Annotated in this window: 47 protein-coding genes, 1 tRNA gene and 1 pseudogene; 21 read left to right on the forward strand and 28 right to left on the reverse strand. The window is 62.0% G+C overall.

Annotated elements, in window-relative coordinates:
• Positions 1-66: 66 nt before the first annotated feature.
• The gene (gene pyk, locus BJQ17_RS12905; RefSeq protein WP_003251912.1) at positions 67-1,521 is read right to left on the reverse strand and encodes a pyruvate kinase; all 1,455 of its coding nucleotides are present in this window, start codon (positions 1,519-1,521) and stop codon (positions 67-69) included.
• A gap of 180 nt (positions 1,522-1,701) precedes the next feature.
• Here pyk and BJQ17_RS12910 point away from each other — a divergent pair, with 180 nt between their 5' ends.
• From BJQ17_RS12910 to sbcB, 3 genes are all read left to right on the forward strand, one after another.
• The gene (locus BJQ17_RS12910) at positions 1,702-2,088 is read left to right on the forward strand and encodes a hypothetical protein (protein WP_003251914.1); all 387 of its coding nucleotides are present in this window, start codon (positions 1,702-1,704) and stop codon (positions 2,086-2,088) included.
• A 123-nt stretch (positions 2,089-2,211) separates the two neighbouring features.
• Complete coding sequence (locus tag BJQ17_RS12915) at positions 2,212-2,571, forward strand: PilZ domain-containing protein (protein ID WP_003251916.1); 360 nt, start codon at positions 2,212-2,214, stop codon at positions 2,569-2,571.
• 57 nt (positions 2,572-2,628) lie between these two features.
• Positions 2,629-4,062 (forward strand): exodeoxyribonuclease I, encoded by a 1,434-nt coding sequence (sbcB, locus tag BJQ17_RS12920; RefSeq protein WP_070096155.1) that lies wholly within the window; start codon positions 2,629-2,631, stop codon positions 4,060-4,062.
• Positions 4,063-4,134: 72 nt separating this feature from the next.
• On the opposite strand, the gene mvaT is transcribed toward sbcB, so the two are convergent.
• A complete protein-coding gene (gene mvaT / locus BJQ17_RS12925) occupies positions 4,135-4,512 on the reverse strand; it encodes a histone-like nucleoid-structuring protein MvaT (protein ID WP_003251920.1) in 378 nt (125 codons plus the stop codon).
• A gap of 284 nt (positions 4,513-4,796) precedes the next feature.
• Here mvaT and purU point away from each other — a divergent pair, with 284 nt between their 5' ends.
• Positions 4,797-5,648: a formyltetrahydrofolate deformylase gene (gene purU, locus BJQ17_RS12930; protein ID WP_003251921.1), complete on the forward strand. Its 852-nt coding sequence runs from the start codon at positions 4,797-4,799 to the stop codon at positions 5,646-5,648.
• Positions 5,649-5,879: 231 nt separating this feature from the next.
• On the opposite strand, the gene BJQ17_RS12935 is transcribed toward purU, so the two are convergent.
• The 5 genes and pseudogenes from BJQ17_RS12935 to BJQ17_RS32540 form a co-directional block, all read right to left on the reverse strand.
• Positions 5,880-6,872, reverse strand: coding sequence for a lysylphosphatidylglycerol synthase transmembrane domain-containing protein (locus BJQ17_RS12935; RefSeq protein WP_003251923.1), 993 nt, complete (start codon positions 6,870-6,872; stop codon positions 5,880-5,882).
• Positions 6,869-7,633, reverse strand: a complete 765-nt coding sequence (locus BJQ17_RS12940; protein ID WP_004575135.1) for a DUF2334 domain-containing protein — start codon at positions 7,631-7,633, stop codon at positions 6,869-6,871. The genes BJQ17_RS12935 and BJQ17_RS12940 overlap by 4 nt, the downstream gene beginning before the upstream one ends.
• Positions 7,626-8,747, reverse strand: coding sequence for a glycosyltransferase family 1 protein (locus BJQ17_RS12945; RefSeq protein ID WP_003251928.1), 1,122 nt, complete (start codon positions 8,745-8,747; stop codon positions 7,626-7,628). The genes BJQ17_RS12940 and BJQ17_RS12945 overlap by 8 nt, the downstream gene beginning before the upstream one ends.
• Before the next feature lie 165 nt (positions 8,748-8,912).
• Positions 8,913-9,677, reverse strand: coding sequence for a methyl-accepting chemotaxis protein (locus tag BJQ17_RS32535; RefSeq protein WP_370588296.1), 765 nt, complete (start codon positions 9,675-9,677; stop codon positions 8,913-8,915).
• 93 nt (positions 9,678-9,770) lie between these two features.
• Positions 9,771-10,787 (reverse strand): annotated as a pseudogene (locus tag BJQ17_RS32540) (cache domain-containing protein); the annotation flags it as partial.
• Between the two features lie 169 nt (positions 10,788-10,956).
• Between BJQ17_RS32540 and BJQ17_RS12955 the strand changes: the two are divergent.
• Positions 10,957-12,432 (forward strand): helicase HerA-like domain-containing protein, encoded by a 1,476-nt coding sequence (locus tag BJQ17_RS12955; protein WP_054888624.1) that lies wholly within the window; start codon positions 10,957-10,959, stop codon positions 12,430-12,432.
• Positions 12,433-12,537: 105 nt separating this feature from the next.
• Here BJQ17_RS12955 and BJQ17_RS12960 read toward each other — a convergent pair whose 3' ends face one another.
• Positions 12,538-14,010, reverse strand: coding sequence for an inorganic phosphate transporter (locus BJQ17_RS12960; RefSeq protein ID WP_003251935.1), 1,473 nt, complete (start codon positions 14,008-14,010; stop codon positions 12,538-12,540).
• 315 nt (positions 14,011-14,325) lie between these two features.
• Entirely contained in the window at positions 14,326-14,526 is a 201-nt protein-coding gene (locus BJQ17_RS12965) for a hypothetical protein (RefSeq protein ID WP_003251937.1), read from the reverse strand.
• Positions 14,527-15,004: 478 nt separating this feature from the next.
• Here BJQ17_RS12965 and pcaR point away from each other — a divergent pair, with 478 nt between their 5' ends.
• The 7 genes from pcaR to pcaC all read left to right on the forward strand — a co-directional run bounded on the left by pcaR (position 15,005) and on the right by pcaC (position 23,121).
• Positions 15,005-15,880 (forward strand): pca regulon transcriptional regulator PcaR, encoded by an 876-nt coding sequence (gene pcaR / locus BJQ17_RS12970; protein ID WP_003251938.1) that lies wholly within the window; start codon positions 15,005-15,007, stop codon positions 15,878-15,880.
• Between the two features lie 320 nt (positions 15,881-16,200).
• Positions 16,201-17,547, forward strand: coding sequence for an MFS transporter (locus BJQ17_RS12975; protein WP_003251942.1), 1,347 nt, complete (start codon positions 16,201-16,203; stop codon positions 17,545-17,547).
• A gap of 323 nt (positions 17,548-17,870) precedes the next feature.
• Entirely contained in the window at positions 17,871-19,076 is a 1,206-nt protein-coding gene (pcaF, locus tag BJQ17_RS12980; protein ID WP_172830960.1) for a 3-oxoadipyl-CoA thiolase, read from the forward strand.
• Between the two features lie 187 nt (positions 19,077-19,263).
• A complete protein-coding gene (locus BJQ17_RS12985; RefSeq protein ID WP_003251946.1) occupies positions 19,264-20,553 on the forward strand; it encodes an MFS family transporter in 1,290 nt (429 codons plus the stop codon).
• Between the two features lie 9 nt (positions 20,554-20,562).
• The gene (locus BJQ17_RS12990) at positions 20,563-21,915 is read left to right on the forward strand and encodes a 3-carboxy-cis,cis-muconate cycloisomerase (protein ID WP_003251947.1); all 1,353 of its coding nucleotides are present in this window, start codon (positions 20,563-20,565) and stop codon (positions 21,913-21,915) included.
• 11 nt (positions 21,916-21,926) lie between these two features.
• A complete protein-coding gene (gene pcaD, locus BJQ17_RS12995; protein ID WP_014754363.1) occupies positions 21,927-22,718 on the forward strand; it encodes a 3-oxoadipate enol-lactonase in 792 nt (263 codons plus the stop codon).
• A 10-nt stretch (positions 22,719-22,728) separates the two neighbouring features.
• Positions 22,729-23,121: a 4-carboxymuconolactone decarboxylase gene (gene pcaC / locus BJQ17_RS13000; protein ID WP_003251949.1), complete on the forward strand. Its 393-nt coding sequence runs from the start codon at positions 22,729-22,731 to the stop codon at positions 23,119-23,121.
• A gap of 53 nt (positions 23,122-23,174) precedes the next feature.
• Here pcaC and BJQ17_RS13005 read toward each other — a convergent pair whose 3' ends face one another.
• The 5 genes from BJQ17_RS13005 to ttgA form a co-directional block, all read right to left on the reverse strand.
• Positions 23,175-23,699, reverse strand: a complete 525-nt coding sequence (locus BJQ17_RS13005) for a DUF962 domain-containing protein (RefSeq protein WP_070096156.1) — start codon at positions 23,697-23,699, stop codon at positions 23,175-23,177.
• Between the two features lie 243 nt (positions 23,700-23,942).
• Positions 23,943-25,199: an OprD family porin gene (locus BJQ17_RS13010; RefSeq protein ID WP_014754361.1), complete on the reverse strand. Its 1,257-nt coding sequence runs from the start codon at positions 25,197-25,199 to the stop codon at positions 23,943-23,945.
• A gap of 407 nt (positions 25,200-25,606) precedes the next feature.
• On the reverse strand, positions 25,607-27,061 hold the full coding sequence (locus tag BJQ17_RS13015) for an AdeC/AdeK/OprM family multidrug efflux complex outer membrane factor (RefSeq protein WP_003251955.1): 1,455 nt from the start codon (positions 27,059-27,061) through the stop codon (positions 25,607-25,609).
• A complete protein-coding gene (gene ttgB, locus BJQ17_RS13020; protein WP_014754360.1) occupies positions 27,058-30,210 on the reverse strand; it encodes a multidrug efflux RND transporter permease subunit TtgB in 3,153 nt (1,050 codons plus the stop codon). Before ttgB ends, BJQ17_RS13015 begins: the two co-directional genes overlap by 4 nt.
• A gap of 3 nt (positions 30,211-30,213) precedes the next feature.
• Entirely contained in the window at positions 30,214-31,368 is a 1,155-nt protein-coding gene (ttgA, locus tag BJQ17_RS13025; protein WP_003251957.1) for a toluene efflux RND transporter periplasmic adaptor subunit TtgA, read from the reverse strand.
• A 257-nt stretch (positions 31,369-31,625) separates the two neighbouring features.
• On the opposite strand from ttgA, the gene ttgR reads away from it, so the two are divergent.
• Entirely contained in the window at positions 31,626-32,258 is a 633-nt protein-coding gene (ttgR, locus tag BJQ17_RS13030; RefSeq protein WP_004575141.1) for an efflux transport transcriptional regulator TtgR, read from the forward strand.
• 111 nt (positions 32,259-32,369) lie between these two features.
• On the opposite strand, the gene BJQ17_RS13035 is transcribed toward ttgR, so the two are convergent.
• A complete protein-coding gene (locus BJQ17_RS13035; protein WP_070096157.1) occupies positions 32,370-33,821 on the reverse strand; it encodes an MDR family MFS transporter in 1,452 nt (483 codons plus the stop codon).
• A gap of 381 nt (positions 33,822-34,202) precedes the next feature.
• Between BJQ17_RS13035 and BJQ17_RS13040 the strand changes: the two genes are divergently transcribed.
• Entirely contained in the window at positions 34,203-35,072 is an 870-nt protein-coding gene (locus BJQ17_RS13040; RefSeq protein WP_003251963.1) for an oxaloacetate decarboxylase, read from the forward strand.
• Positions 35,073-35,304: 232 nt separating this feature from the next.
• Here BJQ17_RS13040 and BJQ17_RS13045 read toward each other — a convergent pair whose 3' ends face one another.
• Complete coding sequence (locus BJQ17_RS13045) at positions 35,305-36,213, reverse strand: LysR family transcriptional regulator (protein ID WP_047604432.1); 909 nt, start codon at positions 36,211-36,213, stop codon at positions 35,305-35,307.
• A gap of 183 nt (positions 36,214-36,396) precedes the next feature.
• Here BJQ17_RS13045 and BJQ17_RS13050 point away from each other — a divergent pair, with 183 nt between their 5' ends.
• Positions 36,397-37,011, forward strand: a complete 615-nt coding sequence (locus BJQ17_RS13050; protein WP_070096158.1) for an NAD(P)-dependent oxidoreductase — start codon at positions 36,397-36,399, stop codon at positions 37,009-37,011.
• A 97-nt stretch (positions 37,012-37,108) separates the two neighbouring features.
• On the opposite strand, the gene BJQ17_RS13055 is transcribed toward BJQ17_RS13050, so the two are convergent.
• A complete protein-coding gene (locus BJQ17_RS13055) occupies positions 37,109-37,984 on the reverse strand; it encodes a LysR substrate-binding domain-containing protein (RefSeq protein ID WP_012053627.1) in 876 nt (291 codons plus the stop codon).
• A gap of 115 nt (positions 37,985-38,099) precedes the next feature.
• On the opposite strand from BJQ17_RS13055, the gene BJQ17_RS13060 reads away from it, so the two are divergent.
• Positions 38,100-39,737, forward strand: a complete 1,638-nt coding sequence (locus BJQ17_RS13060; protein ID WP_070096159.1) for a 5-guanidino-2-oxopentanoate decarboxylase — start codon at positions 38,100-38,102, stop codon at positions 39,735-39,737.
• A 123-nt stretch (positions 39,738-39,860) separates the two neighbouring features.
• Here the strand turns inward: BJQ17_RS13060 and BJQ17_RS13065 are convergent, their stop codons facing one another.
• Complete coding sequence (locus BJQ17_RS13065) at positions 39,861-40,781, reverse strand: AraC family transcriptional regulator (protein WP_003251974.1); 921 nt, start codon at positions 40,779-40,781, stop codon at positions 39,861-39,863.
• Between the two features lie 202 nt (positions 40,782-40,983).
• Here BJQ17_RS13065 and BJQ17_RS13070 point away from each other — a divergent pair, with 202 nt between their 5' ends.
• Positions 40,984-41,277 (forward strand): putative quinol monooxygenase, encoded by a 294-nt coding sequence (locus BJQ17_RS13070; RefSeq protein WP_003251976.1) that lies wholly within the window; start codon positions 40,984-40,986, stop codon positions 41,275-41,277.
• Positions 41,278-41,293: 16 nt separating this feature from the next.
• Positions 41,294-41,560, forward strand: a complete 267-nt coding sequence (locus BJQ17_RS13075; protein ID WP_014859143.1) for a hypothetical protein — start codon at positions 41,294-41,296, stop codon at positions 41,558-41,560.
• On the opposite strand, the gene BJQ17_RS13080 is transcribed toward BJQ17_RS13075, so the two are convergent.
• Both BJQ17_RS13080 and BJQ17_RS13085 read right to left on the reverse strand, forming a co-directional pair.
• Complete coding sequence (locus BJQ17_RS13080; RefSeq protein ID WP_003251979.1) at positions 41,561-42,166, reverse strand: flavin reductase family protein; 606 nt, start codon at positions 42,164-42,166, stop codon at positions 41,561-41,563. It abuts the gene before it with no gap.
• Positions 42,167-42,285: 119 nt separating this feature from the next.
• Entirely contained in the window at positions 42,286-42,612 is a 327-nt protein-coding gene (locus tag BJQ17_RS13085) for a hypothetical protein (RefSeq protein WP_054888630.1), read from the reverse strand.
• A 342-nt stretch (positions 42,613-42,954) separates the two neighbouring features.
• On the opposite strand from BJQ17_RS13085, the gene BJQ17_RS13090 reads away from it, so the two are divergent.
• On the forward strand, positions 42,955-43,707 hold the full coding sequence (locus BJQ17_RS13090; protein ID WP_003251984.1) for a membrane protein: 753 nt from the start codon (positions 42,955-42,957) through the stop codon (positions 43,705-43,707).
• Between the two features lie 125 nt (positions 43,708-43,832).
• Here BJQ17_RS13090 and BJQ17_RS13095 read toward each other — a convergent pair whose 3' ends face one another.
• The 4 genes from BJQ17_RS13095 to bglX form a co-directional block, all read right to left on the reverse strand.
• Entirely contained in the window at positions 43,833-45,152 is a 1,320-nt protein-coding gene (locus tag BJQ17_RS13095) for an MFS transporter (RefSeq protein WP_003251986.1), read from the reverse strand.
• A gap of 254 nt (positions 45,153-45,406) precedes the next feature.
• Positions 45,407-46,741, reverse strand: a complete 1,335-nt coding sequence (locus BJQ17_RS13100; RefSeq protein ID WP_070096160.1) for a sigma-54 dependent transcriptional regulator — start codon at positions 46,739-46,741, stop codon at positions 45,407-45,409.
• The gene (locus BJQ17_RS13105) at positions 46,735-48,492 is read right to left on the reverse strand and encodes an ATP-binding protein (RefSeq protein WP_070096161.1); all 1,758 of its coding nucleotides are present in this window, start codon (positions 48,490-48,492) and stop codon (positions 46,735-46,737) included. Before BJQ17_RS13105 ends, BJQ17_RS13100 begins: the two co-directional genes overlap by 7 nt.
• A gap of 86 nt (positions 48,493-48,578) precedes the next feature.
• Positions 48,579-50,870, reverse strand: a complete 2,292-nt coding sequence (bglX, locus tag BJQ17_RS13110) for a beta-glucosidase BglX (RefSeq protein ID WP_070096162.1) — start codon at positions 50,868-50,870, stop codon at positions 48,579-48,581.
• Positions 50,871-51,056: 186 nt separating this feature from the next.
• On the opposite strand from bglX, the gene BJQ17_RS13115 reads away from it, so the two are divergent.
• Together BJQ17_RS13115 and BJQ17_RS13120 are read left to right on the forward strand one after the other, a co-directional pair.
• The gene (locus BJQ17_RS13115; RefSeq protein ID WP_003251995.1) at positions 51,057-51,674 is read left to right on the forward strand and encodes a TPM domain-containing protein; all 618 of its coding nucleotides are present in this window, start codon (positions 51,057-51,059) and stop codon (positions 51,672-51,674) included.
• 165 nt (positions 51,675-51,839) lie between these two features.
• Entirely contained in the window at positions 51,840-53,054 is a 1,215-nt protein-coding gene (locus BJQ17_RS13120) for an SAM-dependent methyltransferase (RefSeq protein WP_070096163.1), read from the forward strand.
• Positions 53,055-53,087: 33 nt separating this feature from the next.
• Here BJQ17_RS13120 and BJQ17_RS13125 read toward each other — a convergent pair whose 3' ends face one another.
• The 4 genes from BJQ17_RS13125 to phaG form a co-directional block, all read right to left on the reverse strand.
• Positions 53,088-54,098: a DUF4917 family protein gene (locus tag BJQ17_RS13125; protein WP_004575155.1), complete on the reverse strand. Its 1,011-nt coding sequence runs from the start codon at positions 54,096-54,098 to the stop codon at positions 53,088-53,090.
• 202 nt (positions 54,099-54,300) lie between these two features.
• Entirely contained in the window at positions 54,301-56,007 is a 1,707-nt protein-coding gene (locus tag BJQ17_RS13130) for a SulP family inorganic anion transporter (protein WP_060545323.1), read from the reverse strand.
• A gap of 210 nt (positions 56,008-56,217) precedes the next feature.
• A tRNA-Gly gene (locus BJQ17_RS13135) sits at positions 56,218-56,291 on the reverse strand.
• Between the two features lie 111 nt (positions 56,292-56,402).
• Complete coding sequence (phaG, locus tag BJQ17_RS13140; protein ID WP_003252003.1) at positions 56,403-57,290, reverse strand: (R)-3-hydroxydecanoyl-ACP:CoA transacylase; 888 nt, start codon at positions 57,288-57,290, stop codon at positions 56,403-56,405.
• Positions 57,291-57,452: the final 162 nt, after the last annotated feature.

Consider the following 57,452-nt stretch of genomic DNA (forward strand, 5'->3'; position numbering starts at 1 on the left):
TATTCCTGTCGGGCCATCTTCACAGCACAAGGCTGCGCTTGAGCCTTGTGCTGTGAAAAGCGTGGATCAACCGACCAGCGGATCACCCACGTGCAGGATCTTCATGCCGTTGGTGCCACCGATAGTGTGGTAGCTGTCACCCTTGGTCAGGATCACCCAGTCACCTTGCTCCACCAGGCCACGTTTGAGCAGTTCGTCGACCGCTGCCTGGCTCACCTTGTCGGCCGGCAGCGCGGCCGGGTCGAAGGCAATCGGGTACACGCCACGGAACATCGAGGCGCGTGCCTGGGTGGCGCGGTGCGGCGACAGGGCGAAGATCGGTACATGCGAACGCAGGCGCGACATGATCAGCGGGGTGTAGCCGCTTTCGGTCAGGGCGATGATCGCCTTTACGCCCGGGAAGTGGTTGGCTGTGTACATGGCCGCCAAGGCGATGCTTTCGTCGCAGCGCTGGAAGGTGGTGTGCAGGCGATGGCTGGACTTCTGGCTGGTCGGGTGCTTTTCGGCACCCAGGCAGATGCGTGCCATGGCCTGAACAGCTTCGATCGGGTAGGAACCGGCGGCGCTTTCGGCCGACAGCATCACCGCATCGGTGTTGTCCAGCACGGCGTTGGCCACGTCGGACACTTCCGCGCGGGTCGGCATCGGGTTCTGGATCATCGACTCCATCATCTGAGTCGCCACGATCACGGCCTTGTTGTTGCGGCGGGCGTGCTGGATGATCTTCTTCTGGATAGCGATCAGCTCGGCGTCGCCGATTTCCACGCCCAGGTCACCACGGGCAACCATCACAGCGTCGGAGGCGGCGATCAGCTTGTCGAGGGTCTCGTCATCGGCAACTGCTTCGGCGCGTTCGATCTTGGCCACCAGCCAGGCGCTGCCGCCGGCTTCGTCACGCAGCTTGCGCGCGTATTCCATGTCGCTGGCGTCACGCGGGAAGGAAACGGCCAGGTAGTCCAGGTCCATTTCCGCAGCCAGTTTGATGTCGGCCTTGTCTTTTTCGGTCAGGGCCGGTGCGGTCAGGCCACCACCTTTACGGTTGATGCCTTTGTGGTCCGACAGCGGGCCACCGATGATCACCACGCAGTGCAGGGCGTCTGCAGTGGCGGTTTCGACACGCATGACCACGCGGCCATCGTCGAGCAGCAGTTCGTCACCAACGCCGCAGTCCTTGACCAGGTCGGGGTAGTCGATACCGACGATGTCCTGGTTGCCTTCGGTCAGCGGGTGGGCGGTGGAGAAGGTGAACTTGTCACCGATCTTCAGTTCGATGCGCTTGTTGGCGAACTTGGCGATGCGGATCTTCGGACCCTGCAGGTCGCCCAGCAGTGCAACATGGCGGCCGTTCTTGGCGGCGATGTCACGGATCAGGCGCGCGCGGGCCTTGTGCTCGTCCGGCGTGCCGTGGGAGAAGTTCAGACGTGCCACGTCCAGGCCGGCGAGGATCAGTTGTTCGATCACTTCCGGCGAGTTGCTGGCGGGGCCAAGGGTGGCGACGATTTTGGTGCGGCGGATGCTCATGCACAGACTCCTATAGTGAAGCGCAGCGAAAGGCTACTCCTGAATCTCGCTGTAGTCATTGTTCCGTTGCACTACCTGCGACCAAGGCAGGGTGGCATTTGAACGGGGCAGGGTATCCTTGCAAAAGGGTGTGAAGATTTGCAGGCAAACGCCGATACACTGGCATCAAAGGAGATCCCCATGCGAGCCCTGATCGTTTTAGCCTTGGCCGCCAGCGCCGTCGGCTGTACCCGCTGGTCCATGGACCACCACCTGAACAATGCCTACCGCGCCTACGACCGCGGCGATTGCGCACGGGTCATGCTCGAACTGTCGCAGGTTGATCGCACCAGCCGTGCCCGGCCGTTCATCCACCCCGAAGTATCACTGCTGCGCGGCCAGTGCCTGGAGCGCCAGGCGTTGTACGTGGACGCGGCGCAGACCTATCAGTACCTGATCCAGCAGTACCCGGGCAACGAATATGCCTATCGCGCCCGAGCGCGCCTGCAGACCTTGGAAAAACTTGGCCATTTGCGCGGCGCAGAAACGGCCGTGGCCAACCCGGTGACGACCGTACCTTGGCGCTAACACAAAGGTGTGGTTTATTTCACGGGATTTGCTGCGCGTGCTGCGCTAATCTGTAACTCAGCTGTTACAACAACCGCCAGTACCTAGTATTCCTGGCATCAGGTACGGAATACACTCGCGATCATGTTTAACAAGCGCCACATCGAACGTCATCAGCTACCTTGTGTCCTCAAGGTGTTTAACCGCTTTACCGATCAAGAGATCGGTCAGCTAGGCAATGCCTCTGAAAATGGGTTGATGGTCATCAGCCAGCTGCCCGTGTTGGTCGGGCCTGATTACGAGCTGCAGCTGCGTATGCCCCTGCCTGGCGGCGGGCACCAGTTCGTCAACCTCACGGCCAGTTGCCTGTGGTGCCGCGAGGACGAGACGCCTGGGCACTACGATTCGGGCTTCATGCTGCTGCAGTCTCCACGCGAGTACGATGATTTCGTACGTTCGTTGCGCGACTATTTCAGTTTCCGCCCCGCGAACGCGCCCGTCTGAACGTTCATTTTTCAGAATCGCGCTAGAATCGGGTCGACCTCGATACAGGACGACCCCGTGACCTCCAGCATTTTCTGGCACGACTATGAAACCACCGGCATCAACCCGCGCTGCGATCGGCCGCTGCAGGTGGCCGGCGTGCGCACTGACTTCGACCTCAACGAAATCGACGAGCCAATCAGCCTTTATTGCCGACCGTCGGACGACATCCTGCCGCACCCGGCGGCCTGCCTGGTGACAGGCATCACGCCACAACTGTTGGCGGAGCAGGGCCTGTGCGAAGCCGAGTTCATGACTCGCGTGCACGCCCAGCTGGCGCAACCGGGTACCTGTGGTGCCGGCTACAACACCCTGCGCTTTGACGATGAAGTGACCCGCTACAGCCTTTACCGCAACTTTTTCGACCCCTATGCCCGTGAATGGCAGGGAGGCAATAGCCGCTGGGACCTGATCGACATTGTGCGCACCGCCTATGCCCTGCGCCCGGAAGGCATTGAATGGCCGCAGCAGGACGGGCGCACCAGCCTGCGTCTGGAGCTGCTGAGCAAGGCCAATGGCATTGACCACGGTCATGCCCACGAAGCGCTTTCCGACGTGCGGGCAACCATTGCCTTGGCTCGCCTGATTCGGCAGAAACAACCCAAGTTGTATGACTGGCTGTTTCAACTGCGCAGCAAGCATAAAGTGATGGAGCAGATCCGTCTGTTGCAGCCACTGGTGCATATATCCGGGCGTTTTTCGGCGGCGCGCAATTACCTGGGGGTCGTATTGCCACTGGCCTGGCACCCGCGTAATCGCAATGCACTGATTGTCTGCGACCTGCATCAGGAAACCCTACCGTTACTGCGGGAAAGTGCTGAAGTTTTGCGTCAGCGCTTGTACACCCGGCATGATGAATTGGCCGAAGGTGAATTACCGGTACCGCTCAAATTGGTGCAGATCAATCGTTGCCCGGTAGTGGCGCCGCTGTCGGTATTGCGCCCGGTCGATCAACAACGATTGGGCCTGGACTTGACGTTGTTAAAATCGCGCGGCGAACAATTGGCCAATCAACAGGCGCAATGGCAAGAAAAGCTGGAGCACATCTATGGCAAGGACGAGTTCGCCCCGAGCGAGGACCCGGAACAGCAGTTGTATGAGGGTTTTATAGGTGACCGCGACCGGCGCTTATGCGAGCAAGTTCGTGCGCTGGAACCGGCGCAGTTGAGCCATGGCCACTGGATGTTCGATGATCCGCGTTTGCCGGAGCTGTTGTTCCGCTACCGGGCACGTAACTTCCCTGAAACCTTGACCCCCGAAGAGCGGCAACGTTGGTATGGCTTCTGCCAGCAACGCCTGAGCGACCCGCAGTGGGGCGCGCCGAATACCTTGGGCGACTTCGAACAGGCACGCCAGCAAGCCTGGGAGGGCGCCGACGAGGCGGGCAGGCGAGTGTTGGAGGCCTGGCAATTGCATGCTCGACAATTGCAGGAGCACTATTCAATCGGCTGATGGCCGGTAAACAAAAACGCCGGCAGTGTGCCGGCGTTTTTGTTGTGCGAAGCAAGAGGCGTATGCGGATAATCAGTCCAGCAGGGTTGCCCAGCTTTCAACCACATCGCCGCCCCAAGTGGCTTTCCACTCTTTCAGGGTCTTGTGGTTGCCGCCTTTGGTTTCGATCACTTCACCGTTGTGCGGGTTCTTGTATTGCTTGACCTTGCGTGCGCGCTTGGTGGCGGTAGTCTTGACCGAACCACGAGGTGCCTTGCTCAGTTTCGATTCTGGATCGAGCAGGGCAATCACGTCGCGCAGCGACTTGGAGTACTCGCCCATCAGTGTGCGCAGTTTGCCTTCGAACTCCAGTTCTTTCTTCAGCTTGTCATCCTGCGACAGATTGGCCAGGCGGGCCTGAAGTTCCTTGATGGCTTCTTCGGTAGCGCGGTACTCGTTGATCAGGGACATGGAGTGTTCCTTAATGCGTGTTCAGAAATGTGTGGGGCAATAATAGACAGCCCCTACTCGCAAGTAAACATAAGATTGGGCAATTAACTGTTAATTAAGCTGTGACAGCATTTCTCTACGTGAACAAATTTTTACATATGCCCCGTGCGTTTCCTCTTGTCTGTCAGGCAGCGCCCGTGTGGCGTTTTCGGGCCTGCATATGCAATCGCGGCAGCGATCAATACTGCGTTTTTTCTGGCGGGCCGCTAGAATAGGCGCCTTTGCGAAGTTCTGGAGTCTCATTCATGCGCACCTATCGTCTGGTGATCGCCTGCCCCGACCGTGTAGGCATCGTGGCGAAAGTCAGTAATTTCCTGGCCTTGTACAATGGCTGGATCAACGAAGCCAGCCACCACTCCGATGAGCAGAGCGGTTGGTTCTTCATGCGTCATGAAATCCGCGCTGAATCGCTGCCGTTCGGTATCGAAGCCTTCCGTGAGGCGTTTGCGCCGATCGCCGAAGAGTTCTCCATGACCTGGCGCATTACCGACTCGGCTCAGAAAAAACGCGTGGTATTGATGGCCAGCCGTGAGTCGCACTGCCTGGCAGACTTGCTGCACCGCTGGCACACCGATGAGCTGGACTGCGAGATCCCTTGCGTCATTTCCAACCACAACGACCTGCGCAGCATGGTCGAGTGGCACGGTATTCCGTTCTTCCATGTTCCGGTCGACCCCAAAGACAAGGCCCCGGCCTTTGCCGAAGTGTCGCGTCTGGTGCAGGAGCATGCCGCCGACGTCGTGGTGCTGGCCCGCTACATGCAAATCCTGCCACCACAACTGTGCCGGGACTATGCCGAGAAGGTGATCAACATCCATCACAGCTTCCTGCCGTCGTTCGTCGGCGCCAAGCCTTACCACCAGGCTGCCCTGCGTGGGGTGAAGCTGATTGGCGCGACGTGCCACTACGTCACTGAAGAGTTGGATGCCGGCCCGATCATCGAGCAGGATGTGGTGCGTGTCAGCCATGCCGACAGCATCGAGGACATGGTCCGCTTTGGCCGTGATGTGGAGAAGATGGTGCTGGCCCGTGGCCTGCGTTATCACCTGGAAGACCGTGTGCTGGTGCATGGTAACAAGACTGTGGTGTTCGACTGACACCGTCCGGCTTGCTGTGAGGTGCTGGGCTGCTGCGCAGCCCTGTCGCGACAGGGGCGCAGAGCGCCCCGGCAATCTTGGGTGAAACGGCAATGACCAAGCAACGCAACAACCCCGTCGCCTCACCTCCACCGATCCTTGGCGAAGGCTGCCTGGCCCGCTACGACCCTGAAGCCCTGGATGACACGGATGGCACCGACTTCCCCGGCGCCGCCGAACTCTGGCAACAGCTCAACCCGCCTGACGCCGCCAGCGCTCCAGCAACGGACGTCCCAGCAGGCACACAAACACCGGCCCCCCAGCCAGCAGATAAAAGTAGTAAGTAACTGCCCGCCATATCAGGATTGCCGCAGCTGCGGTCGAGCTGCCCACCAAGGGTGTCAACAGGCTGGCAGACGTCAGCTCGGCGGCCCCGGCCCCGCCAGGCAGCAGACTGAATTGGCCGGCGCTGAGCGACAGCATCTGCACCAGGAAGCTGGGAATCCACTGCAGGTCTACCCCCAAGCCCCGCAACACCAGGTACAGCACGCTGTAGCGCAGCCCCCAGTGGATGCAGGTCAGGGTGAACACCAGGCTCAGCCTGCGCTTGGGCAGGCGCCAGGTCTGCGCCAGTGCTGCAACGAAGTGCAGCAGTTTGCGCGCCCAGCGACGTTTGCGCGGCTGGCCCATCCCCATGCGCTGCAACAGCCTGCCGTTCATGCGCATTATCGGGCGCCGGTAGCGCAACAGCCCGATCACCCCGGCCAACGCTGTGCACAGCAGTAACGCACTGCCAAGCAACATGCTTTCCTGGCTGCGGCCCAGGCTGTGGAACAGCGCGTAGCCGGCAATCGCCAGCATTGCGCAGAAGAAGAACACCAGGTCGTTCAGCTGGTCCATGGCAAAAACGGCGCCGCTGCGCGCCGGGCGGATGCGGTCTCGCGCCAGCAGGGCCATCAGGGTCAGCGGCCCACCACTGCCGCCAGGGGTGGTGCAGATGGCAAACTCGGTGGCCATGACCACGCCGAGGCTGCGAGCATGGCTCAACTGTTTTGCCTGCTCACCCAGCAACAGGCGCAGGCGCAGCGCATTGATGACCCAGCACAACAGAATCATGCCTAGCAGCATGAGCAGCAGGTGCGGGTCGAACCGGCTCAGCCTCGGCAGCAGCTCGCTACCACCCAGTAACGCTGGCACCAGCGCTGCCCCCAGCAATGCCAGCGCCAGCCAGGCCCAACGCTTCATGCTACCCCCTGGCGCTCCAGCCAGGCAGATTTGGTCAGCGGTTCGCGGCCATCCTTCACCAGTGTTTCCAGCGTTCGCAACCAATAGTCTCGGGATGAGCGATGACGCATGTCTACAGGGTGCAGCCCCAAGCGCAATGTGCTCGCGCCTCGCCAGCGCCGGCATTGCCAGTCGCACAGCGTGCGGGACAATGTGCGACGCCATGCGCTCCGTGCGCTCCAGACCAGGCCTGGCGCATCAATGGCTGTAAAGTCTGGCAGCCGGTACAGATGCTGCGGTGTACTGGTGTATTTGAGTGGCAGGCGGCACAGGGCTTGCCGCGTGCCCTGGCTCATGAGCCAGGCCGGTGCGACAAAGCCTGCCACAGGCCAACCTTGGCTCTCGAACAGCGCCAGGCCCTCCTGTAGCCGGGTAAGCGCTTCGTTCTCATCAAGGCCGTAGAACTCGCCTTCATGGGTATAAATGCGCCGCATGAAGTAGTCGATGGGGCTGCGCGGTGCGGGGCCTTCGTCAGCATGGGCATAGCCGTGAAGCGCCAGTTCGTCGCCTTTGGCAAGGCGTTCGTCCAGGAGGCGGCAGAACGAAGGTGCCTGGTGAAGCGGATTGCGTCGATGGAAGTCCGGGACCACCAGCCATGTCATTGGCACGTGGCCCAGCGCGTCCACAGCCCTTACGAACGGTTCATAGTCCGGCCAGGTTTCCGGGGCAATATCGTGCAACACCAGCATGAGGCTGCGCTGGCTGGCGGAGGGCTCAAGCATGGGCGCGCACCTGCGGCTGGTGGCCGAGCACGGCCTGGTAGTGCTGGAGCAGGCCAGCTACCACGTTATCCCATGAATAATGTTGCTCTACATGGTGGCGGGCCTGCAGGCCGAGCTCGCGGGTACCCGCCTCGAACGCCTCGCGCACGGCGCACGCCATGGCCCGACCGTCGTTGGGCGTGCACAGGCGGCCACTCTGTTCGTTGATGATTTCAGGGAACGCACCGGCGCGCACGGCTACCACGGGGGTGGCGCTGGCCATCGCTTCGAGAATGACCAGGCCGAATGTTTCCTGGTCGCCAGCATGCACCAGCAAGTCGGCGCTGGCGATCAGCCGGGCCACCTCCGCAGACGGGCAGAAGTGATCGATGACGCTGACGTTGGACGGCACGCTGGCCGGCATGTTCGAGCCTACCAGTAACAGGTGGTAGGGGGCGCCGAGTTGCTGCATGCAGTCAAGCAGCACCGGCAGGTTCTTTTCCCGCGAGCCGCGGCCGGCAAAGATCAACAGGCGGCTGGTGTCGGGAATGCCCAGTTCGGCACGCACATGTGGGTCGCGCCGGGAGGGGTGGAATGTGGCAAGGTCAACGCCCAGCGGCTGCACATGGACATCACGCACGCCCAAGCGGCGTAATTTGTCGGCCATCACCTGGCTGGGGGCCAGTACCCGATCAAAATTGCCGTATAGCTTGCTGACGTAGGCCTCGACATTGGGTGCGAACCAGTTGCCCATGCGGTTGCTGACCAGTAACGGCAGGTCGGAATGGTAGAAACCGATCACGGGCACGTCGAGCTGGCGCCGCGCTTCCAGCGCCGCCCAGGCGGTCAGGTAGGGGTCGCCAACTTCAATCAAGTCGGGTTTGAGCGTGCGCAGTGTATTGCACCAGGGGGCCAGGCGTACCGGAAAGCGGTAGCCCTTGCCAAACGGCAAGGGCGGCGCAGGTACCTGATAGATGCCATCGCCGTGTTGGGCGCTGGCACCGGGAATCAACAGGCTGTGGCGTACGCCGTGAATGGCGTCGAGACGGTGATGTTTGGCATCAAGATAGGTACGTACGCCACCGCTGGCCGGGGCGTAGAACATGGTGATGTCGGCGATATGCACGATCAGCATCCCTCCGGGATCGTCTTCGGGTCTGTCATCCGGCGTTGAGTGGCCGGCGATGAAACGCCTAAAGGTGGACCTATCAGAAGGATAGTTTGTTCGATCAGTTTGAGAGGGGGAGTGCGCAATGCCTGGAGCAGCACAAGGCTGCTCCAGGTGAAGGTGTAGCCTTTATCAGATACGGAAGCTGCCCACCAGGTGCTTCAGGCGGCCAGCCTGCTGCTCGAGGTCGGAGCAGGCGCGCAGGGTCGCTTGCAGGTTCTCCACGCCTTCCTGGTTGAGCATGTTGATCTCGTTGATGTCCATGTTGATCGCCTCGACCACGGCGGTCTGCTCTTCGGTGGCAGTGGCCACCGACTGGTTCATGCCGTCGATCTCGCCAATGCGCACGGTAACGCTGTCCAGTCGCTCACCCGCCTGGTTGGCGATCTGCATGCTGTCCTGGCTGTGGCGCTGGCTCTGGTCCATGGTGTCGACCGACTCGCGGGCACCGACCTGCAGTTCTTCGATCATGGTCTGCACTTGCTGCGCCGACTCCTGGGTGCGGTGCGCCAGATTGCGCACCTCATCGGCGACCACGGCAAAGCCACGCCCGGCCTCACCGGCGCGGGCCGCTTCGATGGCGGCGTTCAGCGCCAGCAGGTTGGTCTGCTGGGAAATGCTGGTGATCACTTCCAGGATCTGGCCGATATTCACGGTCTTGCTGTTCAGTGTCTCGATGTGCGCGCTGGAGGTGACGATCAGGTCGGACAGGCGGTTCATCGCGGCAATGTTGCGCTCGACCACTTGCTGGCCTTCTTCGGCCAACAGGCGCGCGGAGCTTGCGTGCTGCGAAGCCTGGGCGGCGTTGCCGGCGATTTCCTGAGCCGCAGCGCCCAATTCATTGATGGCGGCGGCGACACTGTTGGTCCGGTTGGACTGCTCGTCGGAGTTGGTCATCGACGAATTCGAAGCGCTGATCACCCGCAGGGCTACTTCGTTGACCTGCTCGGTGGCCGAGGACACTTCGCGAATGCTGCTGTGAATGCGCTCGACGAAGCGGTTGAAGGCGTTGCCGAGGACACCGAATTCGTCGTGGTTGTGGATGTGCAGGCGCTTGGTCAGGTCGCCTTCACCTTCGGCAATGTCTTCCATGGCGCGGGTCATGGTGTGCAGCGGCTGCATCAACACGCGGATCAGCAAGCCGAGCAGGCCGATGATGATCACCACTGCCACCACCGTGGCGATCACCGCCGAGGTGCGGAAGGTGCTGAGCATCGAGAAGGCCTTGTCCTTGTCCACTGACAGGCCGATGTACCAGTTTGCCGACGGCAGGCCGGTAATCGGGCTGAAGGTCAGCAGGCGGGTCTGGCCCTCGCTTTGCACTTCGGTCAGCTCACCGGTCAGTTTCGGCGTGCGCTGCGGGAACAGGTCCGACAGCGATTTCATGACCAGATCTTTATCCGGGTGCACCAGGATCTTGCCCTGGTCGTTGACCAGGAAGGCGTATCCCATGCCGCCGAAGTTCAGCGAGTTGATGATCTGCACCAGGCCGTCCAGGGCCAGGTCGCCGCCGACCACGCCCACGCTGCTGGAGACCTTGCTGAGGATACCAATGACCATCTTGTTGGTGGTCATATCGATGTAGGGTTCGGTCAGCGTCGCGCCGCTGGCGTTCATGCCGTCCTTGTACCAAGGGCGGGTGCGCGGGTCGTAGCCGTCGGGCATCTTCGCGTCCGGGCGTACGCTGAAACCGCCGTCGACTTTGCCCAGGTAGACCGTGAGGAAGCTGGATATCAGCGCATTCTGACCCATCAGGGTTTCGGCGTTGGCCGGGTCTTGGGCAATGTTCTGCGCCAGGTTCTCCACCAGTTTTATCCGGCCCTCGAACAGGTTGCGAATGTTGGTCGACGTGGAGGTGCCCATTTCAGCCAGATAGTTTTCCAGGTCCTCGCGGATCGCATTACGCTGGAGGTAATCGTTGTAGAGGGTGAAAAGGCTGAAGGCGAGTATCACGATCAGTGATGCTGCCAAAAGAATCTTGTGGCTGAAACGAAGGCTTTTGTTCATGGCGTAATCGGTTCCGCTAAGGTTTTATATCAGGCGTTCGCACGAGTGGAGCCGTAGGTTGTGCAACATCCCGAAAAGTCCCTTTTCGGCTGTTCCTCTCTAATTAAGGCGAATAACACCCACAGGTATCGGCCGAATTAAGCTAAAGCTTGAGCAGAGGATTAAAGAGATGTCGGAATTTTCGACCATCGTTGTAGGCGCGGGCCCGGATGGCCAGCCAGTCGGGCAAGCAATGCGCCTGGCCAACCGCCACGGTCTGGTGGCTGGCGCAACCGGTACTGGCAAGACCGTCACCCTGCAGCACCTGGCGGAGGTGTTCAGCGACGCGGGGGTAGCGGTGTTCGCCGCCGATGTCAAAGGCGACCTCTGTGGCTTGGGGGCTGCTGGTGCGCCACAAGGCAAGGTGGCTGAGCGCATCGCCGGCATGCCGTGGCTGGGGCATACGCCCAAGGCCTACCCGGTGAGCTTGTGGGATATCGCCGGGCTGTCGGGCCACCCGCTGCGCACCACCCTCAGTGAAATGGGGCCGCTGCTGCTGGGCAACTTGCTGGAACTGACCGACAGCCAGCAGGCGGCGCTGTATGCAGCATTTAAGGTGGCCGACCGCGAAGGCCTGCTGCTGCTGGACCTCAAAGACCTCAAGGCCCTGCTGGCGCATCTGAAGGACAACCCGCATCTGCTTGGCGAAGACAGCGCGCTGATGACCACGGCCTCCACCCAGGCTTTGTTGCGCCGGCTCGCTACCTTGGAGCAGCAGGGCGCCGAGGCACTGTTCGGCGAGCCGGCATTGCAACTGGAGGACCTGCTGCGTCCTGATCCGGATGGCCGTGGACGTATCCACCTGCTCGATGCCAGCCGATTGGTGCACGAGGCACCTAAGGTGTATGCGACGTTCCTGTTGTGGCTGCTGGCCGAATTGTTCGAGCAGTTGCCCGAGCGCGGTGATGCCGACAAGCCGGTGCTGGCGCTGTTCTTCGATGAAGCACACCTGCTGTTCAACGGCACGCCTAAGGCGTTGCAGGACCGTCTTGAGCAAGTGGTCCGGCTGATCCGCTCCAAGGGGGTGGGGGTCTATTTCGTTACCCAGTCGCCGGGTGACTTGCCCGACGCGGTGCTGGCCCAGTTGGGCTTGCGCATTCAGCACGGCTTGCGGGCGTTCACGGCCAAGGAGCAGAAGTCGCTGCGGGCGGTAGCCGATGGTTTCCGCCCCAACCCGACGTTCGACACCCTGGCGGTGCTGACCGAACTGGGTATTGGCGAAGCGCTGGTGGGAACGTTGGAAGAAAGGGGCACACCGGCCATCGTGCAGAGGGTGCTGGTTGCACCGCCGCAGTCGCGTATCGGGCCACTGAGTGCGGCTGAGCGCAGTGCGCTGATTGCGGCGTCGCCATTGGCGGGGCGCTATGACAAACCGGTGGACCGTGAGTCAGCCTATGAAATGCTGAGCCAGCGTAAGGGCGAGCCGGTGGAACCGGCGCCGCAACCGAAGGCGGATGAAGAGAGTTTTGCCGACAAGGCGGGTGAGTTCTTGCAGAGTGCAGCGGGGCAGGCGATCAAGTCAGCAGTGCGCCAGGCCGCTAACCAGTTGGGGCGGCAGTTGGTGCGCGGGTTGATGGGGTCGTTGTTAGGGGGCAAGAAAAGGTAGTCTTCCGGCGCCGCGCCCATACCCTTGGTAGCACAAGGCTGCTTCGGCAGACATAACGGCTATGAAAAAGGCGCCCGAGGGCGCCTTCATTCATTGCGGTGTCACTCAGCCAATGGCTTTGGACGCCAGCCAGAACAGGCCGGCCGCCAGGCCCATCGAGGCAGGCAGGGTCAGGACCCATGCCAGCAGGATGGTTTTCACAGTGCCGCCTTGCAGGCCACTTTTGTTGGCGACCATGGTGCCGGCCACGCCGGACGACAGCACGTGGGTGGTCGACACCGGCAGGGCGAATACGTTGGCCATACCGATGGCGCAGGCTGCGGTGATCTGTGCCGACATGCCTTGGGCGTAGGTCATGCCTTGTTTGCCGATCTTCTCGCCCACCGTCAACACCACGCGCTTCCAGCCAACCATGGTGCCCAGGCCAAGGGCCAGGGCGACGGCCACGATCACCCAGAACGGGGCGTATTCGGTGGTGGCGGTGAGGTCTTTGCGCAGTTTTTCAAGGTCGGACTTTTCACGGGCGTCCAGGCCTGGCAGCTTGCCAACCTTCTTTGCCGTGTCATCCAGGCACAACAAATAGCGGCGCACTTCAACGCGCTTCTCGGCATCGAGGCTGTGGTAGTCCGTCACGCCTTTCAGCGAGGTCTGCAGCGCAGCAATGGTCGGCTCGGTCTGCTGCGGGTTGCAACTGAACTGCTCCGGCAGATCGCTGGCCTTGGCCTTGCCCAGTGCCAGGAACTCGCCCAGGGTGGCGGCGTTACGCTGGTAGAACTGGCTCATGTGCAGGGTAGCGTCGCGAGTACGTTCGATCTGGTAGGTGGTGCTGTTCAGGTCGAGTACGAACTTGGCCGGCACAATACCGATCAGCACCAGCATGATCAGGCCGATGCCTTTCTGGCCGTCGTTGGAGCCGTGCACGAAGCTCACGCCCATGGCGGAAACAACCAGGACCAGACGGTTCCAGAAGGGTGGGTGCTTCTTGTCATCGAGCTTGCGGCGCTGTTCCGGGGTTTTGTGCATCTTCGACAGCGGGCGCCACCATTTCAGGCCGATCAGCACCAGGGCAGCAACGGCGAAACCGGCCATTGGCGAGACCACCAGCGACATGGCGATATCGATCGCTTTCTGCCAGTTGACGCCGTCGCCTAGCGGAATGTCGTTGATCAGGGCGTTGGCCAGGCCGACACCGAGAATGGAGCCGATCAGCGTGTGCGAACTGGAGGCAGGGATGCCAAAGTACCAAGTGCCCAGGTTCCAGGTGATGGCCGCGGCCAGCAACGAGAAGACCATGGCCAGGCCGTGTCCGGTGTTCACATTGATCAGCAGCTCTACCGGCAACAGGTGCACGATGGCATAGGCCACCCCTACACCGCCGAGCAGAACGCCAAGGAAGTTGAACACGCCGGAGAAGAACACGGCGAGGTGTGGCGGCATGGCTTTGGTATAGATGACGGTAGCTACCGCGTTGGCGGTGTCATGAAAGCCATTGATGAACTCGAAGGCGAGTACGAAGGTCAAGGCGAGCAGCAGGCTCACCAACACCCAGGCATCCAGTCCGCTGAATAAATCGATCATGAAGGTTGTCTGGCGGGTCATAGGGGGGCGGGATTATGCCAGAAAACCTTGGCAATCGATGCACCTGCAACAGACAGATGACCGCCTTCATGGTGCAGCCGTGTCGTGCGGAGGGGGGCGATCAAGGCGGTAAATGGCGGTAAAAAATCACAAAATATGGCGAAATAAGGCCGAAATGTGGAGAAATGGCCATTTCTCTAGAATTCAAACGGCCGTATGAAATTTGTGTGATTCCATTTCATCATCGGCCAGACCGTAAAGATCGACCTCGCCCGGGTGCACCGGGCGACGACACGCAGAGGGCGCCCCCGACGCTCAGGGGTTGTCGCTGCGCAGTTCTTTTTCGATGCGTTCCAGTTCCTGGCTGAAGGCCTGGTCACGAACGCTGGCACGCTTGCGCCAGGGTTTGCGTTCCGGATCCGGTTGTGCGGCGTAAGTGGTGACTTCGCCACCATAAACATCCTTGTAACGTTCAGCCTGGCGCTCGAGTTCCGCGCGCAGTTCATCTTTCGTCACGTGCAGTACCTGAAATAAGTGTAATGACTGTTGTTATGCATTGTGCAACATGCATTTTGCCTTGCTGGCCGCAACGGCTTGATAAAGCGGAAGGTTCCATGACCACGATAAGCGGAGGGCCTGCGCAATCGATTATAGCAACCGATAATTCGCCGATCATCGTTAATTTACTCAGCCCTGACATCATCTGGCGTAAATAGCAGGATGTGCCCGCCAACAGTTTGGACCTTTCGTACAAGTTAGAAAGGAACGACGGATAGAAGTTCGTTGCAATGTCAGGGCGGGCCGTAATGAAAAACGGCCTCGCCGAAAGGCGAGGCCGTTGCCTGGGGACTTCTACGGTGGGTACCTGACCAGTCTCTCCAAAGAAGCCACAAGTGGCATGAGAAAGGTATAAGCAAAAGTGTCGGCGGTCAATTGCGATTATCGGCCGTTTGTTCGATAATCGCACGAACCGGTGTTTTTTTTGAGGTGTGCGATGAGTGACGAAACCCTGGGCAACGATTCCGGCAATGCAGAGGTGGCGCGACCTGCTTCGGCTGCCATGGCGCCGCCGATCGTGGCTTCCCCGGCCAAGCGCATCCAGGCCTTTACCGGTGACCCGGACTTCATGACCTCGCTGGCACGTGGCCTGGCCGTGATCCAGGCATTCCAGGAGCGCAAGCGCCACCTGACCATCGCCCAGATCAGCCACCGTACTGAAATCCCTCGCGCAGCGGTGCGCCGTTGCCTGCACACGTTGATCAAGCTGGGTTACGCCACCACCGACGGGCGTACCTATTCGCTGCTGCCCAAAGTGCTGACCCTGGGGCATGCTTACCTGTCGTCGACGCCACTGGCAATTTCTGCCCAGCCGTACCTGGATCGCATCAGCGACCAGTTGCATGAGGCGGCCAACATGGCCACCCTCGAAGGCGACGACATCCTTTATATAGCCCGTTCGGCCACGGTCGAGCGGCTGATTTCGGTCGATCTCTCGGTGGGCGGACGCCTGCCGGCCTACTGCACGTCGATGGGGCGTATTCTGCTGGCGGCCATGGACGACACCAGCCTGCGTGAGTATCTGGAACGTGCTGATCTCAAAGCGCGCACCAGCCGCACCCTGAATGATCCCGAATCGTTGTTCGCCTGCATCCAGCAGGTGCGCGCCCAGGGCTGGTGCGTGGTGGACCAGGAACTGGAACAGGGGCTGCGATCGATTGCAGTGCCGGTGTATGACGCTTCGGGGCAGGTGTTGGCTGCCTTGAACGTAAGTACCCATGTTGGGCGGGTGACCCGCAGTGAATTGGAGCAGCGGTTCTTGCCGATTTTACTGGCAGCCAGTCGAGACCTTTGCCATCAGTTGTTTGGTTGAGACCGCAGGGAGCACGTTGCGGCCCCGGATCAGAACAGGCAAAACCGTTTCTTGTGCGATAAACGCACAGTGTCGTGCCGGGTGAATTGCTTCACCCCGGCCCGCTGATTAATGTCTCTCGCAACGGTCGGCTAGCCGACCGAACAAGAAAAACATAAGAGGCACTTACGCATGAATACTGTCACCTCGCTGCTGCGGCCGCACCCGCATGCAGTACCGTTGTATCCAGGCTGACCCAGGCCATATACCCCAATCATCGCCTTTGTACCGGTTATCCGCGTGCAATGGCCTGACTGTGCCCCACATTCTGGATAACAATAATGAATCAAGCGCAAACCAACGTCGGCAAAAGCCTCGACGTTCAGTCGTTCATCAATCAGCAGCCGCTGTCCCGCTATCAGTGGCGAGTCGTGCTGCTGTGCTTTCTGATCGTCTTCCTCGATGGCCTGGACACTGCTGCCATGGGTTTCATCGCCCCGGCACTGTCGCAAGAGTGGGGAATCGACCGCGCCAGCCTTGGGCCGGTCATGAGTGCCGCGTTGATCGGCATGGTGTTCGGCGCCCTGGGCTCCGGGCCGCTGGCTGACCGTTTCGGCCGCAAAGGCGTGCTGGTGGGGGCGGTGCTGGTATTTGGTGGTTTCAGCCTGGCCTCGGCCTATGCCACCAACGTTGACCAGTTGCTGGTACTGCGCTTCCTGACTGGCCTGGGCCTGGGTGCAGGCATGCCCAACGCTACCACGCTGTTGTCCGAATACACCCCGGAGCGCCTCAAGTCGCTGCTGGTGACCAGCATGTTCTGTGGCTTCAACCTGGGCATGGCGGGTGGTGGCTTCATTTCCGCCAAGATGATCCCGGCCTACGGCTGGCACAGCCTGCTGGTCATCGGTGGCGTGCTGCCGTTGCTGCTGGCGCTGGTGCTGATGGTCTGGCTGCCGGAGTCGGCGCGGTTCCTGGTGGTGCGCAACCGCGGCACCGACAAGGTGCGCAAGACCTTGTCGCCAATCGCCCCGCAAGTGGTGGCCGAGGCAGGCAGTTTCAGTGTGCCTGAGCAAAAGGCGGTGGCTGCGCGCAACGTGTTCGCGGTGATCTTCTCTGGCACCTATGGCTTGGGCACCGTGTTGCTGTGGCTGACCTATTTCATGGGCCTGGTGATCGTCTACCTTCTGACCAGTTGGCTGCCAACCCTGATGCGTGACAGCGGCGCGAGCATGGAGCAGGCGGCGTTCATCGGCGCGCTGTTCCAGTTTGGCGGAGTGCTAAGTGCAGTCGGCGTGGGTTGGGCCATGGACCGTTTCAACCCGCACAAGGTGATTGGCATTTTCTATCTGCTGGCCGGGGTGTTCGCCTACGCGGTGGGGCAGAGCCTGGGCAACATCACCGTGCTAGCTACGCTGGTGCTCGTTGCCGGTATGTGTGTGAACGGTGCGCAGTCGGCAATGCCATCGCTGGCGGCGCGCTTCTATCCCACTCAGGGCCGTGCCACAGGTGTATCGTGGATGCTGGGTATTGGCCGCTTTGGTGCGATTCTTGGGGCCTGGAGTGGTGCAACGCTGCTGGGCCTGGGCTGGACTTTCGAGCAGGTGCTGACGGCGTTGCTGGTGCCGGCAGCGCTGGCGACTGTGGGTGTGGTCGTCAAAGGGCTGGTCAGCCACGCCGACGCAACCTGAGGGCGAGGGCCGCGTTACGGCCCATTCGCAGCACAACGCCGCGCCGACTGGTGCGGCATTGTGCTGCGATCAGGGCGCACAGCTGCCCTGTGGTGGACGTGGGCAGTTGCGCAACAAATGGTTCGTTAATCGCACAAATAGTCGATTATCGGATTGTAACGTGCCCACCAGTCTCCTTAATCTGGGTTCATCGAAGCACCCTGACCAGGAGCCTCCAAATGCCACGCGCAGACCATTTCCACACCCACCCCAATCGAGCCGTCCGCCATGCGTGACCTCGACGCCCGTACCGCCGCTGAGCATGGCCAGCTGGCAGGAGAAGCCTGATGCACGACGTATTCATCTGTGACGCCATCCGTACCCCGATCGGCCGCTTTGGCGGCGCCTTGGCCAGCGTGCGGGCCGACGACCTGGCAGCCGTGCCGCTGAAGGCGCTGATCGAGCGCAACCCTGGCGTGCAGTGGGACCAGGTAGACGAAGTGTTCTTCGGCTGCGCCAACCAGGCCGGTGAAGACAACCGCAACGTGGCCCGTATGGCACTGCTGCTGGCCGGCCTGCCGGAAAGCATCCCGGGCGTCACCTTGAACCGCCTGTGCGCGTCGGGTATGGATGCCATCGGCACCGCGTTCCGCGCCATCGCCAGCGGCGAGATGGAACTGGTGATTGCCGGTGGCGTCGAGTCGATGTCGCGCGCCCCGTTCGTCATGGGCAAGGCTGAAAGCGCCTATTCGCGCAACATGAAGCTGGAAGACACCACCATTGGCTGGCGTTTCATCAACCCGCTGATGAAGAGCCAGTACGGTGTGGATTCCATGCCGGAAACCGCCGACAACGTGGCTGACGACTATCAGGTTTCGCGTGCCGACCAGGACGCTTTCGCCCTGCGCAGCCAGCAGAAGGCTGCCGCTGCACAGGCTGCCGGCTTCTTTGCTGAAGAAATTGTGCCGGTGCGTATCGCTCACAAGAAGGGCGAAATCATCGTCGAACGTGACGAACACCTGCGCCCGGAAACCACGCTGGAGGCGCTGACCAAGCTCAAACCGGTCAACGGCCCGGACAAGACGGTCACCGCCGGCAACGCCTCGGGCGTTAACGACGGTGCTGCAGCGATGATCCTGGCCTCGGCCGCAGCGGTGAAGAAACACGGCCTGACCCCGCGTGCCCGCGTTCTGGGCATGGCCAGCGGCGGCGTTGCGCCACGTGTCATGGGCATTGGCCCGGTGCCGGCGGTGCGCAAGCTGACCGAGCGTCTGGGGGTTGCGGTAAGCGATTTCGACGTGATCGAGCTTAACGAAGCGTTTGCCAGTCAAGGCCTGGCGGTGCTGCGTGAGCTGGGTGTCGCTGACGATGCACCACAGGTAAACCCTAATGGTGGCGCCATTGCCCTGGGCCATCCGCTGGGCATGAGCGGTGCACGCCTGGTGCTGACTGCGCTGCACCAACTGGAGAAGAGTGGTGGGCGTAAAGGCCTGGCGACCATGTGTGTGGGCGTTGGCCAAGGTCTGGCACTGGCCATCGAGCGGGTTTGACCTGTACCGGCCGCTTCGCGGGCAAGCCCGCTCTTACAGGGATCCACGCAATCACCTGTGGGGGCGGGCTTGCCCGCGAAGAGGTCTGTCCTGTGAGACACAAGGCCAATTGCCAGCCAGATAGCGGAACGAGTGTGTTACTAGGTATGTCTAGACTTACCTAGGACCCTCCAGGAGTGAAACCCTCATGACCTCAACCTATTACACCGGCGAAGAACGCAGCAAGCGCATCTTCGCTATTGTCGGTGCCTCGTCAGGCAACCTGGTGGAATGGTTCGACTTCTACGTCTACGCCTTCTGCGCGATCTACTTTGCCCCGGCCTTCTTCCCCTCCGACGACCCCACCGTGCAGTTGCTGAACACGGCAGGTGTATTCGCCGCAGGCTTCCTGATGCGCCCCATTGGTGGCTGGATCTTCGGCCGCCTCGCCGACCGCCACGGTCGCAAGAACTCCCTGATGATCTCGGTGCTGATGATGTGCTTCGGCTCCCTGATGATCGCCTGCCTGCCCACCTATGCCAGCATCGGCACCTGGGCCCCGGCGCTGCTGTTGCTGGCCCGCCTGATCCAGGGGCTGTCGGTAGGGGGCGAATACGGCACCACGGCCACCTACATGAGTGAAGTGGCACTGCGTGGGCAGCGCGGCTTCTTTGCTTCGTTCCAGTACGTCACCCTGATCGGCGGCCAGTTGCTGGCGGTATTGGTCGTGGTGATCCTGCAACAGCTGCTGACTGAAGATGAACTGCGGGCCTGGGGCTGGCGCATTCCCTTCGTGGTGGGGGCCATCGCCGCCCTGATCTCGCTGATGTTGCGCCGTTCGCTGCACGAGACCAGTAGCGCCGAAGCCCGCAATGACAAGGATGCAGGTTCTATCGCAGGCCTGTTCCGCAATCACGCAGCGGCGTTCATCACGGTACTGGGCTACACCGCGGGTGGCTCGCTGATTTTCTATACCTTCACCACCTACATGCAGAAGTACCTGGTCAACACCGCGGGCATGACAGCCAAGAACGCCAGCTACGTGATGACCGGGGCGTTGTTCCTGTTCATGGTGTTGCAGCCGTTCTTCGGCATGCTGTCCGACCGTATCGGTCGGCGCAATTCGATGCTGCTGTTCGGCGGCCTCGGTACCCTGTGCACCGTGCCGCTGCTGATGGCACTGAAAACTGTGACCAGCCCGTTCATGGCCTTCGTGTTGATCAGCCTGGCCCTGTGTATCGTCAGTTTCTACACCTCGATCAGCGGTCTGGTGAAGGCTGAGATGTTCCCGCCGCAGGTGCGTGCACTGGGTGTTGGCCTGGCCTATGCGGTGGCGAACGCAGCATTCGGCGGTTCGGCCGAGTATGTGGCCCTGGGCCTGAAGACCCTGGGGATGGAAAACACTTTCTATTGGTACGTCACGGCGATGATGGCGATTGCCTTCCTGTTCAGCCTGCGCCTGCCGAAGCAGGCGGCGTACCTGCACCATGATGACTAAGGACGCTGCATGAGCAACCAACTGTTCGACGCCTATTTCACCGCGCCGGCCATGCGCGAGATTTTCTCCGACCGTGGCCGCCTGCAGGGCATGCTGGATTTCGAAGCAGCGCTTGCCCGTGCCGAAGCCTCTGCCGGTTTGGTCCCGCACAGCGCGGTAGCAGCCATCGAGGCGGCATGCCAGGCCGAGCGCTATGACGTTGGTGCGTTGGCCAATGCCATCGCCACCGCCGGCAACTCGGCCATTCCGCTGGTGAAAGCGTTGGGCAAGGTGATCGCCACCGGCGTGCCTGAGGCTGAGCGCTATGTGCACCTTGGGGCCACCAGCCAGGATGCGATGGACACGGGTCTGGTTCTGCAGCTGCGCGATGCCCTCGATTTGATCGAGGCCGACCTCGGCAAGCTGGCCGATACCCTGTCGCAGCAGGCCTTGAAGCACGCCGATACGCCCTTGGTGGGTCGTACCTGGTTGCAACACGCCACCCCGGTGACCCTGGGCATGAAACTGGCCGGTGTACTGGGGGCTTTGACCCGCCACCGTCAGCGCCTGCAGGAACTGCGCCCGCGCCTGCTGGTCCTGCAGTTCGGCGGTGCCTCGGGCAGCCTTGCGGCCCTGGGCAGCAAGGCAATGCCGGTGGCCGAAGCGCTGGCCGAACAGCTCAAGCTGTCCCTGCCCGAGCAGCCCTGGCACACCCAACGCGACCGCCTGGTGGAGTTTGCCTCGGTGCTGGGCCTGGTTGCCGGCAGCCTGGGCAAGTTCGGCCGTGATATCAGCTTGCTGATGCAAACCGAGGCGGGGGAGGTATTTGAGCCGTCTGCGCCGGGCAAGGGTGGTTCTTCGACCATGCCACACAAGCGCAACCCGGTGGGTGCCGCCGTGTTGATCGGTGCCGCAACCCGCGTGCCGGGCTTGCTGTCGACGCTGTTTGCAGCCATGCCTCAGGAGCACGAACGCAGCCTGGGCCTATGGCATGCCGAGTGGGAAACCCTGCCGGATATCTGCTGCCTGGTCTCTGGTGCCCTGCGCCAGGCTCAAGTGATTGCCGAGGGCATGGAGGTGGATGCCGCGCGCATGCGCCGTAACCTCGACCTGACACAAGGCCTGGTGCTGGCAGAAGCGGTGAGCATCGTCCTCGCCCAGCGTCTGGGTCGCGATCGTGCCCACCACCTGCTGGAACAATGCTGCCAGCGCGCGGTGGCCGAACAGCGGCACCTGCGTGCCGTGCTGGGTGACGAGCCGCAGGTCAGCGCCGAGCTGTCTGGCGAAGAACTCGATCGCCTGCTCGACCCTGCCCATTACCTGGGCCAGGCCCGCGTCTGGGTGGCGCGCGCCGTGTCCGAACATCAACGTTTTACTGCCTGAAGGAGACCGCTGTGGCGCACTTGCAACTGGCCGATGGCGTTTTGAATTACCAGATCGATGGCCCGGATGACGCCCCGGTGCTGGTCCTGTCCAACTCGCTGGGTACCGACCTGGGCATGTGGGACACCCAGATTCCGCTCTGGAGCCAGCACTTCCGGGTGCTGCGCTATGACACCCGTGGTCACGGCGCATCGCTGGTCACTGAGGGCCCTTACAGCATCGAACAGCTGGGCCGCGACGTGCTGGCCCTGCTCGATGGCCTGGACATTCAAAAGGCTCACTTCGTCGGCCTGTCGATGGGAGGCCTGATCGGCCAGTGGCTGGGTATCCATGCAGGTGAGCGCCTGCACAGCCTGACCCTGTGCAACACGGCCGCCAAGATCGCCAATGACGAGGTGTGGAACACCCGTATCGACACGGTACTCAAAGGCGGCCAGCAGGCCATGGTCGACCTGCGCGATGCCTCTATCGCCCGCTGGTTCACCCCGGGCTTTGCCCAGGCACAGGCGGAGCAGGCCCAGCGTATCTGCCAGATGCTGGCGCAAACCAGCCCGCAAGGCTACGCAGGCAACTGTGCAGCGGTACGTGACGCTGATTATCGTGAGCAACTGGGCCGCATCCAGGTGCCCGCGCTGATCGTTGCCGGTACGGAAGACGTGGTTACCACCCCTGAGCATGGCCGCTTCATGCAGGCCGGTATCCAAGGTGCCGAGTACGTCGACTTCCCGGCGGCGCACCTGTCCAATGTCGAGATTGGCGAGGCCTTCAGCCGCCGCGTGCTCGATTTTCTGCTGGCTCACTGAGGACAACGCCATGGACGAGAAACAACGTTACGACGCTGGCATGCAAGTGCGCCGCGCAGTGCTGGGTGATGCCCACGTGGACCGCAGCCTGGAGAAGCTCAACGACTTCAATGGCGAGTTCCAGGAAATGATCACCCGCCACGCCTGGGGTGACATCTGGACCCGCCCGGGGCTACCGCGTCATACCCGTAGCCTGATCACCATCGCCATGCTGATTGGCATGAACCGCAACGACGAGCTGAAGCTGCACCTGCGTGCGGCGGCCAACAATGGTGTGACCCGCGACGAGATCAAGGAAGTGCTGATGCAGAGCGCGATCTACTGCGGCATTCCGGCGGCCAATGCCACGTTCCACATGGCTGAGTCGGTGTGGGATGAACTTGGCGTAGAATCGCGCCAGTAAACCGTGTTCGCGGGCAAGCCCCCTGCAACAGGGCGCTTGCCCGCGAATGGCCTTTACACCGATGCCTTTTTTTGCCGCATGGCAATCGGGCCGGCGTTGGTTTCCACGGCGCGCTTCAGGGTCGGGCACAGGCCCAGCATGAACGCAGCTTCCGCCACCACGAACATCGGCCCGATGATCAGGCCACTCACGTCGTCAACAAATGCCGGTTTGCGGCCTTCGTAGTAATGGCCGATGAACTGGATGATCCAGCCCACCACGAACGCTCCCAGCCCGGCGCCGAGCCATAGCGTTGTCGACTGTACTGCCAGCGCCTCACCGACCCACAGGCACAGGCCCAGCAACAGCCCCATCACCAGCCCGAAGCGCAGGTCCAGGCGCAAGTAGAACCACACAGACGCCGCCGCTGCCACCAGGGCAGGGGACAGCCACATGCCAGCTATCTCCCAGCCTGGGCGTGAAAGCAGGATGGTGACTGCCAGCACGATCATGGGGATGCCGACGAAGTGGGTGGCGATATTGCGCGGATCGCGGTGGTAGTTGGCGTATTGGCTCAGGTGGTCGACGAGGGTTTTCATTGTTGTGCCTCCCTGTTCTGCTTTGTTTCACCTGTACCTGATAGTGATCAGGATAGCCTGCAGTCACCACCATCATCAGCTCAGCGAATGGCGGCAGCGTGCACTGGCAAATTCATGGCAGGGATTTCATCAAGCTGTTGCAAATCATGCCTTCAAAAAAGGGGCATGGATTTTTATGGCTTCAGGTCATTTGAGGAGGCGTCTGGCCTCCTCGCGGGTTTATCCGCGAAGAGGCCATTTGATTCACAGAAGATTCAGCGGATAACTCACGATCAAGCGGTTCTCATCGAACGCGTTGGTGCTGAAGTCGCGACGCATGGTCGAGTTGCGCCATTTCACCGACAGGTCCTTGAAGCTGCCCGACTGCACGACATAGGCCAGCTCTGTTTCCCGCGCCCATTCCTTGCCATCGTCCACGCTGCCCACGGTGACGTTGTCACCCTTGATATAGCGGTTCATCAGGGTCAGGCCGGGTACGCCGACGGTGGCGAAGTTGAAGTCATGGCGAACCTGCCAGGAACGCTCCTTGGCATTGTCGAAGCTTGAATTGTAGCTGTCGTTGGCCAGGGTACCGCCACTGGTGCCATTGACCCGCATCCAGGCATCGTCGCCGCTGACCTTCTGCAGGCCAACGTAAAAGGTGTGGCCTTGGTAGCGCGCCGAAAGCAAGGCGGAGGCGGTGCGGTTGTCCAGCTTGCCGGCCCGTTCGGCGCCATCTTCCTTGCCAATGAAATAGCCCAGGTTGGCGCCCAGCGTCCAGTCGCCCAGCGGCTGGCTGTGCGTCAGGTTGAGGTATTGCTGGCGGTAGATGTCCTTGAGCTGGGCATCCCACAGGCCGATCATGGTGCGCTTGTCGTTGAAGGTGTACTCACCGCCGCCGAAGTTGAAACGGTCGGAGGTGAAGGCAGCTTTGCCGTTGAGCGACATGTCTTCCATGCTGGCATCGTTGCGCGGGCTGTTGCCGCGGAACTGGCCGGCGTACAGGGTCAGGCCGGCGATTTCCTTGGAGGTCAGCTGGCCACCGCGGAAGGTTTGCGGCAGTGAGCGGCCATCGTCCGAACGCAGGATTGGCAGTACCGGCATCCATTCACCGACTTTCAGCTCGGTTTCGGACAGCTTGGCCTTCAGCGCCACACCCAGCCGACCAAAGTCATCGGCCGGGCGGCCGTCGCCATGCACGGGCAGCAGGTGAGTGTTGGTGGTGCCTTTGCCACCGTCGAGCTTGACCGAGTACAGGCCCAGTACGTCCACGCCGAAACCGACCGTGCCCTGGGTGAAACCGGAACGGGCATCGAGGATGAAGCTTTGTGTCCATTCCTCGGCCTTGCCCTGTGGGTGGGCCGGGTCGACGAAGTTGCGGTTGATGTAGAAGTTGCGCAGGTTGAGGGTGGCCTTGGCGTCCTCGATGAAACCACCTTCGTTGGCGGCGAATGCGGGGAGGGCGCAGGACATGGCCAACAGGCCAGGCAGCAGCTGACGTGCGGGTAGCGAAATGCTCATCTGTCGTGGATCTCTTGTTTTTATGGTCGAGCCGGTGCACTGCGGGATCGGGCCTGCAGGTGCGGGTGTTTTTGATGAACTTGAGTGACGTTGCGTGGGGGGATGGTGCGGGGTAGTGCGGGGGTGAGGCAATTCGCCGCAAACGGAACGGGGCGATAATCGAACGGAATGTTCCGTTTGGTTAATAACTCTCCTGGGGCGGCCTCTTCGCGGGTAAACCCGCTCCTACAACGGCTTGCGCCCAACCACCGTATGTGTCCGCCACACGATCCGTGTAGGAGCGGGTTCACCCGCGAATACGGTGGTGGCTGCGACGGTGAATCGCCAGGGGATACTGGCCGGCACAGGCAGTAAAAAAGCAAAGCCCACCGCTAAGGGTGGGCTTCCTACTTTTGTAACAAGGCCGATCAGCCTTTCGGTGTTTCCACCGATGCCTGCTGGTTGGCCTGCCCGGTCTGCTCGTACCAGCCACCGCCAAGCGCCTTGTACAGGTTGACCTCGCTGGTCAGCTGCGACAGGCGGTCTCCGATCAGCGCTTGCTGGGCACTGAACAGGTTGCGTTGGGCATCGAGGAAGGTCAGGTTGCTGTCAATCCCGATGCGGTAACGGCGTTCGGCCAAGCGGTAGTAGTCCTGGTTCGCCTGCACCAGGTCGCGCTGGGCCTGCAACTGCTCTTCGAAGGTCTTGCGTGCCGCCAGGCCATCGGAGACTTCCTGGAAGGCCGTCTGGATGGTTTTTTCGTACTTGGCGACGTTGATGTCCTTCTGGATTTTCGAGTAGTCCAGGCTGGCTTTCAGGCTACCGGCGTTGAAGATCGGCAGGTTGATCTGCGGCTGGAACAGCCAGGTGCCCTGGCCGCCCGCGAACAGGTGGCCCATGTCGGGGCTCAGGCTGCCGGCGTTCGCGGTCAGGCTGATGCTCGGGAAGAACGCTGCGCGGGCTGCACCAATGTTGGCGTTGGCAGCCTTGAGCAGGTGCTCGGCTTCCTGAATGTCCGGGCGACGCTGAAGGATATCCGATGGCAGGCCGGCCGGTACTTCGGCCAGTTGGTCGGCATCAAGCTCCAGCGGCTTGGCCAGGTCGGCAGGAATGCCGGTGCCCAGCAGCACGGTCAGGCTGTTGACGTCCTGGGCGACCAGGCGCTGGTACTGCGAGTACTTGACCCTGGCGCCTTCCACGGCGGTACGCGCCTGGCTGACGTCCAGGGCCGAGGCCACGCCGACCTCGTTGCTGCGACGGGTGAGGTTGTAGCTTTCCTCGTAGGTCTTCAGCGTTTCTTCGGTCAGCTTGAACAGGGCCTGGTCGGCCTGCCAGGTGTAGTAGGCGTTGGCCACGCTGGCGACCAGGGCAATTTGCGTGGAACGACGCGCCTGCTCGCTGGAGAGGTAGGTTTCCAGGGCCTGCTCGGTCAGGCTGCGCACGCGGCCGAACAGGTCCAGCTCGTAGGCGCTGACGCCCAAGGTGGCCGAGTACTGGCTGGTGATGCCAGATTCGCCTGTTTGCGACATGTTCGCCGGGACACGCTGGCGGCTGCCGCTGCCGGTGGCCGAAACTGCCGGGAACAGGTCGGCGCGCTGAATACGGTATTGCGCACGGTAGGCGTCGAGGTTCAACGCCGCGACGCGCAGGTCGCGGTTATTGACCAGCGAGGTCTGGATCAGCTGTTGCAGCGCCGGGTCGTGGAAGAACTGGCGCCAGCCCTGTTCAGCAGCGGCAACATCCGCCGATTGCGTCGGCGAGTATGCAGGGCCTTGCGGCCACTGTGCAGCCACCGGCGCCTCTGGGGTCTGGTAGTCAGGGATCAGCGAGCAGCCGCCAAGAATGAAAGCGGTTACCGCCAGGGACAACAAAGACTTGGTCATTGCCCAGCCTCATAACGTGGATTTTCAGGAGTGACGTCTTTTTCCGGCTCTTTGCTGCCGAACAGCGACGACACTGCGACGAAGAACAGTGGTACCCAGAAGATAGCCAGCACGGTCGCACTGATCATGCCGCCGATCACGCCAGTACCGATGGCGTGCTGGCTGCCGGCGCCGGCGCCGCTGGCGATCGTCAACGGCACCACGCCCAGGATGAACGCCAGCGAGGTCATGATGATCGGGCGCAGACGCATGCGGCACGCTTCGATCGCTGCGTCGTACAGGCTACGGCCTTGTTCGTGCAGCTCCTTGGCGAATTCCACGATCAAAATGGCGTTTTTCGCCGCAAGACCGATGGTGGTCAACAGGCCAACCAGGAAGTACACGTCGTTGGACAGGCCGCGCAGGCTGGTGGCGATCAGCGCACCGATGATACCCAGCGGTACCACCAGCACCACAGCGATCGGAATCGACCAGCTTTCGTACAGGGCCGCCAGGCACAGGAACACGAACAGCACCGAGAGGGCGAACAGCGCCGGCATCTGCGAGCCGGAGAGTTTTTCCTCGTAGGACATGCCGGTCCAGGAGAAGCCGATACCGCTCGGCAGCTCGCCTGCAATGCGCTCGACCTCGGCCATGGCTTCACCGGTACTGTAACCAGGCGCCGGTGCACCGAGGATTTCCATCGCTTCGACACCGTTGTAACGCGACAGCTTCGGCGAACCGTAGGTCCATTCGCCTTTGGCGAAGGAGGAGAACGGCACCATCTCGCCTGCGCCGTTGCGCACGTACCATTTTTGCAGGTCTTCCGGGCTCATCCGCGCGCTGGGTTCGCCCTGGATGTACACCTTCTTGACCCGGCCACGGTCGATGAAGTCGTTGACGTAGCTGGCACCCAAGGCAATCGACAGGGTGTTATTGATGTCGGCAATGGTCACGCCCAAGGCGCTGGCACGTTCGTCATCAATGGTCAGTTGGTACTGCGGTTCATCGTTCAGGCCGTTCGGGCGCACGGCGCTGAGGATCTTGCTCTGCGCAGCTTTGGCCAGGAACTGGTTGCGCGCCTCCATCAACTTCGCGTGGCCGACACCGCCGCGGTCCTGAAGGAACACGTCGAAGCCGGTGGCGTTACCCAGTTCAAGCACCGCTGGCGGGGCGAAGGCGAACACCATCGCATCACGGAAGGTGAAGAAGTGCTGCTGGGCGCGCTGGGCCAGGGCGAACACGCTGTTCTCCTTCGAGCGTTCATCCCAGGGTTTGAGCATGATGAAGGCCATGCCTGAGCTCTGGCCGCGGCCTGCGAAGTTGAAACCGTTGACCGTGAACACCGACGATACGGTATCGGCTTCGTCCTTGAGCAGGTATTCACGCATCTGGTCGACCACGACCTGCGTGCGCTCGGCACTGGAACCGGCCGGGGTCTGCACCTGAGCGAACAGTACGCCCTGGTCTTCTTCTGGCAGGAACGCGGTAGGGATGCGGGCGAACAGCCAGATCATGCCGACCACGATCAGCGCATAGGCCAGCAGGAATGGCACCTTGTTGCGCAGGATGGTGCCTACGCTACGCTCGTAGCCATTGACGCTGCGGTCGAAGTTGCGGTTGAACCAGCCGAAGAAGCCGCCTTTGGCGGTGTGGTGCTCGCCCTTCTTCAGCGGTTTGAGCATGGTTGCGCAGAGCGCCGGGGTGAAGATAAGCGCAACCAGCACCGACAGGCCCATGGCCGAGACGATGGTGATGGAGAACTGCCGGTAGATCACACCCGTGGAGCCGCCAAAGAACGCCATGGGCAGCAGTACGGCCGAGAGCACCAGGGCGATACCCACCAGGGCGCCCTGGATCTGTTCCATCGAGCGCTTGGTCGCTTCCTTGGGTGGCAAGCCTTCTTCGGACATGACCCGCTCGACGTTCTCCACTACGACGATGGCGTCGTCCACCAGCAAGCCGATGGCCAGGACCATGGCGAACATGGTCAGGGTGTTGATGCTGAAGCCCGCGGCGGCAAGGATACCGAAGGTACCCAGCAATACGACCGGTACGGTCATGGTGGTGATGATGGTGGCGCGGAAGTTCTGCAGGAACAGGTACATCACCAGGAACACCAGCACCACGGCTTCGATCAGGGTGTGGATCACGCCGCTGATCGATTCGGTGACCACGGGGGTGGTGTCATACGGGAATACCGCCTTGACCCCCGGCGGGAAGAACGGTTCCAGGCCTTTGATGGTCTCGCGCAGTGCCTTGGCGGTGTCCAGGGCGTTGGCGCCGGTTGCCAGTTTTACCGCCAGGCCGGACGCCGGCTTGCCGTTGAACTGGGCGCTGACGGCGTAGTTTTCACCCCCCAGGCCTACTTGGGCGACGTCACCCAGGCGCACCTGTGAACCGTCTTTGTTGACCTTGAGCAGAATGCTCTCGAACTGCTCGGCGGTTTGCAGGCGGGTCTTGCCGATGATGGTGGCGTTCAGCTGTGTGCCCGGCAGGGCTGGCAGGCCGCCGAGCTGGCCGGAAGACACCTGCACGTTCTGTGCGGCCACAGCGGTCTTGACGTCGACCGGGGTCAGCTGGAACTTGTTCAGCTTGGCCGGATCGAGCCAGATACGCATGGCGTACTGCGCACCGAACACCTGGAAGTCACCTACACCCGCGGTACGCGAGATCGGGTCCTGCATGTTCGAGACGATGTAGTTGGCCAGGTCGTCCTTGGTCATGCTGCCGTCTTCGGAGACGAGACCAATCACCAGCAGGAAGTTCTTCACTGCTTTGGTGACGCGGATACCTTGCTGCTGCACTTCCTGCGGCAGCAGCGGGGTCGCCAGGTTCAGCTTGTTCTGTACCTGTACCTGCGCGGTGTCGGGGTTGGTACCCTGTTCGAAGGTGGCGGTAATGGTCATGCTGCCGTCGGAGTTACTTTCCGACGACACATAACGCAGGTTGTCGATACCGTTGAGCTGCTGCTCGATCACCTGCACCACGGTGTCCTGCACGGTTTGCGCCGAGGCGCCCGGGTAGGTCACGGCGATGGCGATGGCCGGCGGCGCGATACTGGGGTACTGGTTGATCGGCAGCTTCAGGATAGACAAGGCCCCGACCAGCATGATCACCAAGGCGATCACCCAGGCGAAGATCGGGCGATCGATAAAGAACTTCGACATGGTTTACTCCGCTTTGGCGTCTGCTTTCGCCGCGTTGGCCTGATCAGGGCCGGCCGGCTTCTTGACGTTGGTGGCATCGCTGACCTTCACCTCGACGCCTGGGCGCACGTACTGCAGCCCTTCGGTGATCAGGCGGTCACCCGGGTTGAGGCCTTCCTCGATCAGCCAGTCGCTACCCAAGGTACGGCTGGCCTTGAGCTGGCGCAGTTCGACTTTGTTCTCCTGGTTGACCACCAGGGCGGTGGGTGCGCCTTTGAGGTCGCGGGTCACGCCTTGTTGCGGTGCCAGGATGGCGTTGGCGTTGACCCCGGCCTTGAGCCGCGCATGCACGAACATGCCTGGCAGCAGGGTGTGATCGGGGTTGGGGAACAGCGCGCGCAGGGTCACCGAGCCGGTGGTCTCGTCCACCGCGACTTCGGAGAACTCCAGGCGGCCTTCCTGCTTGAACAGGCTGCCGTCTTCCAGTACCAGCTGAACCGAGGCGGCGTTGTCGCCGGCCTTCTTCAGCTGGCCGCTTTCCAGGTCACGGCGCAGCTTGAGCAGCTCGGCGGTGGACTGGGTAACGTCGACATAAATAGGATCGAGCTGCTGGATGGTGGCCATGGCGTCGGTCTGGCCATTGCTCACCAGCGCACCCTCGGTGAACGAAGAGCGACCGATACGGCCGCTGATTGGCGCCAGAACCTTGGTGTAGCGCAGGTCGATCTGTGCGCTCTTGAGCGAAGCCTCAGCCTGCAATCGTTTGGCATTGGCGTCGTCGTATTCCTGTTTGGAGACGGCCTGTTCGTCAATCAGTTGCTTGTAACGTTCGGCCAGTGAGCGTGTAGCAAGCAGGTTGGCCTTGGCATTGGCCAGGGTGGCTTCGTACACGGCAGGGTCGATCTGATACAACTGCTGGCCTTCCTTGACCTCACTGCCTTCCTTGAACAGGCGCTTGAGGATGATGCCGTTGACCTGCGGGCGCACTTCGGCGACGCGGTAGGCACTGGTTCGCCCCGGCAATTCCGAGGTGAGGGTGAAGGCTTGCGGCTGGATGGTCACGACGCCGACCTGAGGAGCCTGCGCCGCTGGCGCTGCTTCTTCTTTCTTACAGCCACTGAGCAGGGTTGCCAGGGCGACGGCGGAAACCAGAGCGGTAACGGCTGGCTTGAATTGCATGAGGATCCTCGGGTCGCTGGAGCAGGGAGACGCTCAAGAGTAATGGAAGAGATCTTGATCTGGAAAAAATGCTATCCGGTGGATAAATAGCTTGCTAAGGAATATACTTACATTCATGGTTGTTTGTAAATACTGCTGGGTGGTACTCAGGTACAGCCTCAGCGCTTGATTAGCTTATCCGAGAGGCCCCGGCAGAGGTGCCCCCGGAGCGTTCCCCGCACGCGCTGCGCGTTCGGGCCAGATGAGGTTGTACTGCCATGGTCCGTCGAACCAAAGAAGAAGCCCAGGAAACCCGTGCCCAGATCATCGAGGCGGCGGAAAGGGCCTTCTACAAGCGCGGGGTTGCGCGAACCACCCTGGCCGACATCGCCGAACTGGCGGGTGTGACGCGGGGGGCGATCTACTGGCACTTCAACAACAAGGCCGAGCTGGTGCAGGCGTTGCTCGACAGCCTGCACGAGACCCATGACCATTTGGCGCGGGCGAGCGAAAGCGAGGATGAAGTCGACCCGCTTGGCTGCATGCGCAAGCTGCTGTTGCAAGTGTTCAACGAGCTGGTGCTCGATGCCCGAACCCGTCGTATCAATGAAATCCTGCATCACAAGTGCGAGTTCACCGATGACATGTGTGAAATTCGCCAGCAGCGCCAGAGTGCGGTGCTGGATTGCCACAAGGGCATCACCCTGGCGCTGGCCAATGCCGTACGCCGGGGCCAGTTGCCTGGCGAGCTGGATGCCGAGCGCGCGGCGGTGGCCATGTTTGCCTATGTCGATGGCCTGATCGGGCGCTGGCTATTGCTGCCTGACAGTGTCGATCTGTTGGGTGATGTCGAAAAATGGGTCGACACCGGGCTGGATATGCTGCGCTTGAGCCCGGCTCTGCGCAAATGACACTTTGTTAAGGATTGTGAGGGAGTGTTTCCCCTTTGTGTTAAGGGGAGATTAAGGTCGCCGCCGCCTTGCAGCTGTTCACACCACAAGGCGGCAGCGCGTGTGCAACCTTCAGCGGCCGCGCAATTGCCTGTCAGGCAAAGCAAATGCCGCGAACAGTCCCAGCACCGCGACGAGCGCACTCCCCATCAGCAGTTGCCTGAACGTCTCCAGCAACCGCCCTTGAGTCACCAGATCCACCTCTGCGGCCTTCAAACTCCCCAGCAACGCATTACCCGGCAATTCGAAACCCCCTTGCAGCAGCAGTGCCAGCAACAGGCTGGACATGCACGCTACGCCCATGGCTCCGCCCAGCGAGCGGAACAGGTTGGTGGTGCTGGTGGCCACGCCGATGTCCCTGCTGGCCACCGCGCTTTGTGTGCCCACCAGTGAGGTCGGGAATTGCAGCCCGCAGGCTATACCGGTCAGCAGCATGAACAGCGCACTGAGCAACGCTGATTGCGGCGGAGTCAGTGCCATCGCGAAAATGGCCACTGGCATCAGCAGTGCACCGGCCAGGATCTGTGGCTTGTAGCGCCCGGTCCGGCTGGTCATCCGGCCTCCTGTGAAGGCGCCCATGGGCAGCCCCATGGCCAGCGGCAGCAGATGCAGGGCGGCGCTGTCGGCACCGGCGCCGGTAATGCTCTGGTAACGCAAGGGCATGAGCATGGTCAGGGAAATGGACTGGAAGCTGGCGAAGAAGATCACCGCCCAGCACAGCACTGCCACACGGTTGCCAAACAGGCTGAGCGGCAGCAGCGGCTCTGGGCAGCGGCGTTCGTGTGCGATGAAAAGCGCCAGGCCCAGCAGGGCGCAGCCGAACAGCGCCAGCACGGCCGGGTCGGCCCAGGCGTGGCCCTGGCCCACCAAGGTGATGCCCAGCAGCAGGCTGCCAAGGCCGAGAATCAACAGCATGGCGCCAAGGTAGTCCACCTGTGCCTCGCGACGCTGCACCGGCATGTCAGCGAGCGCACGGCGAATGGCCCACAAGGCGACCAGCCCCAGCGGCAGGTTGATCCAGAACACCCAGCGCCACGACAGGTACTCGGTCAACCAGCCGCCCAGCACTGGCCCGGCCACGCTGGCCGCAGCGTACATGCTGCTGAAGTAGCCCTGGTAGCGGCCGCGTTCGCGTGGGGGCACGAAGTCGCCAATGATTGCCTGGCTCACCGAGACCATCCCGCCTGCACCGATACCCTGCAGTACCCGGGCCAGCACCAGTTGCGGCATGTCCTGGGCCATGGCGCAGGCAATGGAGGCCAGGGTGAACAAGCTGATGCCGGTGAGGATCATCCGGCGCCGGCCGTAAAGGTCGCCCAGTTTGCCGTAGATCGGCACGGCCACGGTCATGGCCACCATATAACCGGAGATGACCCAGGCCAGCAGGCCGACATCGCTGAACTGCGCCGAGATGGCGGGCAGCGAGACGGCGACGATGGTCTGGTCCAGTGCGCCGAGGAAGATGGCCAGCATCAGGGCGGTGAGCACGTTGCGCAGGGCGGTGGGGGGCAGGGCGGCGGTCACGGGAATACCTTGTTTGTCTATGGCGGCCCCTTCGCGGGCAAGCCTGCTCTCACAGAAGCCCTCGGATTGTAACCTGAGTTAGGTAGCTTCCTATGTACTATCTGCATCCCCTATGCAAGATCGGCATTGGCGCATTCATCCAGTGCTGCATGGCTGCGTGATATCGTTGGTATGCCACAGAGGCTGAAATCCGGGGCTTGCACCAGGTTGGTGCAGCATATTGACTCAGGTTTTTCAGTCCGCTGTCTCCCACACCTTTTATTCCTCTGCCTGCATGTCGAGCATGACCGCCCAGATGGCGACGGTTGGAACAGGTCAGGTAGACCCGATTACAGGGGTCGGTAGTTACCGTTCAAATTTCAACTTTTTTGCGGAGTGATCATGCCCAAGGCTTCCCACCAAGATCTGCGTTTTGCCTTCCGCGAGCTGCTCGCTTCGGGTTCGTGTTTCCACACTGCCTCGGTGTTCGACCCGATGTCGGCACGCATTGCCGCAGACCTGGGCTTCGAAGTCGGTATCCTCGGCGGTTCGGTCGCTTCGTTGCAGGTACTGGCTGCTCCAGACTTCGCTCTGATCACCCTCAGCGAGTTCGTCGAGCAGGCCACCCGCATTGGTCGGGTCGCGCAACTGCCGGTACTGGCCGACGCCGACCATGGCTATGGCAACGCACTGAACGTGATGCGCACGGTGATCGAACTGGAGCGCGCCGGTGTGGCCGCACTGACCATCGAGGACACCCTGCTGCCTGCCCAGTTCGGGCGCAAGTCCACTGACCTGATCCCGGTCGAGGAGGGCGTTGGCAAGATCCGCGCGGCGCTGGAGGCACGAGTCGATTCGTCCCTGTCGATCATTGCCCGTACCAACGCGGGCGTACTCAGCACCGAAGAAATCATCGTGCGTACCCAGAGCTACCAGAAGGCGGGCGCTGATGGCATCTGCATGGTCGGGGTCAAAGACTTCGAGCAGCTCGAGCAGATTGCCGAGCACCTGACCGTGCCGCTGATGCTAGTTACCTATGGCAACCCGAACCTGCGCGATGACGAGCGCCTGGCGCGTCTGGGCGTGCGCATCGTGGTCGATGGCCATGCGGCTTACTTTGCCGCGATCAAGGCCACTTACGACTGCCTGCGGCTGCAGCGTGGTCGGCAGAACAAGTCGGAAAACCTCAGTGCCACCGAACTCTCGCACACCTACACCCAGCCTGAAGACTACATTCGCTGGGCCAAGGAATACATGAGCGTCGAAGAGTGATCAGCAGGGCGCCGTCCATTCAACGGACGGCGCTCAAGGTGGCACTGTGAGGCACGCAATGTGCCTGCTCGCAGCTATTGGCGACGCTGGGCTGGCTGCGTAGCAGTTCGGCGCGCCAGCAGGCTGATCCATACAGCCCTGCGACTGCGGTAAGGGCCATGACAAGGGCGACTCTTCTGGATTTGATGCCCATGGTGCTCACCTCCCGTGACAGCGATAGGGGTGTACGCCACTAGTATAGATCCCGATCCCACGCCGGTTCGTCCTTGAAATGCTGCACCAGGAAATCCAGCATGCTGCGCAAGGTCGCCGGCATGTGTTTGCGCGACGTATACACCGCATTCAGGTTCAGTTCACGCGGTTTGGCCTCGGGCAGCAGACGCACCAGTTCACCCCGGCGTATGGCGTCTGCGGCCTGGTAGGTTGGCAGCATGGTGATACCGGCGCCAGCCAGCGCAGCCCTTTGCAGGGTCATCACCTCGTTGGCACTGATGTTTCCGGATACGGGCACGGCGACCTGCTGGCCGGCTACCGCGAAATGCCACAAGCTGTGTCCGAAGTAGGCATGGGTCAGGCAGTTGTGCAGGCTCAGTTCCTCAACCCGTTGCGGCGTGCCTCGCTCATTCAGGTAGGCGGGTGCCGCGCACACGACCGAGCGGCACACACTCAGGCGCCGGGCGATGAGGCTGGGGTCCACGTCATTGCTGGTGCGAATGGCCAGGTCGATGCGCTCGTCCACCAGGTTGACGGTGCGGTCGAGCATCTGCAGTTCTACCTTCACGTCAGGAAAGCGCCGCACATAGGCGGCCACTGCATCCACCAGCTGTGCCTGGCCGAATGAGGTACTGACGCTGATACGCAGTGCCCCCCTTGGTGCGTCTTCCGGCTGCTGCACGGCGGCCTGCAGGTCGCCGGCCAGTTCCAGCAGTTGCCGGCAGCGAGGCAGGGTTTCCTGGCCGGCTGCCGTGAGGCTGAGCTTGCGCGTGGTTCGCTGCATCAGCCGCGTGCCAACCCAGTCTTCCAACTCTGCCAGGTAGCGCGACACGACCGGCCGCGATAATTGCAGATAATCCGCCGCCGCCGACTGGCTGCCCAGGTCGATGACCGTGACGAATACACGCATGGCGTTGAGACGGTCCATGATTTGCCCGATTTCAGAAACAAACTATGTCTGAGCATCGCATTTTTTGTGACGAATCGGGTAACTAAGCTATGCGCATTGTTTGGTAGAAGGCGTTACCCGAAGCCGGCAGACGAGAGCCTTGGCGCTGGCGGCGAAGGTCACCAAGGGCGGTCATTCCGTTCAACTGATGGAGAGTATTTCATGAGCAAGATCGCAATCATCGGTGCCACCGGTCGTGCTGGCAGCCAGTTACTGGAAGAGGCCCTGCGCCGTGGTCACCGTGTACAGGCCATAGCCCGCGACCCTTCCACGCTTGAAGGGCGTGAGGGTGTGACCGTCAAGTCGCTGGATGCCACGGACAGCGCGGCCCTGCAGGCAGCGGTCGCAGGTATGGACGCTTTGTTGAGTGCCGCGCATTTCTCGACAATGGAGCCGCACGCCATCATCGAGCCGGTGAAGCGCGCCGGGGTCAAGCGCCTGCTGGTGGTGGGTGGCGCCGGTAGCTTGTTGCTGCCGTCAGGGCACCGGGTGATCGACAGCCCGGATTTCCCGGAGGCGTATAAAGCCGAGGCCAGTGCCGGCGTGCGTTTTCTGGAGGCGCTGCGGCGCGAGCCGAACCTGGACTGGACCTTCCTTTCGCCTTCGGCTGAGTTCGTTGAGGGTGAGCGCAGAGGTCACTATACGCTGGGCAAGGATCATCTGTTGATCGGTGCGGACGGCAAGAGCTGGATCACGTTTGCCGACTATGCGATTGCCATGCTGGATGAGCTGGAGAAGCCGCAGCACTCGCGGCAACGGTTCACAGTCGGCTATTGAGTCGCCTGCGTTGCGGGCATGCCCGCTCCCATGGGTACCGTACAGCTACCAAGGCCTGTGCAAACCTGTGGGAGCGGGCGAGCCTGCGAAAGGGCCGTCACAGGCTGGCCTGGCCCTCCAGCCAGTCCAGCAATTCCAGCAGCCCCGGCGGTAAGCTCCTGGCCTGGCTCACCAGGTAATACCCCTTGCCTGTCAGCACCTTCAGCGCAAACGGCATGCACAACCGCCCACCGCGCAGGTCATCGCCAATCAGCGACCAGTCACCGATTGCCACCCCGGTCCCCTGCGAGGCCATGGCCATCGCCATGTCCAGTGTCTCGAAATGTTGTTTAGGCCCATGCGTGGCGAGCGTCACTCCAGCCGCCTGCAACCACAACCGCCAGTCGTGTTCATCCCGCGAGGGATGCAGCAACATATGTCGGGCCAGGTCTTCCACCTGCTGCAACGGCACTGGCCCCTCACGCAGTGACGGTGCGCACACCGGGGTCAGCTGCTCATCGAACAGCTTGCGCACCTGCAGCCCGTGGTTCGGCGCATCGCCGTAGACCACTGCCGCATCGAAGCCCTCGCGACGGAAATCCACCCCATGCTGCACGGTCGTGGTCAGCTCAACCGGCACATCCGGGCGCAGTGCCTGCCACTCCATCAGACGCGGCAGCAGCCAGCGCATTACGCAGGTTGGTGCCTTCAGCTGCAAGGTCGTGCTGTGCTCACCCACCTCGCGCACCCCTTGTTCGATCAGGGCGAACACCTGCTGCACCCGTGGCAGCCAGTCCAGGCCTTCACGGGTCAGGCTCAACCCACGCGCCTCGCGCTTGAACAGGGCATAACCGAGGTGTTCTTCGAGGGCTGCAATCTGGCGGCTGACAGCGCCCTGGGTGATGTGCAACTGCTGCCCGGCGCGGGTGAAGTTGCAGTGCTGGGCGGTGACCAGAAACGTGTGCAGGGCAGGCAGGGGCGGGAGGCGTTTCATTGCAGTAAGCCATGATCACAGGACATGGCTAGTATGTGTTTTTTTTACATTGTGGCGATAGCCGTGGCTTGGGTCCAATAAGGGCATACCCCAACACGATTCATGGTGACCCCTGATGGCAACCTGCGGCGAAGTACTGGTCAAACTCCTTGAAGGCTATGGCGTCGATCATGTCTTCGGCATCCCCGGTGTACATACCGTGGAGCTCTATCGTGGCCTGGCGGGCTCTTCCATTCGCCACATCACCCCACGTCATGAGCAAGGTGCCGGGTTCATGGCTGACGGCTATGCGCGCACCCGCGGCAAACCCGGGGTGTGCTTCATTATCACCGGCCCGGGCATGACCAATATCACCACTGCCATGGGCCAGGCCTATGCCGACTCGATCCCGATGCTGGTGATTTCCAGCGTGCAGTCCCGTGACCAGCTGGGCGGTGGCCGTGGCAAGCTGCACGAACTGCCCAACCAAGCCGCGCTGGTATCGGGTGTGGCGGCGTTTTCCCACACCTTGATGAGTGCAGCCGACTTGCCGCAGGTGCTGGCCAGGGCATTTGCCGTGTTCGACAGTGCCCGGCCACGCCCGGTGCATATCGAAATCCCGCTCGATGTGCTGGTTGAACCGGCCGACTTCCTGCTGCCGGGCCGCCCTGTACGGGGCAGTCGGGCAGGGGCTGCACCGCAGGCCGTGTCGCAGATGGCTGAGCGACTGGCCAGTGCACGTCGGCCGCTGATTCTGGCCGGTGGCGGGGCGTTGGCTGCGGGCGCTGCGTTGGCACGCCTGGCCGAACACCTTCAGGCCCCGGTGGCGTTGACCATCAATGCCAAAGGCTTGCTGCCAGCCAGCCACCCATTGCAGATCGGCTCGACCCAGTCGTTACCCGCCACACGGGCGCTGGTGGCCGAGGCCGACGTGGTGCTGGCGATCGGTACCGAACTGGCTGAAACCGATTATGACGTGACCTTCAAGGGAGGCTTCGAGATCCCGGGCAGGCTGCTGCGCATTGACATCGACCCGGACCAGACCGTGCGCAATTATCTGCCGGAGCTGGCGCTGGTAGCCGATGCCGAGCTGGCAGCCGAAGCGCTGCTCGGTGCCCTGCAAGCCCAGCCGCAGCCAGTGCACGAAAGCACTTGGGGCGTGGCCCGCGTGGCCGACCTGCGCAAGGTCCTGGCGGCAGACTGGGACCAGCCAACCCTGAGCCAGACACGTTTGCTGAGGGCCATACTGGAGCGCCTGCCTAATGCGATTCTGGTGGGCGACTCGACCCAACCTGTGTACACCGGCAACCTGACACTCGACATGGAGCAGCCACGCCGCTGGTTCAACGCCTCGACCGGTTACGGCACCTTGGGTTACGCGTTGCCAGCAGCCATGGGCGCCTGGTTGGGCAGTGCCGAGCAGGCCGTCGAACGCGCTCCGGCGGTGTGCCTGATTGGTGATGGTGGTTTGCAGTTCACCCTGCCGGAACTGGCCAGTGCAGTGGAGGCACAGGTACCGCTGATCGTGCTGCTGTGGAATAACCAGGGGTACGAGGAAATCAAGAAATACATGGTCAATCGGGCGATCGAGCCGGTCGGGGTGGATATCCATACCCCGGATTTCATCGGCGTGGCGCGAGCGTTGGGCGCGGCAGCAGAGAACGTGGCCGATATTGCCCAATTGCAGGCGGCGCTCGGGCAAGCGGTGGAGCGCAAGGGGCCGACCTTGATTCAGGTGGACCAGAATCAGTGGCAGGCCGCGGTGTTGGGTTGAAGCATTGCGATTGCCTGTATCGGCCTCTCGTGCCTGCAGGCAGCGCGCAATTTTCGCATCTGTGCAAAAACCTGCAGGTGCGGGTTTACCCGCGAAAGCGCCGGGGCAGGCGAGTGTCGAGCTTCAGACCGCAGTAGCCCGCAACCGAGCCACATCGCGAATTGGCGGCGCGCCGTAAAGCCGGCTGTATTCACGGCTGAATTGCGACGGGCTTTCATAACCCACCCGATAAGCCGCCACCGCCGCCTCCAGCCCGTCGTTCAACATCAGCCGCCGCGCCTCTTGCAGGCGCAGTTGCTTCTGGTACTGAAGCGGGCTCATCGAGGTCACGGCCTTGAAGCGGTGGTGCAAGGTCGAGGTGCTGAGGTTGACCTCACGCGCCAGGTCCTCGATACGCAGCGGCTGTTGGAAGTTGTTGTTGAGCCAAGTGATGGCCTGGCAAACCCGGTGGGTCTGGCTGTTGGCCAAGGCAATTTCATACAGCCGGTAACCCTGCGGCCCACGCAGCAGGCGGTAGAGAATCTCGCGGCGGAACAGCGGCGCCAGCATTGCGATGTCGCGCGGGGTGTCCAGCAGCCGCAGCAACCGCAGCAGGGCATCGAGTAACGCGGCATCAGTCCTTTCCACATACAAACCACGGCCGGAAGGTCGATTGGGTACCAGCATCGGTCCGCTCTCGGCGATCAGCTGGCTGATCTCGGCCGGGTCCAGGTCCATGCGCAGGCCCAGGCTTGGGTTCTCGGGGCTGGCATCCAGCCTCACGGCACTGAGTGGCAAGGTTACCGAAACGACCATGTAATGCAGTGGGTCGTAGGCGTATTGCTCGTCACCCAGGAACAGGCTTTTGCTGCCCTGGGCAAGGATGCACAGGGCAGGCTGCGCCAGGGTGGGTACAGAACGCACATTTTCGGTGTAACGCACCAGGTACAGGTCATCGATGGCCGATGCTGGGCCATAGGGCTCGCCCGCGTGGCGGTTGATCAGCTCTGCCAGCTCCAGGCGCTGCAGTTCCAGGGTCGGTTCGGTGGACGTGGCGGTGGTCATGATGGCTTTCCTCTGCTGACCGACGCAGCATAGGTTTGAGCAAAGACGGGCGCTAGTCGAAAGCTGCATGTCGATTGCCTGATCCTGCCGCGCTGCAGGATCAGGCAATCGACATGCAGTAATGGCCTAACGCGCCGCGCGGGTGAGCGCCTAACCTTGGCAGCCTGGCTTTTCCGTCCGCCTGCTTCAAGGAGATTGTGCAATGACCCTTAAACAACCGGTCACCCACCTTGCTTTCATCCGTGCCAGCAGCGGGCGCTCGGCAGAGCTGGGCGCGCGCCTGCGTGACCTGCTCGAGCCCTCGCTGCGTGCACCGGGATGCCTGAGTTTCACCGTGCAGCGTTCTCAGGCTGATGCTGACCTGTGGTTGCTCAGCGGAAGCTGGCAGGACCAGCAGGCGATGAGTGGCTACTTTGCTTCACCGACACTGGAGGTGTTCGGTGAGCTGGTGCAGGCTCAGGTGGTCAGCAGCCTGGACTTGCATACCTTCGATTGAGCGTGGATGAGGTAAAGTGACGCCCTTGTTCAATCACGCGGACAGCAACATGGCACGTAGGGAATTCACTCATTTCGAAGCGGTATCGGCGATGGTGCCGGTGGAAGGTGGCGGCTACAACGCGGCCATCGCAGTCAAAGCCTTGGGCATGGGCGGTGCGCCGCGTTTTCACAAGGTTCTCGACGGGCAGGTGTTCAAGGGCGCTGTGGCCGCCGACGAAGCGGCCACCGCCGAGCTGCAACGCCTGCAGGGCGTCAGCGAAGAGGGTGAGCTGGTCTGGTGATCAGGCCGGCGGCCGGGCCATCTTGAACAGGTTGCCCAGCTCGAAATAATCCGCCGGGCCACCCCCACGCAGGATCGGCTCAGCGGCAGCGGTATCGTAGATGCCGTTGTTCAACAGGTGCTCGGCAATGTGCACCGCCACCACTTCCCCAAGGATCAGCCAGCTGGGCACCTCTTGCTGGTCGGCGCGCTTGAGCTGGACGATCTGGCTGACCTTGCACTCGAAGGCTACCGGCGTTTCACCCACGCGCGGCACCTTGACGATGCTAGACGGTGCGGCAGTGAGGCCGCTCAAGTCGAATTCGTTCACTTCGGCAGCAACCGGTGCGCAGCTCAGGTTCATTTGCTCGGCCAGTGGGCGGGTGGCCAGGTTCCAGACGAACTCACCGGTCTGCTCGATGTTGTTCAGGCTGTCTTTGCGCCCGACGCTGCAGAAACCGATGATCGGCGGGATGTAGTTGAACGCATTGAAGAAGCTGTAAGGCGCCAGATTCAGGCGGCCTTCGCGGTCCTGAGAGGAGATCCAGCCGATAGGGCGGGGACCGACGATGGCATTGAACGGGTCGTGCGGCAGGCCGTGGCCTTTGGCGGGTTCGTAGTAATACATCTGTGCTGGGCTTGTTGGCCCTACCTCCTGGTGGACAAGGTGCCTAGTGTGCCAAGCCTGAGCTCGTGTGCAAATGATCAAGCCCGGCCGAAGCCGGGCTGGGTGCTCGCAATCAGGTATCAGCTGATGCGGTGCGCGTTGGTGCGGTCGAAGCCGTCTTCAGCGAAGCGCTGGCCGCCGGTGCGGTCGAAGCCGTCTTCAGCGAAGCGCTGGCCGCCGGTGCGGTCGAAGCCGTCTTCAGCGAAGCGCTGGCCGCCGGTGCGGTCGAAGCCGTCTTCAGCGAAGCGTTGGCCACCGGTGCGGTCGAAGCCGTCTTCAGCGTAGCTGGCTTGCTGGGTTTGAACCGCGGCAAAGGTGTGAGCGTCGGTCCGGTCGAAGCCATCTTCGGCGAAGGCGCCAGCTGCGAATACCGAGAGGGCCAGGGTAAGGATCAGTTTGTTTTTCATGGTTGCTGCTCCGAGGGTGCGAGAGGTTGTTTGTTTCTATGGGTTTAATCCTACGCCTATAAATTTGATTAAAAAGCGCAAAAAATAGCGCATAAAAATCGAATAAATAGATGTGTCTGTGTGCGCTGCGCGTGAGTCAGGCAGCGGGGTCATCCACTCGCTGCAAGCACTCGCGTCGTCGTTTTCTCAGCCATTGCAGCTTGAAGAGCGGGAATTAATGGGGCGTTAAGAACGAAATATCTTGTTTCAAAGTTCTATCAACGCTTTTTTCATGCGTCACCAACCGTTTTTTCAGATGCACCTCAGCACCATCGCCGCACCTTAGACTGGAGCGGCACAACAATGAACAAACTCCCGCAAATCACCTTGGCCTTCTGGGTCATGAAGATCTGCGCAACTACCCTTGGCGAAACGGCAGGCGACTTGCTGTCGATGACGTTGAACATCGGCTATGCACTCAGCTCGTTGATGCTGATCAGCGTGTTCCTGCTGACCTTGGTCGGCCAGCTTTACTCACGCCGCTACCACCCGATGTTGTATTGGCTGGTGATTCTCTCCACCAGTACCGCTGGCACCACCATCTCCGACTTCATGGACCGCACCCTGGGCCTGGGTTATGCCACGGGGTCGGCCCTCCTCATCGGCATCCTGCTGCTTACCTTCCTGGCCTGGCGCCTTAGCGGCAACCCGCTGGATGTCAACCGCATCAAGAACCGAACGGGCGAGCTGTTCTACTGGGTGGCAATCCTGTTTTCCAACACCCTTGGCACAGCGCTGGGCGACTACCTGGCCGATGACTCGGGGCTGGGCTTTGCCGGCGGTGCGCTGTTGATTGGCAGTACCATTGCACTGGTGGTGGTCGCCCGCTACTGGACGCGTATTCCCGGCGTGGTGTTGTTCTGGGTCGCGTTCGTGCTCACCCGGCCGTTTGGCGCCACCTTGGGCGACTTCCTCACCAAACCCCATGAAAAGGGCGGCCTGGACTTCGGCACGGTCGGCTCTTCGGCTGTGCTGGGCGGGGTGTTGCTGGTGCTGGTGCTGATGGCCAACTGGTATCAGCGTCGTGACCCGCGACAGGCGCTTGAGATGTCCTGAACCGGCTTTCAGGTACGAGTGAGCCGAATAGAATGTTTAGTCGGCTCACAGCGACATAAGTGCTGATCGAACAAATGAAAAGGGCGCACCTGAAACGGTGCGCCCTTTTCATTTCGGCTTCGCATTCACTCAGTGGTAATCCGCGAGTGCTGCTTGGTGTCTTTCATGGTCGCGTAAACCAGCAGCGAGCAGGCGATACAGGCGGTGACATACCAGTAAAAGCCGCTCTCCATCCCAGCGCTTTTGAACCACAGGGCCACGTATTCGGCGGTGCCACCGAAGATCGACACGGTCAGGGCATACGGCAGGCCCACGCCCAGGGCGCGAATCTCGGTAGGGAACAGCTCGGCCTTGACCACGGCGTTGATCGAGGTATAGCCGCTTACGATGATCAGTGCGGCCATGATCAGGAAGAACGCACCCCACCAGGTCTGGATGGTGTGCAGGGTGCTGAGGATGGGGACGGTGAACAGGGTGCCGAGCACACCGAAGGCGATCAGGATCGGACGGCGACCGATCTTGTCGGACAGACCACCGATCACCGGCTGCAGGCACATGAACAGGAACAGCGTGGCGGCCGAGATGGTGGTTGAGTCACTGATGCTCATGCCCACGGTGTTGACCAGGTATTTCTGCATGTAGGTGGTGTAGGTGTAGAAGGCCAGGGTGCCGCCCATGGTCAGGCCAACGACGGTCATCAGCTCCTTGGGGTGACGCAGCAGGGTGCGCATCAGGCTTTCCTTGGCCTTTTCCTTCTTGGTGAACGAGGCGGTTTCTTCCATGCCGCGACGCAGGTACAGGGCCACCACGGCGCACAGCGCACCGATCACGAACGGCACGCGCCAGCCCCAGGCGTACAACTGCTCGGTGGTCAGGGTCTGTTGCAGGACGATCAGGACCGCCAGGGCGATGAGCTGGCCAGAGATCAGGGTCACGTACTGGAAGCTGGAGAAGAAACCACGGCGCTCCTTGCTGGCCATCTCGCTGAGGTAGGTGGCCGAGGTGCCGTATTCACCACCCACCGACAGGCCCTGCAGCAGGCGCGCGATGACCAGCAGGACAGGTGCGGCGACGCCGATGGTTTCATAACCTGGGGTCAGGGCGATGACCAGCGAGCCTGCGCACATGAGCAGTACCGACGCCATCAGCGCGGCCTTGCGGCCCTTGCGGTCGGCGTACAGGCCCATCAGCCAGCCACCGATCGGGCGCATGAGGAAGCCCACGGCGAAGATCGCAGCGGTATTGAGCAGTTGTGCGGTGGAGTCGCCGGCGGGGAAGAAGGCCTTGGCGAAGTACAGCGAGAATGCGGCGTAGACGTACCAGTCGTACCATTCGACCATGTTGCCGATGGACCCGCTGAAAATCGACTTCAAGCGGCTGGCGGTGGTTTTTTCTGCGGCAGGCGCGGTGGCCGCCCCGGCGGGCAGGGAGGTGGCGTTATCCATCAGGGATACCTTCTCGTTGTTTTTGTGGAGCGCGCCGTGGCGCAGCTTGCCAAGGCAATTGCAGAAGGTGTGCCAAATGGGGGCGGGCTGATTCATTTCAGGGCATCCAATACCCCAAAACCGGCACAGTAGTGGGGCTTGCGCTGCCCTTTGCGGGAGCGGGCTTGCCTGCGAAGGGCTGCAAAGCAGCCCGGAATCTCGAGGTGATAAGCGGTTTTTTGCCTACCAGGTGCAGGTCATAAGCGGATTTCCGCTCATTCCGGCCCAACAAAATCCTCGCGCACCAGCCCATGCCGTTGCATCTTCTCGTTAAGGGTGCGCCGCGGCAGTTGCAACGCCTCCATCACCGACTTGATCTCGCCCCCATGCTGACGCAAGGCCGCACGCAGGCATTGCGCCTCGAATGCTTCCATCTGCTCGCCCAGCGACTGCCCGGCAGGTGCCACCTCGATGTTTGGCGAACCTAGCCCCAGCGCATGCCGCTCCGCCGCATTGGCCAGCTCACGCACGTTGCCAGGCCAATCATGTGACAGTAGCTGCGCCAGCTGTGCAGCCGATAGCGGCGGGGCGGTGCGACCCAGCTTTTCACCTGCAGCACGGGCAAAGTGTTCGAACAGCAGCGGAATGTCCTCCCGCCGCTCGCGCAGCGGTGCCAGGCGCAATTCGGCCACGTTCAGGCGGTAGGCCAGGTCTTCGCGGAAGCGCCCGGCACGCGCCTCCTCGAGCAGGTCGGGCTTGGTCGCAGCAATGATGCGCAGGTCCACGCTGATGCTCTGGTTGGCCCCCAGGCGCTCCAGCTTCTGCTCCTGTATCACCCGCAACAGCTTGGCCTGTTGGGCCAGTGGCATGCTCTCGATTTCGTCGAGGAACACGGTGCCACCGTTGGCATATTCCAGCTTGCCGATCCGTTTACCCTGGGCGCCCGTGAAGGCGCCGCTCTCATGGCCGAACAGTTCGGCCTCGAACAACGACTCGGGGATGGCTGCGCAGTTAAGGGCTACAAAGGGCTTGGCGGCACGGGGGCCAAAGTCGTGCAGGCAGCGGGCCACCCGCTCCTTGCCACTGCCGGTTTCACCGCGAATCAGCACGTTCACCGGCAGGCCGGCCAGGTCCAGCACTTGCCGGCGCAGCTGTTGCAGGCCCTGGGACATGCCCAGTAGCGTGACTTCCAGGCGTGACTTGAGGTCGGCCTGCTCGTGGAGCCGGCGGTTCTCAAGTACCAGCTGGCGCTTTTCCAGGGCGCGGCGCAGGCTGCCCAGCAAGTCTTGCGGCGTGAAGGGTTTTTCCAGGAAGTCATAGGCCCCCATGCGCATGGCTTCTACCGCCATCGGTACATCACCGTGACCGGTCAGCAGAATCACGGGCAGGTCGGGGTCGTTCGCCTGCAGGCGTTCGAGCAATTGCAGGCCATCCATGCCCGGCATGCGCACATCGCTGATGATCACCCCAGGGAAGTGCTGCGGCAGGTGTGCCAGGCACGCTTCGGCGTGAGCGAACAACTGCACGCTGAAGCCAGACAGACTCAGCCATTGCTCGACAGCAGTGCGGATACTGGCTTCATCATCGACGACGATCACCGAATTCAACATACAGGCTCCAGGTCACGGGGCAGGGTAAGGCTCAGGCGCGCGCCGCCAGGCAGGTTTTCGGCCCGCAGCTGGCCGCCGGCCTCGTGGACGATGCCGTAGGAAATGGCCAGGCCCAGCCCTAGCCCTTCCCCCACCGGTTTGGTGGTGAAGAACGGGTCGAAGACCTTGGCCAGGTCGGCTTCGGCAATGCCGCCACCCGAGTCGAGCACACTCAGGCGCCATAGCTCCCCGTCGGGTTCGATGCGGATCTCCAGGCGTTTGTAACGCTTGTCGAGCATGGCGTCGAGTGCATTGTGCAGGAGGTTTATCAGCACCTGCTCCAGGCGGATGGCATCGCCGCGTACCCAGGCCGGGCGTGCCAGGTACAGCGCCACTTCCACTTCCTCGTTGCGAAGGCGCGCTTCCAGCAGATGCAAGGCCTGGTCGACCACTGTTGCCAGGTCAAGGCGTTCGCGCAGGCCCATCGGGCTGTTGCGGGCAAAGGTTTTCAGGTGGCTGGTAAGTGCTGCCATGCGCGTGAGCATCTGTTCCAGTGGCTCCAGCGCTTGCCGCGCTTCGTCATGGCGACCATGGTCAAGCAGCAGGCGCAGGGTTTCCAGTTGCATACGCTGGGTGGTCAGCGGTTGGTTGATTTCGTGGGCCATGGCTGCCGACATCTGCCCGAGAGCGGCGAGCTTGGCTGATTGCACCAGGCCTTCCTGGGCAGTGCGCAGCTCACGGGTGCGTTCTTCGACCTGGCGTTCGAGTTCTTGCCGGCTGCGCTGGCGCAGGCGTGCCAGGCGCAGGCGTTGGCTGACGAAAAGGGCGGCGAACACCAGGCTCAGCCAGACGGCGGCGGCGCCAAGCGCGGCATTACGGCCGTCGGCAGCGACCTGCGGTTTGCGCAGCAGGTGCAAGGTCCAGTTTTCGCCTTCCAGCGGCAGGCTTTCCCACAGGTACTCGGTACTACCCTCGGGGCCTTGCACGCGGCTAAGGGTGCTGTAGGGGGCAAACCGCGTCAGCACCTGATGGTGTAGCGGCACCAGCGGTTGCTTGTCGTACTGACGGGTTTCGGCCAGCTCGGCACGGTCGGCGCCACTGAGCGGCTGAAGTTCGCGGTAGCGCCAGCCATCCTGGTTTGCGATGAAAGTGATGCCGCGGGCGTCGCTGACCAACAGGATATCGTTGCCCTGTCGCCATTCGCGCTCCAGCTCAGGGAACTCCAGCTTTACCACCATGGCGCCAAGGAATCGGCCATGCTCGTCGTTCACCGCGCTGGCGAGGAAGTAGCCCGGCACGCCACTGGTCACGCCCACGGCATAGAAGCGGCCACTGCCCTGGTTGCGGGTTTGCTTGAAGTAGGGGCGGAAACCGTAGTTGGAGCCGACGTAGCTGCTGGGCAGCCGCCAGTTGCTGGCGGCAATGGCCAGCCCGGTGCGGTCGAGCAGCTCGAGGGTGGAGGAATTGGCGGCGCCATTGATGCGTTCGAGCTTGAGGTTCAGGGCGTTCTGAACCTTTTCGTCGACCGGGCCGCGCAAGGCTGCGATCAGCTCAGGGTCCAGCGCCAGCACGGCGGGGAGGGCACGGTAGCGATCGATCAGGGTGTGCAGTGCGTTGGCGTACAGGCCCAGTTGCTGGCTGGCACGCTTGGCGTCGTCTTCCATGGCCTGGCGCTTGGCCTGGTGCATGGCCCAGCCGGCGCTGAGTGCGGTACCCAGCACGATCAGCAGGGTGATCAGCCCCAGACGCAGGGCGCGAAAGGAAAAGGGCATCGGGGGCGGATCCGGTGGCGGGATATCGGGGCCGGCCTCTTCGCGGGTTTACCCGAGAAGAGGCCGGAACAGGCGGCCTTTTTCAGTCAAAGCAATTCAAAGCTCTGCTGCTGCACCGCCTGGGAGTCCAGCCCTACCTGGACATTGAACTCCCCTGGTTCGGCAACCCGCTGCAACTGGCCATTGTAGAACTTCAGGTCGTCTTCGCTGATGCGGAAGGTCAACGTGCGGGTTTCATCCGGTTCAAGCATCAGCTTCTGGAAGTTTTTCAGCTCTTTCATTGGGCGGCTCATCGATGCCGACACATCCTGCAGGTACAGCTGCACCACCGTCTCGCCTGCAACCTTGCCGGTGTTCTTGACCGTTACCTTGGCTTCCAGCGTATCGCCGCGCTTGAGATCCTTGCTCGACAGGTTCAGGCCCGACAGCTCGAAGCTGCTGTAGCTCAAGCCATAGCCGAACGGGTAAAGCGGCCCGTTGGGTTCTTCGAAGTATTGCGAGGTGTAGTTGCCCGGCTTGCCCGGCGTGAACGGCCGGCCGATGCGGGTGTGGTTGTAGTACATCGGGATCTGCCCCACCGACCGTGGGAAGGTAATGGCCAGCTTGCCGGAGGGGTTGTAGTCGCCAAACAGCACGTCGGCGATGGCATTGCCGCCTTCGGTGCCGGCGAACCAGGTTTCGAGGATGGCGTCGGCCTGCTCGCGCTCCCAACTGATCGACAGCGGCCGGCCGTTCATCAGCACCAGCACCAGCGGTTTGCCGGTGGCCTTGAGCGCCTTGATCAGCTCGCGCTGGCTGGCCGGGATCTCCAGGGTGGTACGGCTCGACGACTCGTGGGACATGCCGCGGGACTCGCCGACCACGGCGACCACGACGTCGGATTGCTTCGCCGCCTTGACTGCTTCATCGATCAGCACGGCAGGCGGGCGTGGGTCGTCGACGATTTCCGGGGCATCGAAGTTGAGGAAGTTCAGGTAGTCGAGTATCGCCTTGTCGCCCGTGACGTTGGAGCCTTTGGCGTAGACCAGCTTGGCCTTGCCTTCCACGGCGCGGCGCAAGCCTTCGCGCACGGTCACCGAGTGGACGGGTTTACCGTCGGCGGCCCAGCTGCCCATCATGTCGATCGGGGCATCGGCCAGCGGGCCGACCAAGGCAATGGTGCCGGCCTTTTTCAGCGGCAGGGTCTGGTTGCGGTTTTCCAGCAGCACCAGGCTGCGGCGTGCCACGTCACGCGCAGCTTCGCGGTGCAGGCGGTCGTTGCCGTAGTAGTCCTTCAGGTCGGTTTCGGCCTTGCCGATGCGCACGTACGGGTCTTTGAACAGGCCCATGTCGTACTTGGCACCCAGCACTTCACGCACCGCCTGGTCCAGCTCGCGCTGGGTCACCTCGCCGGACTTCAGCAGGCCCGGCAGCTCTTCGCCGTACAGGGTATCGTTCATGCTCATGTCGATGCCGGCCTTGATCGCCAGCTTGGCGGCTTCACGGCCATCACGGGCGACGCCGTGGCGAATCAGCTCCTGGATGGCACCGTGGTCGCTGATGGTCACGCCCTTGAAGCCCCACTCCTTGCGCAGCAGGTCGTTCATCAGCCAGGTGTTGGAGGTGGCCGGTACGCCGTTGATCGAGTTCAGCGCCACCATCACGCCACCGGCACCCGCATCGAGCGCGGCGCGATAGGGTGGCAGGTAGTCGTTGTACATTTTCGGCAGGCTCATATCGACCGTGTTGTAGTCGCGCCCGCCTTCCACGGCGCCATACAAGGCGAAATGTTTGACGATGGCCATGATGCTGTCGGGGTTGGCCGGGCTGCTGCCCTGGAACGAGCGCACCATTACCTGGCCGATTCTCGAGGTCAGGTAGGTGTCTTCGCCGAAGCCTTCACTGGTGCGGCCCCAGCGCGGGTCACGGGCGATATCCACCATTGGCGCGAACGTCATGTCCAGGGCGTCGGCCGAGGCTTCGATCGCGGCGGTGCGGCCGACCTTGGCGACGGCCTCCATGTCCCAGGTAGCGGCCATGCCCAGGCCGATCGGGAAGATGGTGCGCTCGCCGTGGACGGTGTCGTAGGCGAAGAACATCGGGATCTTCAGGCGGCTGCGCATGGCCGCGTCCTGCATCGGCCGGTTTTCGGGGGCCGTGCGGGAGTTGAAGGTGCCACCGATACGGCCGGCGGCGATTTCCTCGCGGATCTTGTCGCGGGGCATTTCCGGGCCGATGCTGATCAGGCGCAACTGGCCGATTTTCTCGGCTTCGGTCATCTGGCTGATCAGATGCTCGATGAATGCCTGCTTGTCCTGCAGGGGCGGGGCGGTGGGGGCGGCGAGGGCCGCCTGACTGGCAAGGCCCATGGCCAGGCCCAGCAAAGACAGTTTCATCATCAATTCCGTTTTGGGGCCTCTGCCGTATCCACGGTGATACGTGCGCGACCGAAGTTTTCAGGCGGCTATTGTTGTACGATTTGCAGGCAATTCTTCCAGCGGCGGATTATGCCTGAATATGTCGCCTGCGGATGAAGCCCCGAATGCCGGGATAACAACTATAAGAATGCTCAAGAGACCGACGGCATGACCCCCTTCGACGAATACCATCAACGGCAGATTGCCGAAGCCATTGCCCGTGCCGAACGGCGTACCGATGCCGAACTGGTGACGGTGCTTGCCCGTCGTGCCGACGATTATGCGTATTGGCCGTTGTTGTGGGCCGCCGTGCTGGCACTGACCGTGCCCGGTCTGTTGCACTGGCTGCTGGCTTGGCCCAGCGTGCGTGGCGTGCTGATGGGCAACGTGCTGCTGTTCGTCGTTTTGTGCCTGCTGCTGCGCAACCCGCGCCTGGCCGACTGGCTGATCCCCCGTGCCTTGCGCCGCTGGCGTGCCGCGCGCCTGGCCCGCCAGCAGTTTCGCGAGCAGAACCTGCAGCGCACAGCAGGCGCCACGGGCGTGCTGATTTTCGTCAGCGAGGCGGAGCGGCATGTGGAGATCCTGGTCGACCGGGGTATCGAACACTGCCTGGATGCCGAAGCCCGCGCGGCCATCGGTGCCCGCTTGGCCGAGCAGGTGCGCCAGGGCCGCACCTTGCAGGGCTTTGTCGAGTGCATCGAAGCGTGTGGCGAGCTGCTTAGCCAGCACGTGCCGCCAACCCATGCCCGCAACGAGTTGCCCAACCGCTTGGTGATTCTCGACTGAAGGCGCGCCCAGCCTTGCTGGATTCCCTGTAGAAGCGGGCTTGCCCGCGAATCAGGCGACACGGTGTCTGCCACCGGCTTTGCCGGTGTTCGCGGGCAAGCCTGCTCCCACAGGGTGCCTGCGGCACGTTAGAATAGGCGTTCCGCTACCCAAGGCCCCCTTTTCATGTCCGCCAGTACTTCTGCCTCTTGCGCGCCGGATGCGCGCGCTCAGTTTCTCGACCTGCTGAACGCCGCCCTGTACGGCGAAACCCTGGTCAAGCTGGTGCTGGCGCGCCATGTCGGTGCCGACCAGACCTTGCAACGGATCATTGCCAAGCCGCTGCAGGTCAAGGGCCAGCCGTGCCTGTCGCTGGTCTACCGCCACCAGACCCGCGACATCACCCGCAACCTGCCGCTGGATCAGGCCCAGGTGCTGGTTGCCGAACTGCTGCCGGACAGCTTCCGCAATGCCCACCTGTTCGATGCTGACGGCGAAGTGCAGTTGACCTTCAGCAAGAAGGGCAAACCGATGCTCCAGCGCCACGGTGCCCAGGCACCGCGCGTGGCCGATGCGGGCAGCGGGCATGACCGCGAGAAGAAGCGTTATCTGGAGCTGTCGCGGCCGTTTCTGCGCGACCTCGGTGTGACCGACGCACAAGGCGCACTGATCCCGTCCATGTCACGCAAGTGGAAGCAGATCAACAAATTCATCGAGGTCTTCGATCACGCCCTGGCCAATGCACCGGTGTCGACGGAACAGGCGCTGCGTGTGGCCGACTTCGGATCGGGCAAGGGCTACCTGACCTTTGCCATGCATGACTACCTGCGCAACAGTCTGGGCCGTGACGCACAGGTGACCGGCGTGGAGCTGCGCCAGGACATGGTCGACCTGTGCAACGCCGCGGCCGCACGCCTCGACCATCCGGGCCTGGAGTTCCAGTGTGGTGACGTACGTAGCGTGGTGCCTGAGGCCATCGAGGTGATGATCGCCTTGCATGCCTGTGACATCGCCACTGACTACGCCATCCACACCGGTATCCGCTGCAACGCCGCGATCATCATGTGCTCGCCGTGCTGCCACAAGCAGATCCGCCCGCAATTGCACAGCCCAGGGTTGCTGCAACCCATGCTGCAGTATGGCCTGCACCTGGGCCAGCAGGCCGAAATGCTGACCGACAGCCTGCGTGCGCTGTACCTGGAAGCCTGTGGCTATGAAACCAAGGTGTTCGAGTTCATCTCGCTGGAACACACCAACAAGAACAAGATGATTCTTGCGGTGAAGCGTCGGCAGGCGGGGGATAACGGGGCGTTGCTGGAGAAGATTGCCCAGCTCAAGGCGTTCTATGGGGTGCAGAAGCATTGCCTGGAAACGTTGTTGCGCGCGGATGGGTTGCTCTGACGCCACCCACCGTTACGCCTGCCGGGCACCTTGTCAGCGCTGAGCAGAGGGCACTTCGATAGCCAATGCTGCCTGCCCCAACGGATGGGTGCTGGCATCGAAGAAATGCAGCGCCGTCCCCGGCAAATCCCCGAAACGATCTGCAAAATGCTGCTTCTGATTGATCACCGACGCCTCGCCCAGCGGCCGAATGGCAATGGATAGCTGTTGCGGACGGGCTTGGCGCACAGCGTCGAGCAGGTGCCGGTCACTGCTGTCCAGATGCTGCCCGAACAGGCATATCCCTTGGTTTTCCTGCGCCAGCTGCCCCAGGCACCAGCTCAGATAGTCCGAGTTGCGGATAGCGCGCAGTTTCTCGTCGCTGCGGTCTTCGTTGACGAACAGCGGTACTTCACCCGGGATATTCACGGCAAACCCATCGAGCAGTTCGGCGCTTTCAGCGCTGCGCTGGCGGGTGGTGCCGTCGGGCAACTTGAGCAGGTGCAGGCCGCCATGCAGGTGCAGCACCCGGGTACCTTCGCTGCCGGTGCGTCGCACGTCGAAATAGCCTTGTTCGTCGAACAGTTCGGCGAAGCCATTCGGGGCGTGCTGCACGGCCCATGGCAGCACCAGGTCGTAGTTGCTGGTGTAGACGCTTCGATAGGCGCGCAGGGCCTGATTGAGGGTTGCCAGGGTGGCCGGCGGCATCAGCGGCCAGGGCAGATGCACCGTGCGCACGGCGTGAATCAACGCTTCCTTGATCGAGTAGTAGCGGTTCAGCGGCGCGGTGGAGTTGATGGCCAGTGCGGCATTGGTACGCACGGTGGTGTTGAGGGCGCTGAGCACCGGCTCGAACAGTTCCGTGCCCAAGGACTTGAACAGTGCCTGGTCACTGACCGCCAGGCCTTTCTTGCGGCCTGCGCGTTGCGCTTGCTCGAACAGCGAGAAGTAGCCGAACGGCTTCCATACTGCGCGGCTTGCGCCATTGCCCAGCAGCAGGGCGTCGCAGGGGTGGCGGGCGGCGAGTTCTGGCCAGGGGGTAAGGGTGGCATCAAGTGCGGGCATGCTGGATCCGTTGGGTGGTGCGGGGAACGGGGCGACTTTAGCATGTCATGCGAGGTATGCGAGGGTTGGTGTCAAGGCGAGGTTTTGTGTTGCCTGTGCTGGCCCTTTCGCGGGTGAACCCGCGCCTACAAGTCCATGTAGGAGCGGGTTTACCCGCGAAAGGGCCAGCACAGGCGCAGCACGTTGAACAGGATGAAAGCCGCTAACCCTGTTCGGTCACTTGCACACTGCGGTTTCGGTTGCGCCACACGCGGTACGCACGAATCCCCGCGCGTACCGAGCCGAATAGCAGTTTTTCTTCCATGTCCCGCGCCATCCCCGAGCGCACCAGCATGCGCAGGAAAGTGCCACGGGCGCGGGCGATGGCGAAGAGGATGCCTTGAGCCGCCAGGGTGTCACGCACTTCGCGCAGGGCGGCGATGCCGCTGACATCAATGCTGGTTACCGCTTCGGCATCGAACAGCACGGCTTTAGGCTGGTCCTGGCTTTGCACGGCTTCTAGCAGGCGCATCTTGAAGTAGTCGGCATTGAAGAACAGGATGGCGTCGTCGAAGCGGTACACCACCAGGCCAGGCACGGTGCGGGCGTCCTTGAACTTGCGGATGTCCACTTGGCCTTCGGTGCCCGGCAGCCAGCCCAGTACGGCATCGGTGGGCTGGTAGATGCTGTAAAGCAGGCGCAGGATCGCCAGGGTCACGGCAAACACGATGCCGGGCAGCACACCCAGGCCCAGTACGCCCGCCGTGGTCAGCAGGCACAGCCAGAACTCGAAGCGGCTTAGACGCCGGATATGCCCCAGCGATTTGATGTCGATCAACCCCCAGCCCGCCATCAGCAGCACGGCGCCCAGCGCAGCCTGCGGGATCCAGGCCATGGGCGCGGTGAAGAACAGCAGGATCAGGGCGATCACCAGTGCCGCGATGATGCCCACCAGCTGGCTTTTGCCACCGACCATGTCGTTGACTGCAGTGCGCGAGTCGGCACCGCTGATGGCAAAGCCCTGGGAAACCCCGGCCGCCAGGTTGCTCACGCCCAGGGCGACGAATTCGTGGTTGGCGTTGATCGCATAGCCATGCCGGGCGGCAAAGCTGCGTGCGGTAAGCATGGCGCTACAGAAGCTGACGGTGGCGATACCCAGGGCGTCGCGCAGCAGGCTCTTCATTTCCGCCAGGTTGCTGTGTGGCCAGGCCAGTTGCGGGATGCCTGCAGGTACCGGCCCAAGGACGGCGACGCCAAAGCGGTCAAGGCCGAACAGGCCAACCAGCAGCATGAACAGCGCCACTACCGTGAGGGCTGCGGGCAGGCGCGGGTAGCGCCGTGGCAGCCAGATGAGCAGGCCCAGGGCGGCCAGGCCGATGATCAATGTGACCCAGTGAATTTCCCCCAGGCGCTGGAAGAAGTTGATCAGGCTGAGGATGAAACCGTCGCCCTCGATCTGGAAGCCCACCACCTTGGACAGCTGCCCGGCGATCAGGCTCAGCCCGATACCGTTGAGGTAGCCGATCAGGATCGGCCGCGAGAAGAAGCTGGCGATGAACCCGGCGCGCGCCAGGCCCGCGGCAATCAGCATCACGCCGACCAGCACGGTGACGATCACCGACAGTTCGACGATGCGCTGCGGGTCGCCCATGGCCAGCGGTGCCACGGCACCGGCGATCATCGCGCAGGTGGCGGCGTCGGGGCCGACCATCAGCTGGCGCGAGCTACCGATCAGCGCGTAGACCATCATCGGTAGCACACAGGCGTACAGGCCATATTGCGGCGGCAGCCCGACGATCTGCGCATAGGCAATGGCAATGGGAATCTGGATCGCGGCTACCGACAGGCCAGCTTGCAGATCGGCGTGGAACCATTCACGGCGGTAGTGCAGCAGGTTGGCAAGGCCCGGTAGCCAGCGGGAGAGAAACATGCGTTGTCCTTTCGAATGGTTTCACGAATCCATTGAGCATATCCGCCACAAGCCGTTTCGCTTGCGCACGCAAAGGCCCGATGCGCATTGAAGCGGATCGGTGGGTAAATGGCCATGGGCCAGGTCAAGGCAGGGTGAAAAACGAAAAAAGGAGCCAAGGCTCCTTTTGACTGCGATGACGTTGCTGGAACGCCATGCGGGAATGCGATGTGGAGCGGGTAGAGGGAATCGAACCCTCAACTAAAGCTTGGGAAGCTTTCGTTTTGCCACTAAACTATACCCGCATCTGAGCTCGACTTTTTACCAGAACCTTCAGCGAATTAGAAGCCCAAGTTATAAAAAAGCTTGTCGGCGCCCCGTGGCCTGCGGGTATTTGCTACAAGGCGCCGAGCCGCTCAGATGGCAAATGCATGCTGCCCCTGTTGCACGGGTTGGTAACGTTGGCGGGGTTCACGCACGGTTGGCTTGAGGAACCCTAGCATGACACTGCGGGTGTTCTCGCAGGCGGTCTTGTTCTCCATGTCCAGGAAGTGGCCCGCATCGCGGATCACGCTGAACTGGCTTCTGCCCACATGCTTGCTGAACTGCCGCGCATCTTCGACTGTGGTGTACTCGTCGCGTTCGCCGTTGATGAACAGCACCGGGATGTTGATATTGCGCGCGCCTTGCAGCGCACGTTCCAGGTCGTGCTCCAGCACCTGGTTGATGTGGAAGTGCATCTGTGCGTACTCGTGGCTGTCCAGGCTGCTCACATGGCGGTAGTTGAAGCGTTTGAACAGCGACGGCAAGTGCTTGCCGATGGTGTCATTGACCAGGTTGCCGACCTGATAACGGTCGCAGGCGGCCAGGTACTGGCAGCCACGGTCCAGATAGTCGCGCATCGGCTCGTTGATCACTGGCGAGAACGAACTCACCACTGCCTTCTTCACGTACCGCGGCTGGTGCGCCAGCGCCAGCAGCGTGCTTGCGCCACCCCACGAAAAAGACATCACGTGGTCTGCCTGGAAGTGCTCGATCAGCTCAAGGAGGATATGCGCCTCGGTCTCCTTGCTGATCAGCCGTTCCTGACGGTTGTGCGGCTTGGACTTGCCTGAATACGGCTGGTCGAACAGAACCACGTTGAACTGTGGGTGCAGGTTACGTACCGTCTGGGCGAACGAGGCCGTGGTGGCCAGCGAGCCGTTGATCAGGATGATCGTGTTTTCGGCCGCATCCGCGCGATAGAACTCCGTGTAAACCCGATACTGACCTTGGATATCAAGTACAGCGATTTCTGGCCTCATGTCATCGACTCCTGGCGCAAAAAGGGTATTCGCGTCACCTAGGGTGCACGTTCTTTATGACAGGTAGGCATTTGCCTGAAGATAATCCGGGGGCCCTGTGTCGATCCTTGGCACTTGCGTCGACGGTATTGTTTTTGGCGGGCAATTTGCCGTGCCCCAAGG

Origin of the sequence: Pseudomonas sp. NBRC 111139, from assembly GCF_001753955.1 — a bacterium.
Taxonomy (GTDB): domain Bacteria; phylum Pseudomonadota; class Gammaproteobacteria; order Pseudomonadales; family Pseudomonadaceae; genus Aquipseudomonas; species Aquipseudomonas alloputida.

Bases quoted from the DNA above. Each gene is read 5' to 3' on its own strand.
- pyk (WP_003251912.1), bottom strand. From the start codon at position 1,521: ATGAGCATCCGCCGCACCAAAATCGTCGCCACCCTTGGCCCCGCCAGC.
- BJQ17_RS12910 (WP_003251914.1), top strand. From the start codon at position 1,702: ATGCGAGCCCTGATCGTTTTAGCCTTGGCCGCCAGCGCCGTCGGCTGT.
- BJQ17_RS12915 (WP_003251916.1), top strand. From the start codon at position 2,212: ATGTTTAACAAGCGCCACATCGAACGTCATCAGCTACCTTGTGTCCTC.
- mvaT (WP_003251920.1), bottom strand. From the start codon at position 4,512: ATGTCCCTGATCAACGAGTACCGCGCTACCGAAGAAGCCATCAAGGAA.
- purU (WP_003251921.1), top strand. From the start codon at position 4,797: ATGCGCACCTATCGTCTGGTGATCGCCTGCCCCGACCGTGTAGGCATC.
- BJQ17_RS12935 (WP_003251923.1), bottom strand. From the start codon at position 6,872: ATGAAGCGTTGGGCCTGGCTGGCGCTGGCATTGCTGGGGGCAGCGCTG.
- BJQ17_RS12940 (WP_004575135.1), bottom strand. From the start codon at position 7,633: ATGCTTGAGCCCTCCGCCAGCCAGCGCAGCCTCATGCTGGTGTTGCAC.
- BJQ17_RS12945 (WP_003251928.1), bottom strand. From the start codon at position 8,747: ATGCTGATCGTGCATATCGCCGACATCACCATGTTCTACGCCCCGGCC.
- BJQ17_RS32535 (WP_370588296.1), bottom strand. From the start codon at position 9,677: ATGACCAACTCCGACGAGCAGTCCAACCGGACCAACAGTGTCGCCGCC.
- BJQ17_RS12955 (WP_054888624.1), top strand. From the start codon at position 10,957: ATGTCGGAATTTTCGACCATCGTTGTAGGCGCGGGCCCGGATGGCCAG.
- BJQ17_RS12960 (WP_003251935.1), bottom strand. From the start codon at position 14,010: ATGATCGATTTATTCAGCGGACTGGATGCCTGGGTGTTGGTGAGCCTG.
- pcaR (WP_003251938.1), top strand. From the start codon at position 15,005: ATGAGTGACGAAACCCTGGGCAACGATTCCGGCAATGCAGAGGTGGCG.
- BJQ17_RS12975 (WP_003251942.1), top strand. From the start codon at position 16,201: ATGAATCAAGCGCAAACCAACGTCGGCAAAAGCCTCGACGTTCAGTCG.
- BJQ17_RS12985 (WP_003251946.1), top strand. From the start codon at position 19,264: ATGACCTCAACCTATTACACCGGCGAAGAACGCAGCAAGCGCATCTTC.
- BJQ17_RS12990 (WP_003251947.1), top strand. From the start codon at position 20,563: ATGAGCAACCAACTGTTCGACGCCTATTTCACCGCGCCGGCCATGCGC.
- pcaC (WP_003251949.1), top strand. From the start codon at position 22,729: ATGGACGAGAAACAACGTTACGACGCTGGCATGCAAGTGCGCCGCGCA.
- BJQ17_RS13005 (WP_070096156.1), bottom strand. From the start codon at position 23,699: ATGAAAACCCTCGTCGACCACCTGAGCCAATACGCCAACTACCACCGC.
- BJQ17_RS13010 (WP_014754361.1), bottom strand. From the start codon at position 25,199: ATGAGCATTTCGCTACCCGCACGTCAGCTGCTGCCTGGCCTGTTGGCC.
- BJQ17_RS13015 (WP_003251955.1), bottom strand. From the start codon at position 27,061: ATGACCAAGTCTTTGTTGTCCCTGGCGGTAACCGCTTTCATTCTTGGC.
- ttgB (WP_014754360.1), bottom strand. From the start codon at position 30,210: ATGTCGAAGTTCTTTATCGATCGCCCGATCTTCGCCTGGGTGATCGCC.
- ttgA (WP_003251957.1), bottom strand. From the start codon at position 31,368: ATGCAATTCAAGCCAGCCGTTACCGCTCTGGTTTCCGCCGTCGCCCTG.
- ttgR (WP_004575141.1), top strand. From the start codon at position 31,626: ATGGTCCGTCGAACCAAAGAAGAAGCCCAGGAAACCCGTGCCCAGATC.
- BJQ17_RS13040 (WP_003251963.1), top strand. From the start codon at position 34,203: ATGCCCAAGGCTTCCCACCAAGATCTGCGTTTTGCCTTCCGCGAGCTG.
- BJQ17_RS13045 (WP_047604432.1), bottom strand. From the start codon at position 36,213: ATGGACCGTCTCAACGCCATGCGTGTATTCGTCACGGTCATCGACCTG.
- BJQ17_RS13050 (WP_070096158.1), top strand. From the start codon at position 36,397: ATGAGCAAGATCGCAATCATCGGTGCCACCGGTCGTGCTGGCAGCCAG.
- BJQ17_RS13055 (WP_012053627.1), bottom strand. From the start codon at position 37,984: ATGAAACGCCTCCCGCCCCTGCCTGCCCTGCACACGTTTCTGGTCACC.
- BJQ17_RS13060 (WP_070096159.1), top strand. From the start codon at position 38,100: ATGGCAACCTGCGGCGAAGTACTGGTCAAACTCCTTGAAGGCTATGGC.
- BJQ17_RS13065 (WP_003251974.1), bottom strand. From the start codon at position 40,781: ATGACCACCGCCACGTCCACCGAACCGACCCTGGAACTGCAGCGCCTG.
- BJQ17_RS13070 (WP_003251976.1), top strand. From the start codon at position 40,984: ATGACCCTTAAACAACCGGTCACCCACCTTGCTTTCATCCGTGCCAGC.
- BJQ17_RS13080 (WP_003251979.1), bottom strand. From the start codon at position 42,166: ATGTATTACTACGAACCCGCCAAAGGCCACGGCCTGCCGCACGACCCG.
- BJQ17_RS13085 (WP_054888630.1), bottom strand. From the start codon at position 42,612: ATGAAAAACAAACTGATCCTTACCCTGGCCCTCTCGGTATTCGCAGCT.
- BJQ17_RS13090 (WP_003251984.1), top strand. From the start codon at position 42,955: ATGAACAAACTCCCGCAAATCACCTTGGCCTTCTGGGTCATGAAGATC.
- BJQ17_RS13095 (WP_003251986.1), bottom strand. From the start codon at position 45,152: ATGGATAACGCCACCTCCCTGCCCGCCGGGGCGGCCACCGCGCCTGCC.
- BJQ17_RS13100 (WP_070096160.1), bottom strand. From the start codon at position 46,741: ATGTTGAATTCGGTGATCGTCGTCGATGATGAAGCCAGTATCCGCACT.
- BJQ17_RS13105 (WP_070096161.1), bottom strand. From the start codon at position 48,492: ATGCCCTTTTCCTTTCGCGCCCTGCGTCTGGGGCTGATCACCCTGCTG.
- bglX (WP_070096162.1), bottom strand. From the start codon at position 50,870: ATGATGAAACTGTCTTTGCTGGGCCTGGCCATGGGCCTTGCCAGTCAG.
- BJQ17_RS13115 (WP_003251995.1), top strand. From the start codon at position 51,057: ATGACCCCCTTCGACGAATACCATCAACGGCAGATTGCCGAAGCCATT.
- BJQ17_RS13120 (WP_070096163.1), top strand. From the start codon at position 51,840: ATGTCCGCCAGTACTTCTGCCTCTTGCGCGCCGGATGCGCGCGCTCAG.
- BJQ17_RS13125 (WP_004575155.1), bottom strand. From the start codon at position 54,098: ATGCCCGCACTTGATGCCACCCTTACCCCCTGGCCAGAACTCGCCGCC.
- BJQ17_RS13130 (WP_060545323.1), bottom strand. From the start codon at position 56,007: ATGTTTCTCTCCCGCTGGCTACCGGGCCTTGCCAACCTGCTGCACTAC.
- phaG (WP_003252003.1), bottom strand. From the start codon at position 57,290: ATGAGGCCAGAAATCGCTGTACTTGATATCCAAGGTCAGTATCGGGTT.